The 57,473-nt window shown below is 67.6% G+C and carries 50 protein-coding genes and 1 tRNA gene (2 of these 51 running past the window's edge); 24 read left to right on the top strand and 27 right to left on the bottom strand.

What is annotated here, in order from left to right:
- The 7 genes from L8K25_RS15335 to L8K25_RS15305 form a co-directional block, all read right to left on the bottom strand.
- Positions 1-848, bottom strand: the beginning of a protein-coding gene (locus L8K25_RS15335; protein ID WP_242139845.1) for an FdhF/YdeP family oxidoreductase. Its footprint begins 1,525 nt before the window's first position; 848 of the gene's 2,373 nt are visible here — the first part of the coding sequence; its start codon is at positions 846-848; its stop codon lies beyond the left edge, outside the window.
- Between the two features lie 116 nt (positions 849-964).
- Entirely contained in the window at positions 965-2,083 is a 1,119-nt protein-coding gene (locus L8K25_RS15330) for an ABC transporter permease (RefSeq protein WP_242139844.1), read from the bottom strand.
- A complete protein-coding gene (locus tag L8K25_RS15325; RefSeq protein WP_242139843.1) occupies positions 2,080-3,216 on the bottom strand; it encodes an ABC transporter permease in 1,137 nt (378 codons plus the stop codon). The genes L8K25_RS15330 and L8K25_RS15325 overlap by 4 nt, the downstream gene beginning before the upstream one ends.
- Positions 3,213-4,250 (bottom strand): HlyD family secretion protein, encoded by a 1,038-nt coding sequence (locus L8K25_RS15320; RefSeq protein WP_242139842.1) that lies wholly within the window; start codon positions 4,248-4,250, stop codon positions 3,213-3,215. The genes L8K25_RS15325 and L8K25_RS15320 overlap by 4 nt, the downstream gene beginning before the upstream one ends.
- Positions 4,247-5,758, bottom strand: coding sequence for a TolC family protein (locus tag L8K25_RS15315; protein WP_242139841.1), 1,512 nt, complete (start codon positions 5,756-5,758; stop codon positions 4,247-4,249). Before L8K25_RS15315 ends, L8K25_RS15320 begins: the two co-directional genes overlap by 4 nt.
- Positions 5,759-5,768: 10 nt before the next feature.
- Entirely contained in the window at positions 5,769-6,509 is a 741-nt protein-coding gene (locus L8K25_RS15310) for a hypothetical protein (protein ID WP_242139840.1), read from the bottom strand.
- Between the two features lie 135 nt (positions 6,510-6,644).
- A tRNA-Thr gene (locus tag L8K25_RS15305) sits at positions 6,645-6,719 on the bottom strand.
- 68 nt (positions 6,720-6,787) lie between these two features.
- Between L8K25_RS15305 and L8K25_RS22730 the strand changes: the two genes are divergently transcribed.
- Positions 6,788-6,913, top strand: a complete 126-nt coding sequence (locus tag L8K25_RS22730) for a hypothetical protein (RefSeq protein WP_277923679.1) — start codon at positions 6,788-6,790, stop codon at positions 6,911-6,913.
- Here the strand turns inward: L8K25_RS22730 and L8K25_RS15300 are convergent.
- Positions 6,903-8,696 (bottom strand): aminopeptidase P family protein, encoded by a 1,794-nt coding sequence (locus L8K25_RS15300; RefSeq protein ID WP_242139839.1) that lies wholly within the window; start codon positions 8,694-8,696, stop codon positions 6,903-6,905. The two genes, L8K25_RS22730 and L8K25_RS15300, sit on opposite strands and share 11 nt — an antisense overlap.
- Before the next feature lie 250 nt (positions 8,697-8,946).
- On the bottom strand, positions 8,947-10,017 hold the full coding sequence (locus L8K25_RS15295; RefSeq protein WP_242139838.1) for a DUF4118 domain-containing protein: 1,071 nt from the start codon (positions 10,015-10,017) through the stop codon (positions 8,947-8,949).
- A 226-nt stretch (positions 10,018-10,243) separates the two neighbouring features.
- Between L8K25_RS15295 and L8K25_RS15290 the strand changes: the two genes are divergently transcribed.
- From L8K25_RS15290 to L8K25_RS15275, 4 genes are all read left to right on the top strand, one after another.
- Positions 10,244-12,337 carry a S9 family peptidase gene (locus L8K25_RS15290; RefSeq protein ID WP_242139837.1) on the top strand — a complete coding sequence of 698 codons (2,094 nt, stop codon included), beginning with the start codon at positions 10,244-10,246 and terminating at the stop codon, positions 12,335-12,337.
- 197 nt (positions 12,338-12,534) lie between these two features.
- Positions 12,535-13,110: a DedA family protein gene (locus L8K25_RS15285; RefSeq protein WP_242139836.1), complete on the top strand. Its 576-nt coding sequence runs from the start codon at positions 12,535-12,537 to the stop codon at positions 13,108-13,110.
- The gene (locus tag L8K25_RS15280; RefSeq protein WP_242139835.1) at positions 13,107-13,502 is read left to right on the top strand and encodes an acyl-CoA thioesterase; all 396 of its coding nucleotides are present in this window, start codon (positions 13,107-13,109) and stop codon (positions 13,500-13,502) included. Before L8K25_RS15285 ends, L8K25_RS15280 begins: the two co-directional genes overlap by 4 nt.
- Before the next feature lie 55 nt (positions 13,503-13,557).
- The gene (locus tag L8K25_RS15275; RefSeq protein WP_242139834.1) at positions 13,558-14,178 is read left to right on the top strand and encodes a YbhB/YbcL family Raf kinase inhibitor-like protein; all 621 of its coding nucleotides are present in this window, start codon (positions 13,558-13,560) and stop codon (positions 14,176-14,178) included.
- 175 nt (positions 14,179-14,353) lie between these two features.
- Here L8K25_RS15275 and ppc read toward each other — a convergent pair whose 3' ends face one another.
- From ppc to L8K25_RS15260, 3 genes are read right to left on the bottom strand one after another with little or no spacing between them, the layout of a single operon-like run.
- On the bottom strand, positions 14,354-17,032 hold the full coding sequence (gene ppc / locus L8K25_RS15270; protein ID WP_242139833.1) for a phosphoenolpyruvate carboxylase: 2,679 nt from the start codon (positions 17,030-17,032) through the stop codon (positions 14,354-14,356).
- Between the two features lie 39 nt (positions 17,033-17,071).
- Positions 17,072-17,476, bottom strand: a complete 405-nt coding sequence (locus L8K25_RS15265; RefSeq protein WP_242139832.1) for a calcium-binding protein — start codon at positions 17,474-17,476, stop codon at positions 17,072-17,074.
- 44 nt (positions 17,477-17,520) lie between these two features.
- Positions 17,521-18,087, bottom strand: a complete 567-nt coding sequence (locus L8K25_RS15260; RefSeq protein ID WP_010162002.1) for an HNH endonuclease — start codon at positions 18,085-18,087, stop codon at positions 17,521-17,523.
- Positions 18,088-18,273: 186 nt separating this feature from the next.
- Here L8K25_RS15260 and gluQRS point away from each other — a divergent pair, with 186 nt between their 5' ends.
- From gluQRS to L8K25_RS15225, 7 genes are all read left to right on the top strand, one after another.
- A complete protein-coding gene (gene gluQRS, locus L8K25_RS15255; protein ID WP_242139831.1) occupies positions 18,274-19,152 on the top strand; it encodes a tRNA glutamyl-Q(34) synthetase GluQRS in 879 nt (292 codons plus the stop codon).
- Between the two features lie 9 nt (positions 19,153-19,161).
- Positions 19,162-19,404 (top strand): twin transmembrane helix small protein, encoded by a 243-nt coding sequence (locus L8K25_RS15250; protein ID WP_242139830.1) that lies wholly within the window; start codon positions 19,162-19,164, stop codon positions 19,402-19,404.
- Positions 19,405-19,453: 49 nt separating this feature from the next.
- Entirely contained in the window at positions 19,454-20,038 is a 585-nt protein-coding gene (locus tag L8K25_RS15245; RefSeq protein WP_242139829.1) for a cob(I)yrinic acid a,c-diamide adenosyltransferase, read from the top strand.
- Between the two features lie 73 nt (positions 20,039-20,111).
- On the top strand, positions 20,112-21,371 hold the full coding sequence (egtB, locus tag L8K25_RS15240) for an ergothioneine biosynthesis protein EgtB (protein WP_242139828.1): 1,260 nt from the start codon (positions 20,112-20,114) through the stop codon (positions 21,369-21,371).
- Positions 21,371-22,348 (top strand): L-histidine N(alpha)-methyltransferase, encoded by a 978-nt coding sequence (egtD, locus tag L8K25_RS15235; protein WP_242139827.1) that lies wholly within the window; start codon positions 21,371-21,373, stop codon positions 22,346-22,348. Before egtB ends, egtD begins: the two co-directional genes overlap by 1 nt.
- Positions 22,345-23,112: a class I SAM-dependent methyltransferase gene (locus L8K25_RS15230; RefSeq protein ID WP_242139826.1), complete on the top strand. Its 768-nt coding sequence runs from the start codon at positions 22,345-22,347 to the stop codon at positions 23,110-23,112. The genes egtD and L8K25_RS15230 overlap by 4 nt, the downstream gene beginning before the upstream one ends.
- Positions 23,113-23,149: 37 nt before the next feature.
- Positions 23,150-24,019, top strand: a complete 870-nt coding sequence (locus L8K25_RS15225; RefSeq protein ID WP_242139825.1) for a 3-hydroxyacyl-CoA dehydrogenase NAD-binding domain-containing protein — start codon at positions 23,150-23,152, stop codon at positions 24,017-24,019.
- Between the two features lie 126 nt (positions 24,020-24,145).
- Here the strand turns inward: L8K25_RS15225 and glpX are convergent, their stop codons facing one another.
- From glpX to L8K25_RS15210, 3 genes are all read right to left on the bottom strand, one after another.
- Positions 24,146-25,117 carry a class II fructose-bisphosphatase gene (glpX, locus tag L8K25_RS15220; protein ID WP_242139824.1) on the bottom strand — a complete coding sequence of 324 codons (972 nt, stop codon included), beginning with the start codon at positions 25,115-25,117 and terminating at the stop codon, positions 24,146-24,148.
- Between the two features lie 210 nt (positions 25,118-25,327).
- Complete coding sequence (gene dapD / locus L8K25_RS15215) at positions 25,328-26,152, bottom strand: 2,3,4,5-tetrahydropyridine-2,6-dicarboxylate N-succinyltransferase (protein ID WP_242139823.1); 825 nt, start codon at positions 26,150-26,152, stop codon at positions 25,328-25,330.
- Positions 26,149-26,817: a pyrimidine 5'-nucleotidase gene (locus tag L8K25_RS15210; RefSeq protein WP_242139822.1), complete on the bottom strand. Its 669-nt coding sequence runs from the start codon at positions 26,815-26,817 to the stop codon at positions 26,149-26,151. The genes dapD and L8K25_RS15210 overlap by 4 nt, the downstream gene beginning before the upstream one ends.
- A gap of 122 nt (positions 26,818-26,939) precedes the next feature.
- On the opposite strand from L8K25_RS15210, the gene L8K25_RS15205 reads away from it, so the two are divergent.
- From L8K25_RS15205 to L8K25_RS15195, 3 genes are all read left to right on the top strand, one after another.
- Complete coding sequence (locus tag L8K25_RS15205) at positions 26,940-29,306, top strand: S8 family peptidase (protein WP_242139821.1); 2,367 nt, start codon at positions 26,940-26,942, stop codon at positions 29,304-29,306.
- Positions 29,307-29,329: 23 nt separating this feature from the next.
- The gene (locus L8K25_RS15200) at positions 29,330-30,328 is read left to right on the top strand and encodes an LLM class flavin-dependent oxidoreductase (protein WP_242139820.1); all 999 of its coding nucleotides are present in this window, start codon (positions 29,330-29,332) and stop codon (positions 30,326-30,328) included.
- A gap of 319 nt (positions 30,329-30,647) precedes the next feature.
- The gene (locus L8K25_RS15195) at positions 30,648-31,277 is read left to right on the top strand and encodes a PEPxxWA-CTERM sorting domain-containing protein (RefSeq protein WP_242139819.1); all 630 of its coding nucleotides are present in this window, start codon (positions 30,648-30,650) and stop codon (positions 31,275-31,277) included.
- A gap of 147 nt (positions 31,278-31,424) precedes the next feature.
- On the opposite strand, the gene L8K25_RS15190 is transcribed toward L8K25_RS15195, so the two are convergent.
- Genes L8K25_RS15190 through L8K25_RS15180 form a run of 3 tightly spaced genes read right to left on the bottom strand, consistent with a single transcriptional unit; the run spans position 31,425 to position 33,894 of the window.
- The gene (locus L8K25_RS15190; RefSeq protein WP_242139927.1) at positions 31,425-32,864 is read right to left on the bottom strand and encodes a HAMP domain-containing sensor histidine kinase; all 1,440 of its coding nucleotides are present in this window, start codon (positions 32,862-32,864) and stop codon (positions 31,425-31,427) included.
- A 23-nt stretch (positions 32,865-32,887) separates the two neighbouring features.
- The gene (locus L8K25_RS15185) at positions 32,888-33,553 is read right to left on the bottom strand and encodes a response regulator transcription factor (protein ID WP_010162021.1); all 666 of its coding nucleotides are present in this window, start codon (positions 33,551-33,553) and stop codon (positions 32,888-32,890) included.
- Positions 33,554-33,585: 32 nt separating this feature from the next.
- Positions 33,586-33,894, bottom strand: coding sequence for a hypothetical protein (locus L8K25_RS15180; RefSeq protein ID WP_242139818.1), 309 nt, complete (start codon positions 33,892-33,894; stop codon positions 33,586-33,588).
- Positions 33,895-34,208: 314 nt separating this feature from the next.
- On the opposite strand from L8K25_RS15180, the gene L8K25_RS15175 reads away from it, so the two are divergent.
- Positions 34,209-36,005: an ATP-binding cassette domain-containing protein gene (locus tag L8K25_RS15175; RefSeq protein ID WP_242139817.1), complete on the top strand. Its 1,797-nt coding sequence runs from the start codon at positions 34,209-34,211 to the stop codon at positions 36,003-36,005.
- 126 nt (positions 36,006-36,131) lie between these two features.
- Here L8K25_RS15175 and L8K25_RS15170 read toward each other — a convergent pair whose 3' ends face one another.
- The 4 genes from L8K25_RS15170 to L8K25_RS15155 form a co-directional block, all read right to left on the bottom strand.
- Positions 36,132-36,947 (bottom strand): ATP-binding protein, encoded by an 816-nt coding sequence (locus L8K25_RS15170; protein ID WP_242139816.1) that lies wholly within the window; start codon positions 36,945-36,947, stop codon positions 36,132-36,134.
- A 69-nt stretch (positions 36,948-37,016) separates the two neighbouring features.
- Positions 37,017-38,366: a PEP-CTERM-box response regulator transcription factor gene (gene prsR / locus L8K25_RS15165; RefSeq protein ID WP_242139815.1), complete on the bottom strand. Its 1,350-nt coding sequence runs from the start codon at positions 38,364-38,366 to the stop codon at positions 37,017-37,019.
- Entirely contained in the window at positions 38,363-40,408 is a 2,046-nt protein-coding gene (prsK, locus tag L8K25_RS15160; protein ID WP_242139814.1) for an XrtA/PEP-CTERM system histidine kinase PrsK, read from the bottom strand. Before prsK ends, prsR begins: the two co-directional genes overlap by 4 nt.
- Positions 40,409-40,412: 4 nt before the next feature.
- Positions 40,413-41,801 carry a TIGR03013 family XrtA/PEP-CTERM system glycosyltransferase gene (locus tag L8K25_RS15155; RefSeq protein ID WP_242139813.1) on the bottom strand — a complete coding sequence of 463 codons (1,389 nt, stop codon included), beginning with the start codon at positions 41,799-41,801 and terminating at the stop codon, positions 40,413-40,415.
- A 176-nt stretch (positions 41,802-41,977) separates the two neighbouring features.
- Between L8K25_RS15155 and L8K25_RS15150 the strand changes: the two genes are divergently transcribed.
- Entirely contained in the window at positions 41,978-43,039 is a 1,062-nt protein-coding gene (locus L8K25_RS15150; RefSeq protein ID WP_277923170.1) for a mannose-1-phosphate guanylyltransferase/mannose-6-phosphate isomerase, read from the top strand.
- A 45-nt stretch (positions 43,040-43,084) separates the two neighbouring features.
- Here the strand turns inward: L8K25_RS15150 and L8K25_RS15145 are convergent, their stop codons facing one another.
- Entirely contained in the window at positions 43,085-45,865 is a 2,781-nt protein-coding gene (locus tag L8K25_RS15145; RefSeq protein ID WP_242139812.1) for a TonB-dependent receptor, read from the bottom strand.
- A 215-nt stretch (positions 45,866-46,080) separates the two neighbouring features.
- On the opposite strand from L8K25_RS15145, the gene L8K25_RS15140 reads away from it, so the two are divergent.
- On the top strand, positions 46,081-46,590 hold the full coding sequence (locus L8K25_RS15140) for a hypothetical protein (protein ID WP_242139811.1): 510 nt from the start codon (positions 46,081-46,083) through the stop codon (positions 46,588-46,590).
- A gap of 141 nt (positions 46,591-46,731) precedes the next feature.
- Here the strand turns inward: L8K25_RS15140 and groL are convergent, their stop codons facing one another.
- Positions 46,732-48,375, bottom strand: coding sequence for a chaperonin GroEL (groL, locus tag L8K25_RS15135; protein WP_242139810.1), 1,644 nt, complete (start codon positions 48,373-48,375; stop codon positions 46,732-46,734).
- 53 nt (positions 48,376-48,428) lie between these two features.
- A complete protein-coding gene (gene groES, locus L8K25_RS15130) occupies positions 48,429-48,716 on the bottom strand; it encodes a co-chaperone GroES (protein WP_010162031.1) in 288 nt (95 codons plus the stop codon).
- A gap of 252 nt (positions 48,717-48,968) precedes the next feature.
- On the opposite strand from groES, the gene sppA reads away from it, so the two are divergent.
- From sppA to L8K25_RS15100, 6 genes are all read left to right on the top strand, one after another.
- Positions 48,969-50,849: a signal peptide peptidase SppA gene (gene sppA / locus L8K25_RS15125; protein WP_242139809.1), complete on the top strand. Its 1,881-nt coding sequence runs from the start codon at positions 48,969-48,971 to the stop codon at positions 50,847-50,849.
- Positions 50,846-51,445, top strand: a complete 600-nt coding sequence (locus L8K25_RS15120; protein WP_242139808.1) for a GNAT family N-acetyltransferase — start codon at positions 50,846-50,848, stop codon at positions 51,443-51,445. Before sppA ends, L8K25_RS15120 begins: the two co-directional genes overlap by 4 nt.
- Positions 51,446-51,548: 103 nt before the next feature.
- Entirely contained in the window at positions 51,549-51,938 is a 390-nt protein-coding gene (locus L8K25_RS15115; RefSeq protein WP_242139807.1) for an endonuclease domain-containing protein, read from the top strand.
- An 82-nt stretch (positions 51,939-52,020) separates the two neighbouring features.
- A complete protein-coding gene (ileS, locus tag L8K25_RS15110) occupies positions 52,021-55,074 on the top strand; it encodes an isoleucine--tRNA ligase (protein ID WP_242139806.1) in 3,054 nt (1,017 codons plus the stop codon).
- Positions 55,071-55,655, top strand: a complete 585-nt coding sequence (gene lspA / locus L8K25_RS15105; RefSeq protein ID WP_242139805.1) for a signal peptidase II — start codon at positions 55,071-55,073, stop codon at positions 55,653-55,655. Before ileS ends, lspA begins: the two co-directional genes overlap by 4 nt.
- Positions 55,648-56,061, top strand: coding sequence for a DUF3035 domain-containing protein (locus L8K25_RS15100; protein WP_242139804.1), 414 nt, complete (start codon positions 55,648-55,650; stop codon positions 56,059-56,061). Before lspA ends, L8K25_RS15100 begins: the two co-directional genes overlap by 8 nt.
- Positions 56,062-56,151: 90 nt before the next feature.
- On the opposite strand, the gene L8K25_RS15095 is transcribed toward L8K25_RS15100, so the two are convergent.
- Both L8K25_RS15095 and metC read right to left on the bottom strand, forming a co-directional pair.
- Positions 56,152-56,943, bottom strand: a complete 792-nt coding sequence (locus L8K25_RS15095; protein ID WP_242139925.1) for a TorF family putative porin — start codon at positions 56,941-56,943, stop codon at positions 56,152-56,154.
- A gap of 193 nt (positions 56,944-57,136) precedes the next feature.
- A protein-coding gene (gene metC, locus L8K25_RS15090; protein WP_242139803.1) for a cystathionine beta-lyase crosses the window boundary here: on the bottom strand, positions 57,137-57,473 show its 3' end. It continues 857 nt past the right edge of the window; 337 of the gene's 1,194 nt are visible here — the last part of the coding sequence; its start codon lies off the right edge, out of view — the gene reads right to left on this strand; it ends in the stop codon at positions 57,137-57,139.

Here is a 57,473-nt window from a genome sequence, read left to right as displayed (position 1 = left end):
TTGACCTGGAGATAGGTCGTCGCGATCGGGGTTGCCGACATCGTCGCCATCTCGACCACCGACTGCGGCGATTCGAAACGTTCGAGCGAGCGTTCCTTGAGCGGGTTGAAGACGATGATCTTTCCCCCGCGCCGCGCGACGTCGCGCAGCGTCGCCATCATCCGCGGATGGTTGGTGCCGGGGTTGTGGCCGAACGACAGGATCAGGTCGGCATGGTCGAAATCGTCCAGGCTGACCGTACCCTTGCCGATCCCGATCGACTTGGGGAGGCCGACCGAGGTCGCCTCGTGGCACATGTTCGAGCAGTCGGGGAAGTTGTTGGTGCCGTACAGCCGCACGAACAGCTGGAACAGGAACGCGGCTTCGTTCGAGCAACGGCCCGAGGTGTAGAATTCGGCCTGGTCCGGATCCGGCACCGCGGCGAGCCCCGCGCCGATCTCGCTCAGCGCCTCTTCCCAGCCGACCACGTCGTAATGGCCGGTCGCCGCATTGTAGCGCAGCGGCTCGGTGACGCGGCCCTGGTCCTCGATCCAATGGTCGCTCTGCTTCCACAGATCCTCGACGCTATGTTCGGCAAAGAACTTCGCGCCGATCTTTTTCGCGGTCGATTCCCACGCGACGGCCTTGGCGCCATTCTCGCAGAATTCGAACGAGCTGGTGTGCTTGGGGTCGGGCCATGCGCAGCTCGGGCAATCGAAGCCGTCGGGCTGGTTGGACTTGAGCAGCGTCTGCGCGCCGCGGCTGACGATCTGCTGCGCCTTGAGCGAGATGGCGACCGCCTTGAGTGCCCCCCAGCCACCGGCGGGGCCGGTATAGTCCTTGATGCCGTCTGGGCGTTTGGTGCGCATTGTAAAGTCTCCGGCGTGCCGCACGCGGCACGGCTAGTCTGTCCGCGCCATGCCGGCGCGTCGGTCTTCCCCGGGCCGATAGGACGGTCAGGCCAATGAGGAAAGGCGGGAATTTCTCAAACCGTGATCGGCTCACTCGGTAAAACCGGCGTCGTCGCGAGCCGGACATAGCCCACCAATGCAAAGATCGCGCATTGCGCCAGCAGCATCAGGACCGCCCCGCGCACCTCTCCGAGCGTCGCGTCCATCTGGTTGAGCGGCACGAAGATGTGCATCGCCGGCGTCACCGGGATGGTCCAGGCGATCGCCTGCACCCACGGCGGCATCGCGAACAGCGGCCAGGCGAATCCGGTCAGGAACACGAACGGGATCGACGTCGGGATCAGCAGCTTGAGCGCGTCGTCGCCGCTGCGCACGACGCTGCCGACCAGTATTGCGAGCGCCGCCACGGTCGCGGCGAACAGCGGGGCGACCAGCAGCAGCGCGGGGATGTTGCCGCCGTGCGGAATATCCTGAAACCAGAAGACCAGCCCGAAATACAGCAACGCCGCCAGCGTGCCGATCGTCGTGCATGCCGCCCATGTTCCGACGAACGCGCGCCCCCCGCGCGCCCAGCGTCCCTTGCGCCGCCGTTCCGCGACGAGCCGCGCGACCGAGAACAGCAGCGTCTGTTGCAAAATCACGTTGGCGACCGCGGGGAAGATGTAATCGCGATATCCCTCGGTCGTGTTGTACAACGGATGCGTGCTGACGGCCGGCGCCACGGTGGCCAGCCGGTCGGGCAGGCGCGCCAGGCCCCGCTGCGCGGTCGCCGCGATTGCGGTGGCGATGCTCTTGCCGACCGCCTCGGCGCGCAGCAGATACGCGCCGTTCAGCCAGACCGCGATTCCCGTGCCCGGCCGCCCGGCCAGCAACGCCGCGCTGAGCCCGCGCGGGAGCAGCAGGATCCCCTCGGCGCGGCGCGCGCGGACGATCGCACGGGCGGCCGCCATGTCGGGGACATCGGCAGTGACGACGATCTCGTTCGCGGTCTCGAGGTTGCGCAGGATCGCGCGCGACACGGCGCTGTGATCCGCGTCGACCAGCACGACCGGCAACCGCTCGACCACCTGATGCGCATAGGGCGCGGGATAGTAGAAGGCGTAGAACAGCACCGACAGCACCGCGACCGACAGCAGCGCGCGCGTGCGCAGGATCTCGAGCAACGTGCCCTCGAAGGCGCGGCGGAAGCTCATGCCGTACGCCCGCGCTGGCGGCGCAGTACCAGCGCGACCGCACCGCCGGCGAGCAGCGGATACAGGCAGAGGATCGCCGCCTGGCCGACCCATCGTCCCAGCGTGACGCCGATCGCCTGGTCCATCTGCAGCGTCAGATAATGGGTCAGCGGGAGTGCCGCGCTCCACGCCCGCGCGAACCACGCGCCGCCGGTCAGCGGCAGCGAGGTGCCCGAATAGGCCAGCGCGGACCCGGCGTAGATGACGCTGACCGACAGGCTCGTCGCAACCTCGCCGGTCAGCGTGACGAGCAGCGCGGAGAGCAGGGCCGTCGCAACGAACAGCAGCGCGCCGCCGAGCACGACCAGCCCGATCGCGCCCGAGAAGCGGTAGCCCTCGCCCAGCGTCAGCCACAACAGCCAAAGCGCCAGCCACAGCGTGCCGATCGCGACATGCGGCAGGAACCGCCCCGCGAGCGCCGCGACCGGCGACCCCGCCGTCGTCGCCCAGCGCGCGAGCGAGCCGTGATCGAGTTCGCGCCCGAGCGAGGCGGCGGTCGTCACCCCGATCAGCAGATGGAGGATCGCCGGGCCGATCAGCAGCCCGAGATACCATTCGAGGCTCGCGCCGGGATTGCCCAGCAAGGTGACCTGCGCCCCCGGCAACGGCGCACGCAGCAGGTCGATCCCGCGCAGCCCCGCGCTGTCGGGTACGCGGCGCGCGAGTTCGGCGGTGACCGTCGCCTGCAGCTGCGCCGATGCCAGCGCACCGGTGGACAGGAAGGCGGTCTGGTAGAAGATCTCGACCGTCGGCCGCACCGCATCCGGTCGCGTCCGGCCGAGCCCGCGCGGCAGGATCACCACCGCCACCGCACGCTCGCGCCGGACCGCGGCGAAGGCGTCCGCCGCGCTGCTCGTTTCCCCCACCACCGACAGCGCGTCGACCGTGCCGAGCGCGCGCACCACCGCGCGCGACACGCTGCTGTGGTCGCGGTCGACGATCATCACCCCGAGCCCGCGCGGCGATCCACCCGACAGCATTCCCGCGATCGCCGCGAGGAACAGCAGCGGCAGCACCGTCAACAGCGCCAGGTCGAACCGGTCGCGCGCGAGATGCGCCAGCTCGCCCACGAGCGCGCGGCGGAACGCAGTCATCGCGCCCAGTCGAACAGCACGCTCATGCCGGGGCGCAAATCGGTCGTCCGGCCGGCCGGCTTCAGCTTCACGGTAAAGGCCCGCACGTCATAGCCGGTCGACTGGCGCGTCGCGCGGACCGTCGCGAACGCGGCTTCGGGGGCAATATGGCTGACGCGGAACGCGACGTCGCGCGCCAGCGCGGGGACGTGGCCGACCAGCGTCTTGCCCTGGCGAAGCCCGGCATATTGGCTTTCGCGCACGGTGATCTCGACCCATGGATGGTCGATGTCGATCACCTGATAGGCGGGCAGCACGGGGCTGACGATCTCGCCGGGCTGGAGCAGCTTGCGCGACACCTCGCCGGCGATCGGCGACACCAGCCGCGTCTCCCCGACCAGCGCTTGCGCGGTGGCGAGCCCGGCCTGCGCGATCCGCACCTGCGCGGCGGCCGCCTGTTTCTCTTCGCTTCGCGTGCCCGCGAGCGCCTTGTGATATTGCAGCCGTGCCGCTTCGGCCGAGCGGCGGCTGCTGTCGCGCGCGGCATGCGCCTCGTCGCGGCGCTGCGCGGCGATCACGCCCTCGGCGTACAGCGTGTCCGCGCGCCTGCTCGAGGTTGCGCCGAGGTCTGCCGCCGCCTGCGCCGCCAGCCAGATCGCGCGGAGGGAGCCGACGTCCTCGCTGCGCGCGCCCGCCTGCGCCACCGCCGATACGGCGCGCGCGCTGTCGAGCACGCCCTGCGCCTGGCGCTCGGCGTTGCCGAGTTCGGGGCTCGACAGCGTCGCGAGGACCTGGCCCGCACGAACCCGCGCGCCCTCGTCGACCAGCAACCGGTCGACCCGCGCGAGCGCCTTGGTCGCGACGTTGACGCTGTCCGCCTCGACCATGCCCTGGATCTGCTCGGGCGCGGGGCGGCTCGCCAGCCACAGCCCGATCGCGACGATCACCACGACGATCGCCAGCCCGACGAAGAGCAGGATGCGCGCGCGGCGGCTCGGGGGTGCGTCAGGGTTCGGGGCTGGTTCGGGGGCGGGTTTGGCGGCGGGGGCGGTCATCGTCCGGCTCCATAGACCAGGCGCTGATCCGCCTGCGCGAGAAAGGCGCTGTATTCGTCGAGCCGCCCGGTCGAGGCGAGCAGCCCGGCCAGCGCCAGGTCATATTCGTACGCCACCGAAATGCGCTGGGCTTCGGCGGCATCCAGCGCGGCCTGCGCGGCGATGACCGGGGTCACCGTGCCTTCGCCCTCGCGAAAGGCAATCGCCTGGACGCGGACGTTCTCGCGCGCCGCCACGATGCTGCTGTCGAGCAGCACGAACGACCGCCGCGCGCCCTCGACCAGATTGTACGCGCGCAGCGTCGCGCTGGTGGCGATGCGGCGGGTCTCGGCGGCGGTATCGGCGGCGGCGGCGGCCTGTTCGCGCGCGGCGGTCTCGGTCTGCTTGCGCCCGACGTTGGAAAGCAGCGTGTAGCGGACCCCGACCCCGACCGTCCAATCGGGTTCGATCGGCAGCGCGTTGTTGCGATTGAAGGTATATTCCCCGAACGCATAGGCTTGCGGCAGGCGGCGCGACCGCGCCAGCGCGACCCCGGCATCCGCGATCTGCCGTCCGGCATCGGCGGTGCGGGTCTCGGGAGTCCTGGCTTCGTTGCCGAGGAAGGTCTGCGCCGGCGCCAGCGGCCGGGTGCGGACGAACAGCGCGGTGGTCGGCAACGCCTCGCCCGCGAGATCGAGCAGCCGCGCCAGCTCGTCGCGCGCGGTCGCATAGGACAGGTCCGCGCGCTGGTACACGCGGTCCGCGGTATCGCGCGCGACCTGTACCTCCAGCGTGCGGGCGTGCGGGATGACCCCCGCCGCCTCGAGCTTGCGCGAATCGGCCAGCACCTGATCGAGCGCCGCGCGGCTGCGTCGGGCCGAGTCGTACAGCCCGGCGGCGGCCTGCTGTCCGAAATAGGCGCGGATGAGGTTGATCCGCGCGAGATCGACGACCTGCGCGCGCCGGCCCTCGGCCATCGTGACGCCGCCCTGCGCGGCCCCCTGGATCGCGGGGATCGCGCCCCCGGTATAGAGCGGCATCGCCCCCTGCACGGTCGGGCGGAACACGTCCTGGCGGAAGCGGTAGCTCAGTTGGTCGGGGATCGCCTCGAACAGGCCGGGCAGGGCCTGCGACAGCCGCCCGGTGATCTCGCTGGCGATCTGTTGATAGGCCGGCGGGACCGATCCGGGCAGGCCGGCGAGGAAATCCTGGGTATTGCCCAGCGTGTCCGATTTCACGCCGGTCAGATCGACCGACAGCGTCTTTTGATATTCGAGATATTGCGCCGCGGCGGTGACGATCGGGCGGTGCAGCGTCTTGAGCGCATCCGTCGCCGATTTCGCGGCGGCGACGCCGTGGTCGGCCGCGCTGACCGCATGCGAGGTCCGCTCGAACCGCGCCTGCGCCGCGTCGAAGCTGAGCGCGGTCTGGGCGCAGACGCCGGCAGGCACGGCGGCGGCGAGCAGGCTGACGACCCCCTTCACGATCGGCAGGACCTGCCCGGACGATACTCTGTCGGGGCGTTGCATCGATCGGGCCCTAGCTGCGGTTGCGAAGGCCGTTCTTAATGGCGCGGGCGACCTGAAGAAACGGCCGCAGCATCGTACTTTTGTCGCTCGCCCCGAGATCGTGGATGTCGGTGCGCGACGATTGCTGGTGTGCGATATGCGGCGTGGCGGCAAAGGCGCGCAGGTCCGGATGCGCGGCGCGAAACCACGAATAGGCGCCGTCGACGTGCATCGGACCGCCCTCCGGGCTGCCCGGTGGGCGGTCGAGAATCGCCTCCAGATAGGGAACGAGCCGTTCCAGTGTCCGCTTCGAAAAGGCGATGTAATGCGCCAGCAGCAGCGGCTCGTCCGATGCGACCGGGGACAGGGGCGTGGCGATTGCGCGCGCTGGCGAGCCCCCGTAGAACATGTCCCACGGCGCCCCGCGCAACGCCGCGAGCGCCGCCGGCATGCGCGCGATCTCGGATCGCGAGAAGGCGACGTCGTCCTCCAGCAGCAGGAGCGAGTCGACGCCCGCGTCGCGCGCGCTGCGCAGCGCGCCGAGATGGCTGAGATAACAGCCGCGCGTCCCGATCGTCGGGAAGCCCGCGGCGTCGTCGGGCCGGATGGCGTCGAAGAAGGCGATCGTCCGGCCGTCCGCGACCGCGCCGACGTCGCGCAGCATGGCAACCGCAGCGGTACGCCGGTCGGTACGGTGCGGCAGGTTGATGATCCGCACCATCGCGAACGTGTCGGAAAGAAGGTCGGAAGACCCCGGCTGAACCCGTGGCACGATCGCGCTACCCTTTGTCAAACGGACGATCGTCCGTCCGCGCGCTTGCGATACCGGCGGCGGCCTCGCAATGCCAGCGGCATCGTGGCGGCGAATGCCCGGTCGGGCATTCGCTGCCACGGTCGTCAAGAAAACTGGTGCTGCCGGTGAGGATTGAACTCACGACCTCAGCCTTACCAAGGATGCGCTCTACCACTGAGCTACGGCAGCAATTCCACTTTGCAGCGGAAGCGGCGTAAGAGACGGCTGAGCAGCGAATGTCAAGGAGCACATGCACGATGGCCGACACAAAAGACGAAAAGGCCGAGCGGCTGGCGGCGGCGCTGCGGGAAAACCTGAAGCGGCGCAAGGCGCAGGCCCGCGCCGCCGAGCCTGCGCCGCGGGCCGAGGACATCAAGCAATAGGCGCGCATTTCTCCGTCAGCCATGCGCGCTCGTCGGCGTCGAGTTCGGGGCTCAACACCGCCAGCACCTCTGCGTGATAGGCATCGAGCCAGGCGCGCTCGGCCTGTGACAGCAATTCGGGCAGGATCAGGCTGCGCTCGATCGGGCAGAAGGTGAGCGTCTCGAACCCGAGGAAGGGCGCGCCGTCCGAGAAGCTGCGCTCCTCTACCAGCACCAGATTCTCGATCCGGATGCCGTATTCGCCCGCCTTGTAATAGCCCGGCTCGTTCGAGAGGATCATGCCCGCGCGGAGCGGCTCGGCCGGGCCGCCGCCCGGATAGAAGGGCTGGGCGATTCGCGCCGGGCCTTCGTGCACCGACAGATACGCGCCGACGCCGTGGCCGGTGCCGTGCGCGTAATCGAGCCCGACCTGCCACAAGGGGCGCCGCGCGAAGCCGTCGAGCTGCCCGCCGGTCGTCCCCACCGGGAAGACCGCGGTCGCGAGCGCGATATGTCCCTGGAGCACGCGCGTGAAACGATCGCGCATCTCGGCGGTCGGGGTGCCGATCGGCAGGACGCGGGTCACGTCGGTCGTGCCGTCGGCATATTGGCCGCCCGAATCGACCAGATAGAGCTGCCCCAGTTCGAGCGGCGCGTTCGATTCGGGGGTCGAATGGTAATGCGGGCTCGCGCCGTGCGCGCCGGTCGCCGAGATTGTGTCGAACGAGGTGTCGAGCAACACGCCGGTCGCTTCGCGGAACTGCTGGAGCCGCGCGACGCAATCGAGCTCGGTCAGTCCGCCCTTGGGCGCTTCCGCCTCGACCCAGCGCAGGAAGCGCGCGAGCGCCGCGCCGTCGCGCACCGAGGCGGCGCGGTGTCCGGCGATCTCGACCGGGTTCTTGGTCGCCTTGGCGAGCAGCACGGGCTCGCGACGCGGCAACACGGTCGCGCCGCCGGCCTCGAGCGTGTCGAAGATCGCCGCGACCGCGCCGTTCGGGTCGGCGGCGATCGTCTTGCCGGCATGGCCGCGCAACGCCTCGGCGAAGGCATCGCGCGGGTGGAGCCGGATCGCATTGCCGAGATGTTGGCGGACCGCGTCGGTCAATTTGTCGGGCGCGATGAACAGGTCGGCGGTGCCGTCCGCCGCGACGATCGCATAAGCGAGCGCGACCGGGGTGTGCGCGACGTCGCGGCCGCGCACGTTGAGCAGCCATGCGATCGAATCGAGCGCGGTCAGTACCACTGCGTCGGCCCCCTCGGCGGCGATCCAGTCCGCGACCTGCGCGCGCTTGGCGGCCGAGGTCGCGCCGGCCTGCGCGTCGTCCTGCACCGTCAGCGGGGCGGGCGAGGGGAGCGGGCGATCGGGCCACACCGCATCGACCGGGTTGGTATCGACCGCGACCAGCTCGGCGCCACGGGCGGCGAGTTTCGCGCGCGCTTCCTCGACCCAGGCGCGGGTGTGGAGCCACGGATCGTAGCCGATCCGCGCGCCGTTCGCGGCATGGTCACCAAGCCATGCCGCGACGCTCGTCTGCGGCACCGCGACGAACTGCCAATCGTCCGCCGAGACCTGCTCGCGCACCTGCAGCGTGTAGCGCCCATCGGTAAAGATCGCCGCCGCCTCGGGGAGGACGACCGCGTTCCCGGCCGAGCCCTGGAACCCGGTCAGCCAGGCAAGCCGCTGCGCATAGCCGCCGACATATTCGGACATATGCTCGTCGGTCAGCGGGACGACGAAGCCATCGAGCCGGTCGCGGCGAAGTTGGTCGCGCAGGGCAGCTAGGCGGGCGGCGTGGGTGGACATCGGCGAGGGCTTTCCGGCTGTGCTGAACATTGGGCAGGCGAGAATAGGCCAGCCGCGGGCAGGTTGCGAGGGGAACCTCGGGGGCGGTGGTGAAGGCGTCGTCTCGTCCGTCACCCCGGCGAAGGCCGGGGCCGTCTGGTTGCCCGGGCGCGAGTGGGCGACGAGGCGCTGCATCCTCGGTCACGTGCTTCAACGTGGCGGCCCCGGCCTGCGCCGGGGTGACGGGAAGATAGATGGTGCGCCCCCGGCCTCACCCGTCCGGCAGCGCGACCCGGTCGGGGATCGTCAGCACGCTCGTCGTGCCACCGCCGCTCGCGGGCAGCACGTCGAAGGTGCCGTCGAGCTGCCGTGCGAGCGCGAGCGCGATCTTGAGGCCGAGGCTGGTGCTGCCCGCGACCGCGAACCCCGGGGGCAGCCCCGCGCCGTCATCGCGGACCCGCAGGACCATGCCGTCCGGCGCATGGTCGAGCGCGATCCGGATCACCCCCGTCGCGCGATCGGCGAAGCCGTGTTCGCTCGCATTGGCGACCGCTTCGGCGAGAATGAGCGCGAACGGGATCAGCGCATCGGGGTGCAGCACGATTCCGGGCGCGACCGCGACATCGTAGCGTATGCCGACGCGGCCGTCGGACTCGGCAAGATCGTTGATCAACGCCTGCATGAACGCCGCGAGATCGGTATTTTTGCCGTCGATGTCGTACAGCTGCCGCTGGATTCGCCCGATCAGCCCGATCCGCGCGGCGGCATCGTCGAGCGCCTTCTTGGCCAGATCATGGTCGACCCCGCGGCGGTGCAGCGTCAGTATCGCGCCGACCGTCTGGATGTTGTTCGAGACGCGGTGCTGGAGTTCGCGGAACAGCAGCTCGTTGCGTTCGGCCAGCCGCGCGCTGGTGTCGGCGAGCGCATGGCTGCGCTCGCGTTCGCGGCGTAGCCGGTGGTTGGCGTTCTGCATCCAGTGGACCAGCGTGATGTCCACCACCACCACCGCCACATAAAAACCAAGCGCGGTGGTCGTCCCCTGGCCAATATTGAAGCTGAAGAAGGGCGGGATGAAATAATACCACGCCATCAACCCGCACAGGATCGCCGAAAGAATCCCCGGACCGCGCCCGAGCACGAAGGCGGAAAGGATGACCGCGGGGAAGAAGGTGAGAAACGGGAAGCCCGGCGGAAACCACGGGTCGAGCCCGCTGCGCAACCCGCACGCGCCGACCGACAGCGCCGCCGCCAGCGTGTAGCGAACGATCGGCCGTGTCCCGAGCAGCGGGAGTTTTTCGAGGAACGTCGCGCGCCTATCGGGCATCGCGACCCGCCGCAGCACAGGAGACGGGCGATCGGCTGGGCTGGCTGATGAGCAAATCCTCGAGGCACTGGGGGACGGATCGGGGTACTAGCACGATCCTGCGTCACCCCACAGGCCATGCCGGGCCGCATCGTTGCCCGATCGTAACCAAGACGTCGCCAACCCATGTCAACCGCAACCGGGTTGAGGATCGTTCGGTTCGCAGGGCTTCGACAAGCCGCACCGGCATGCTTAAGAGACGGGAATGACCCAGAGCCCATCGCCCTCCACACTCCCGACGCCCCCCGTTGCCGAGCAGCGTCCGCACAGCTTCACCGCGCACGGCATCACGATCGAGGACCCCTATGCGTGGATCAAGGATCCGGGCTATCCCGAGGTGACCGATCCCGACGTGCTCGCCTATCTGGCGGCGGAAAACGCCTATTTCGAAAGCGTGATGGCGCCGCACCGCCCGCTGGTCGACCGGCTTTACGAAGAGATGAAGGGCCGCATCAAGGAAGACGATTCGTCGGTCCCGCAGAAGGACGGCGACTGGCTGTACTGGACCGCGTTCGAGACCGGCGGGCAGTATCGCAAGTGGTGGCGTCGCCCGGTCGCCGCGGGCACCGATACGAGCAAGGACGAACTGATCCTCGACGAGCCCGTGCTGGCGGAGGGCAAGGAATATTTCCGGCTGGGCGCCTTCTCGATCAGCAATGACGGGCGGCTGCTCGCCTATGCGATCGACGACAATGGCTCGGAGCGGTTCGAGATTCGCGTCAAGGACCTGACCACCGGCGAGCATCTGCCCGATGTCATCCCGGGCATGCTGTCCGAGATCGTCTGGACCGCGGACGACAAGGGCTTCCTCTACGGTCTCGCCAACGACCAGTGGCGCACAGACAACGCGCGGCTGCACTGGCTCGGCACGCCGATCGCGGACGATGTGGAATTGTTCAAGGAGGCCGACGAAGGCTTCCGCGTCGGCGTCAGCGAGACGAGCGACCGCAAGTGGATCGTGCTGTCGAGCGGCGACCATGTGACGAGCGAAATCTACCTTCTCCCCGCGACCGATCCGCTCGCGACGCCGTTGCTGGTGTCGGCGCGGCAAGTGGGGCGCGAATATGACGTCGACATGCACGGCGACACGTTGTTCATCCACACCAACGACACCGATCCCAATTTCCGGCTGTGCACCGCGCATATCTCGGCGCCGGGCGAATGGGTCGAGAAGATCGCGCCGTCGCGGCATTTCTACATGACCGGGATCGACTGTTTCCGCGATTTCTTCATCGTCGACGGGCGCGAGGACGGGCTCGATCAAATCGAGATCCACCGCTACGACGATGGGATCGCGCCGCAGCGGATCCGCTTCCCCGAGGCGAGCTATGACGCGGGGCTCGGCAATAATCCCGAATATGCGATGGACGTGTTGCGTGTCGGCTATGAATCGATGGTCACGCCGGGGACCGAGTATGACTATGACGTCGCCACCGGCGAGCTGACCACGCTCAAGGTCCAGGAAATTCCCTCGGGCTATCAGGCCGCCAAATATCGCACCGAACGCCTCAAGATCGCCGCACGTGACGGGACCGAGGTGCCGGTGTCGATCGTCTATCCCGCCGACTTCCCCAGGGACGGGTCGCGCCCGTTGTTCCTTTATGCTTACGGCGCATATGGTTACGCGATTCCGCCGGGCTTCTCGACCGGGCGATTGTCGCTGCTCGATCGAGGCTTTGCCTATGCGATCGCGCATATTCGCGGCGGCGACGATCTCGGCCAGCAATGGTATCTCGACGGCAAGCTCGAGAAGCGCGCAAATACGTTCAACGATTTCGTCGATGTTGCGAAAGGGCTGGTCGCGGACGGCTGGACTGCCGCGGGCAAGATCGCGATCGCGGGACGTTCGGCGGGCGGCGAGCTGATGGGGGCGGTCGTCAATTCCGATCCCGAGCTGTGGGGCGCGGTGATCGCCGATGTGCCGTTCGTCGACGTGCTCAACACCATGCTCGACGCCGAGCTGCCGCTGACGCCGGGCGAATGGCCCGAATGGGGCAATCCGATCGAGGACAAGGCGTCGTTCGAGTTGATCCGCGGCTATTCGCCCTATGATCAGGTCAAGGCGCAAGCCTATCCGCCGATGTTCATCTCGGGCGGGCTTAACGACCCGCGCGTGACCTATTGGGAACCCGCGAAATGGGCGGCCAAGCTGCGGGCGACCAAGACCGACGACAACGTGTTGCTGCTCAAGACCAACATGGGCGCGGGGCATGGCGGCAAGTCGGGGCGGTTCGAATCGCTGCGCGAGGGCGCGGAGGAACATGCGTTCGTGCTGTGGCAGCTCGGCATCGAGGGGTAAGGGCTGAGCAATAGACCCGTCACCCCGGCGAAGGCCGGGGCCGTCTCGTTACCTTGGCGCGGCGGTAGAGTGCTGTATCGTCGCCGGTGCCAGATAACATGGCGGCCCCGGCCTTCGCCGGGGTGACGGTCGCGCGGCTTTTGCCGGCCCCTGCCGTCGCCGGGGAACATCGGGGCGCGCGCGGATTTGAGCCGCCTATGTCGATCGAATCCATCATCCAGCATTACGGCCTCATCGCCTTGTTCGCAGGCGCCGGGATCGAGGGCGAGACCGTCGTCGTCGCGGGCGGGCTGCTCGCGCACAAGGGGCTGTTCCCGCTCCCCGGCGCGATGGTGGCGGCGGCGGCGGGGTCGTTCGTCGCGGACCAGACCTTCTTCTCGCTCGGCCGGTATTTCCGCGACAAGCCGTGGGTCCGCCGCGCGCGCGAGAAGCCGATCTTCGAACGCGCGCTGGGGCTGCTCGAACGCTATCCGATCGGGTTCATCTTCGCGTTCCGCTTCATCTACGGCTTCCGCACGATCAGCCCGATCGCGATCGGCACGACCAAGGTCTCGACCAAATTGTTCGTCATGATCAATCTCGTCGCGGCGATCGTCTGGGGGATCGTGTTCACCGGGATCGGCTATCTGTTCGGGCACAGTTTCGAAAAACTGATCGAGCGCTTCCTTCCGGACAAGCATGCGATCCTGATCGTCGGCGGCGTGGTCGTCGCGATCGCGCTGGTGCTCGGCCTCTGGCATTGGTGGCGCGGGCGGCGCACACAGGCGGCATGACGCGCTTCACGCTTTTGATCACCGCGACGCCCGACGACATCGACGAACTCGGCCACGTCAACAATGCGGTATGGGTCCGCTGGATCCAGCAAATCGCGGTCGCGCATTGGCAGGCGATTGCCCCGCCCGAACAGCAGGCGGCCTATGTCTGGGTCGTGACCCGGCACGAGATCGATTACTGCGGCAATGTCGCGGCGGGCGAGACCGTCACCGGCGAGACGTGGGTCCCCGCGCCGCCGACCGGCGCGCGGTTCGACCGGCATGTCCGGTTCCTCGGGGCGGACGGCAAGGTCAAGGTGCAGGCGGTGACGACCTGGGCGCTGATCGACCGCGTGACCGGGCGGTTGCTGCGGGTGCGCGAGGAGATCGCCGCGCCGTTTTTATCCGCCTGACGGAACCGCTTGGGGCTGCGGAGGCTTGAAGCTTCAGGTTTCAAGGATTGATGCGATGCTCGAACATCTTCCCCACTGGCTCGGTGCCGCCTTGCGCAACGTCCGCGCTGGCGCGGACAAGCTGATCATCGCGGAGCCGGTGCTCGGTCGCGATTTCGCGACGATCGAGGTCACCAGTCCAGCGTTCGCGAACGAAGGGCGCATTCCACCGCGCTTTACCGCCGACGGCGACGGCGTTTCGCCGCCGCTGACCTGGGGCGCGGTGCCGTCGGGGACGCTGAGTGTCGCGCTGGTGGTCGAGGATGCCGATTCGCCGACGCCCGCACCGCTGGTGCATGCGATCCTGTGGGGCCTGCCCGCCGACGCGGGGCGGATCGAGGAAGGCGCGATCGTCGCGGATGCGCATCCCGATGGTGGCGGGGTCGGGCGCAACTCCTATCTCTCGCAGGGCTGGCTCGCGCCCGATCCGCCCACCGGGCATGGCGATCACCGCTATGTCTTCCAGCTGTTCGCGCTCGATTGCGTGGCGGAGGACCTGGGTGACGGGCCGGGGCGCGGGGCAGTGCTCAATGCGATTGCGGGGCATGTGATCGGCGCTGGCGTGCTGGTCGGGCTGTATTCGCGGGGCGAGCCTGCTGGCGTGGTGCCGGACGATGGCGTGCCGGTGGTCGCCTGACGCCTTTCGTCGGGGCTGACGGCGGGTCGCGTTCCCCTTACTTTCTTCCCCGGCGAAGGCCGGGGCCCAGTCGCGATGACCGAAGCAACGGCGCGTCGCCGCCCGCAATCTTCCGTTCCTCGACTGGGCCCCGGCCTTCGCCGGGGAAGCAGAAGTAGGTTGCGGGGGAGGCGCCTCACCCGCTGTTGCGCAGCGCGGTCGCGATCGCGTTGATCGACAGCAGGATGCCTTCGCCGATCCGCTCGTCCGCGTCGCCCGCACGGCGGCGCTTGATGAGTTCGATCTGCAACCGGTTGAGCGGTTCGATATAGGGCAGGCGCAGCCGGATCGACGTCTCCAGCGCGGGATGCGCCTCGAGCAGGCGGGACTGCCCGGTCACGGCGAGCAACCCGTCATGCGCCTGCCGCCACCCGCCCGCGATCCGCGGGAAGATCGCGTCCGCCAGCGCCCGGTCTTCGACCAGCGCGGCGTAGCGCGCGGCGATGCCCATGTCCGACTTGGCGATGACCTGCTCCATATTGGCGAGCGTCGCGGCGAAGAACGGCCAGCCCTGCGCCATCTCACGGAGCAGCCCCTTGTCCGCGAACGAGTCGAGCGCCTGCCCGACGCCGTACCAGCCCGGCAGCATCACGCGCGCCTGTGCCCAGCTGAACACCCAGGGAATCGCGCGCAAATCCTCGATCCGGTCGCTCTTGGTCCGGCTCGCGGGACGCGAGCCGATCTTGAGCCCGGAAATCTCGGCGATCGGCGTCATCTCGCGGAAGAAGGTGCGGAACCCCTCGGTCCCGTAGACCAGCCCGCGATACGCTTCGAACGCGCTGGTCGACAGCTGGTCCATCGCGGCAGCGAAGCGCCGCGTGTCGGCGGCGGACAAGGGCTCCGGCTCGAGACTGGCGAGCAGCGTCGCCGACGCCATCGCCTCCAGGTTGGTCATCGCGCTTTCGCGCGTGCCATATTTGCCCGCGATCACCTCGCCCTGTTCGGTGATGCGGATGCGTCCCTGCACCGTGCCGAACGGCTGCGCGCGAATCGCCGCGAACGCCGAGCCGCCGCCGCGCCCGACCGCGCCGCCGCGCCCGTGGAACAGCTGCATCCCGACACCGGCCTCGGCGAACACGCCCCGCAGCGCGGTCGACGCCTTGGACAGGCTCCAGGTCGAGGTGAGGTAGCCGCCGTCCTTGTTCGAATCGGAATAGCCGATCATGACTTCCTGATAGCCGCGCTTGGCGGTCACGCTGCGCACCTCGGGCAGCGCGAACCATTCGGTCATGATGTCGGGCGCGGCCTCCAGGTCGCCGATCGTCTCGAACAGCGGCACCGCCATGATGGCGGCATCGGGTGTGTCGCCGTGCGGGCGATACAGGCCGACCTCCTTGAGCAGCACGTTGAGCTCGAGCAGATCCGACACCGATTGTGCCATCGACACGATATGCTGGACGATGCACGCCGTGCCATAGGTCGCGTGCGCGGTCGCGGCGGCGCGCAGGATCGCGAGTTCGGATTGTGTCTCGTCCGAATAGGCCGCGAACGCGCTCCCCAGCGGGCGGGCGTTCGACAGTTCGTGCCGCAACAGCGAGACGCGCTGCGATTCGGTCAGCGCCAGATAGTCGTCCTCGACGCCGGCGACCTTGAGCAGTTCGGCGACCACGCGTTCGAGCACCGCGCTGTTCTGCCGCAGGTCGAGCGTGGCGAGGTGGAAGCCGAACGTCTCGACCGCGCGGATCAGCCGTCCGAGCGCACCACCCGACGACAGCGCGCCGTCTCCCCCCGCCGCCAGCGCCCGCGCGATCACGACGAGGTCGGCGCGGAACGCCTGCGGATCGGCGTAGCGCTCGCCCTTGAGCGGGCCGAGGCGCGGGGCCGGCTTGCCCGTCAGCGCCTGGTGCGTCGCGACGAGGCGGGCATAGATCCCCGACAGCGCCCGGCGATACGGCTCGTCGCTGCGGCTTTCGGACGTGTCCCCGCTCGCATCGGCCAGCGCCGCGACCGCGGCGTCGGCCGGGGCGAGGTTGGTCGAGATCGACAGTTCCGCGCCGAGCGCGTGGACGCCCTCCAGGTAATAACCGAGCACCGCCTCGCTCGCCTTGGCCAGCGCGGCGCGCAGGCTGTCGGCGGTGACGAACGGGTTGCCGTCGCGATCCCCGCCGATCCAGCTGCCGGGCTTGAGGAAGCCGGGCGTCCGCCCGCCCAGCGCCCGGTCCCAGCGCTGGTACAGCGCGGGCAGCGCTGGCAGGAACACGTCGCGCAGATAGCTGAGCGCGGTTTCCACCTCGTCGGTGACGTACAGCCGTTCGCGCCGCAGCACGCGGGTCTGCCACAGGAGCGCGATCTGGCGGAGGATCGCTTCCTCGATATCGTCGCCATCGGGCGTGTCGGTCGCGCCGCCGTCGCGCAGCTGCATCAGCGCGGCGATGCGGTTGCGGTGGTCGATCATGGACTTGCGCCGCACCTCGGTCGGATGCGCGGTCAGCACCGGGGCGACCAGCGCGTGCTGCAGCAGTGCGATCGCCCGGGGCCGGTCGATCCCTTCCCCCGCCAGCCGCTCCAGCGCGGAGGCAAGGTCGGCCCCCTGTTCGGCGGCAATTCCCTGGCGATCCTCGGCGAGGTTGGCGAGCATCGAGAACAGCATGAAGCCGCGGACGAAATCGAGCGTCTCGTCCAGGTCGAGCTGGTCGAGCCCGAGGTCGGCGGTGTCGCCCGCATCCGCTCCGCGGTGCCGTTCGACCGAAGCCGCCCGGATCGATTCGGTACGCGCGTACAGCGCTTCGCCGCCATAGGCGCGGATCACGTCGCCGAGCAATTTGCCCAGGAAGCGGATGTCGGGATTGTTGGTGATCGAGGGGAGGTCAGCCATGCGAGGGATGCTGCATCGCAACACCCCCCGGGTCAACCATCACTGTGCGCGGGTTTGCGCCGGCGTCGCGGTCGCGCCGTCAGCGGCGCGCGCGGCATCCTGTTCCTTGTTGGTGACCATGCCGTCATGATTGGCATCCGCCCGATCGAACCGGGCGAGCCCGCGCGCGACGAACTCGCTGCGGCTGATCGCGCCATCCTGGTCGGTATCCGCGCGGGCAATCCGATCCGCGCGGGCATTGCCCAGTTCCATCTTGGTCAGCCGGCCGTCGCCGTCGACGTCGCGTTCGGCAAAGCGCTTTTCGAGCAACTGGCGCACTTCGTCGCGCTTGGCGAGCGTGGGCGGTTCGAAATCGGCGAGCGCATCATCGCTCGCGGTCGGCTGCTGGCACGCCGCCGTCGCCAGCAAAAGGGCGGCAAGCCCCAGAACACCCATATGCTGCATCGTCGTCTCCCGGACCGAAAGGGTCGGCGAGCGTGCAAGACACGTCAAGCCTCCAGCTCAACGTCCCAATAGAGCCAGTCGTGCCATGTATCGTGCAGGAAATTCGGCGGGTAGCGCCGGCCATGCTCCTGCAACTGCCAGCTGGTCGGCCGGATCGCGTCGATGTGGAGCGGCATGCCCGCCTGTTTCGGGGTGCGGCCACCCTTTTTGAGATTGCACGGCGAACAGGCGGTCGCGACGTTTTCCCAGGTCGTCCGCCCGCCTTGGGCACGCGGGACGATGTGGTCGAAGGTCAGCTCATGCCCCGCGCCGCAATATTGGCAGGTGAACTTGTCGCGCAGGAACAGATTGAACCGGGTGAAGGCGGGGAAGGCGCTCGGCCGGACATATTGCTTGAGCGCGATGACCGAGGGCAGCTTGATCCGCTGCGTCGGGCTGCGCACCTCGCGTTCATATTCCGCGACGATGTCGACCCGGTCGAGGAACACCGCCTTGATCGCGGTCTGCCATGGCCAGACCGACAGCGGATAATAGCTCAGCGGGGTGTAGTCCGCGTTGAGCACGAGCGCGGGACAGCCATCGGGGTGGCGGATGAGATCGGGATGGTACATGCGAGCCCCCCTTTTCCTCAGTCGAGTGGCACTTCCTGCGCGGCTTCTTGCCGTTTAGGATGACGCTGTGATGACAGCGACGCCTTTCGTTAACAAGTTCAGCACAGCGCGCGACTCGCGGTCAAGGGGGGCAATGCCGATTTGCAACCAAGGATCGACCTCCGGGCTGCGGTCTGCGCCGCCGAAATGAGCGCGAAAACCACCAGTCGTTTCGCTCCCAGCCCGACCGGGCGGTTGCATCTCGGCCATGCGTTTTCGGCGATCCAGGCGCATGACCGGGCGCAGCGCGCGGGGGGACGGTTCCTGCTGCGGATCGAGGATATCGACGGCACGCGCAGCCGGCCCGAGCATGTCGACGCGATCCTCGCCGACCTGCGCTGGCTGGGGCTGGAATGGGACGGGCCGGTGCTGTTCCAGTCGACTCGGCTCGACCGCTATGCCGCCGCGCTCGATCGGTTGCGCGCGATGGGGCTGCTGTATCCGTGCTTCTGCACGCGCGCCGAAATCGCCGCGAGCCTGTCCGCGCCGCACGGCCTGGAGGCGGTCTACCCGGGAACGTGCCGCCACCGCGACTCCGCCGATCGCGCGGCGCGGATCGACGCGGGGATGTCGCATGCGTGGCGGATCGACATGGCGGCGGCGGCGGAACGCGCAGGGCCGCTCGAGTGGACCGACGAGATCGCGGGCGACGTGGTCGCGCATCCCGAGCGGCACGGCGATGTCGTCCTCGCGCGCAAGGACGCGCCCGCCAGCTATCATCTCGCGGTGACGATGGACGATGCCGCGCAGGGTGTCACGCATGTGGTGCGCGGGGTCGACCTGTTCGCCGCGACCGACGTGCACCGGCTGCTGCAGGCGCTGCTCGGGTTGCCGACTCCGCTCTACCGGCATCATGCGCTGCTGACCGACGCGACCGGCGCGCGACTCGCCAAGCGCAACGGTTCGCCGAGCCTGGAACGCCTGCGTCTGCGCGGCGACGACGGGCGCGCGCTCGCGACGCTGTTGCGCGCGGGGCGGCTGCCCTCGGACATTCTGACCACTGGCTTTCTGGCGGCAAGCGCCTAAGTTGGTGGCATGAGCACTTTCCTGACAATCCTGCTGATTGCGGCGATGATCGCCACGGTCGTCGTTCTGGTCCGCGGACTGGTGGTGTTCCTGCTCGGCGCGAGCCAGCAGGCGCGCGACGGGACGGGGAGTGCGGACGGGATCAGCCCCTCGGCGGTCAAGTCGAACAAGATGATGCAATATCGCATCATGTTTCAGGCGGTGGCGATCTTCCTGGTCGTGCTGCTGATGTGGCTCGCGGGAAAGAGCTGAGCCGACACGACATTCGGCCCGGGGCAGGGCCGGGTGAGGGGGACGGGATTTGGTAAAGCTCAACCGCATCTACACGCGCACCGGGGATGACGGCTCGACCGGACTGGTCGATGGCTCGCGTGTCGCCAAGGACGACGCACGCATGGCCGCGATCGGCGATGTCGACGAGGCGAACAGCCTGATCGGCGTGGCGGCGGTCGCGGTGCGCGATACCGGTGTCGCGGGCATCTGGCTCGTCGCCCTGCTGGAGCGGGTGCAGAACGACCTGTTCGACCTGGGCGCGGACCTTGCCACGCCGGGCGAGGACTTTGCCCCGTCCGACATGGTGCTGCGGGTCGTCGCGGCGCAGGTCGACCGGCTCGAGTCCGAGATCGACCGGATGAACGGCGAGTTGAGCCCGCTCACCAGCTTCATTCTGCCCGGCGGAACACCTGGCGCTGCGGCGCTGCACGTCGCCCGCGCGACCGTGCGGCGCGCGGAACGCACTGCGGTCGGCGCGGCGCGGCATGTCGCGCTCAATCCGCTCGCGCTCGCCTATCTCAACCGGCTGTCGGATTATTTGTTCGTCGCCGCGCGTGTGGTGAACCAAAATGCCGGTGGCGACGTTCTCTGGCGACCGGGTGCTACCCGCTGATGTGGATCGGCGGGCACGGGCCCGTGCGATGACCCCGCAGCGGGGCGAACTTCTACCCGGAACGGACGAGGCGATGGCGACACGGACTGCCCCCAGGACTGACGCTTCGGCGCTCACCGAGCGTTTCCAGGCCGTCCGCAATCTGACCGTCGCGCTGGTCGCGCCCTTGTCGGATGCGGACGCGACCGCGCAGTCGATGGACGACGCGTCGCCCGCCAAATGGCATCTGGCGCACACCAGCTGGTTCCTCGAGACCTTCATCCTGCGCGATTTCGTCGGCGGCTACCGGCTGTACGACGATCGCTTCCCGTTCCTGTTCAACAGCTATTACGAAGCCGAGGGGCAGCGCCATGCGCGCAACCGGCGCGGGATGGTGACGCGGCCCGCGCTCGACGAAGTGCTGGCATATCGCGCGCATGTCGATGCGCAGGTGCTCGCGGCACTGCCCGACCTCCCCGCGGCGGCGCAGGAACTGATCGCGCTGGGGTGCCATCACGAGGAGCAACATCAGGAGCTGCTCGTCACCGACATCCTGCACCTGATGGCGCAGAACCCGGTCGAGCCCGCGATCTGGCCCGCCGCGCGCAAGGTGCCGGTGGAGATGCCGCGCCCGGTCGGATGGATCGAGCATGCCGCCGGGATCGTCGCGATCGGGCATGATGGCGACGGCTTCTCGTTCGACTGCGAAGGGCCGCGCCACCAGACGTTGCTCAGCGCGCATGCGATTGCGGATCGTACCGTGACCAATGGGGAATGGGCGGCGTTCATCGCGGATGGCGGGTACACCGAGCCGCGCCACTGGCTGTCCGACGGCTGGGCATGGGTGAAGCGCGAGCGGATCGTCGCACCGCTCTATTGGGAGCAGCGTGACGGGGCATGGACTCGGTTCGGGCTCGACGGGCGCCGCGCGATCGATCCGGCAGCGCCGGTGACGCACGTCAGCTTCTTCGAGGCGGATGCCTATGCGAGCTGGGCGGGCGCGCGGCTGCCGACCGAGGCGGAGTGGGAAGCTGCGGCGGCGGGCCATGACCCGCTCGGCGGCAACCAGCTCGACACCGCCGGCCCGGTCGAGCCGCGCCCGTCGACCGGCGGCCCGGCCTTCTTCGGCGACGTGTGGGAATGGACCGGGAGCGCGTATCGCCCCTATCCGGGGTTCCGTGCGGTCGAAGGCGCGGTCGGCGAATATAACGGCAAGTTCATGAGTGGGCAGTGCGTCCTGCGCGGCGGATCGTGCGCGACCCCGCGCGGCCATGCGCGCGCCTCGTACCGCAATTTCTTCTATCCGCATCAGCGCTGGCAGTTCACCGGCGTCCGACTTGCCAAGGATTTCTAATGCTTAAGCCAGAAATCGAGGACGGGCAGGCGAGCCTCGCCGACCCAGCGTTCCGCAACGACGTTCTGCGTGGCTTCGCGCTTCGCTCCCGCGCGATCCCGGCGCGCTGGTTCTACGACCGGCGCGGGTCGGAGCTGTTCGAGCAGATCACCGATCTTCCCGAATATTATCCGACGCGGACCGAGACCGCGATCCTGCGCGCGTGCTGCGGCGATGTCGCGCGGATCGCGGGCAAGGGTCGCGCGGTGGTCGAGTTCGGCTCGGGGTCGTCGACCAAGACGCCGATCCTGCTCGAAGCGGTCGATCCGGCCGCCTACGTGCCGATCGACATCTCGGGCGATTTCCTTCGCGAATCCTCGGCGGTGCTCGCGAATGCCTTCCCCGGCCTGTCCGTGCTCCCGGTCGAGGCGGATTTCATGCACCCGATCTCGCTCCCCGCGCAGGTTGCGGATACGCCCAAGCTCGGCTTCTTCCCGGGTTCGACGATCGGCAACATGATCCCGCATTCGAGCACCGACCTGCTCCGCGCAATGAAGGAGTCGCTCGGCGAAGGTGCGATGTTGTTGATCGGGATGGACCGGATCAAGGACCAGGCGACGCTCGAAGCCGCTTATGACGATGCGCAGGGCGTGACCGCGGCGTTCAACCTCAACCTGCTCGAGCGGATCAACCGCGAGCTCGACGGCACGATCCCGCTCGACGCGTTCCGCCACCGCGCGATCTGGAACGACGATCGCGCGCGGATCGAGATGCATCTCGAGGCGACCCGCGACGTGACCTTCACGGTCGAGGGCCGGCCGTTCGACATGGCGGCGGGCGAGACGATCCACACCGAGAACAGCCACAAGTTCGGTGCACGCGACGCGCGGATCCTGCTGCGCGCGGGCGGGTGGACGCCGGTCGGCGAATGGACCGACCCCGAGGGGCGGTTCGCAGTGCTGCTCGCGGAGGCACAGCCCGCCCGCCTCGCGCCGTGATACCGCTGCATCCGGTCGCGGCGACCGGGTTCGACCGGGCGGCGGACGTCTATGCGACGAGCCGCCCGGGCTATCCCGATGCAATCGTGGACTGGATGCGCGATCGGCTGGGTATAGCGCCTGGCCGGACGGTGCTCGAGATCGGTGCAGGGACGGGCAAGTTCACAGCGTTGCTGGTCGGGACCGGGGCGGATATCCTCGCGCTCGAACCGATCGCGGCGATGCTCGATCACCTCGTCGCCGGCTTTCCCGGGGTGCGACCGCTGGTCGGGCAGGCGGAGGCGATCCCGCTCCCCGATGCGAGCGTCGATGCGGTGGTCTGCGCGACCGCGTTCCACTGGTTCGCGACTCCCGCGGTGATGGCGGAAATCCGGCGCGTGCTCAGGATCGGCGGGGCGCTCGGGCTGGTGTGGAACCTGCGTGACGAATCGGTCGGCTGGGTCGAGCAGCTGTCGGCGCGGACCAATGCGCATCAGGGCACCGCGTTGCGCGAACGGGCCGATGCCTGGCGCGACGTCTTTCCCGCGGAAGGCTTCTCGCCGCTCGAAGAGAGCGAATGGCCGTACGCGCATCTTGGTACGGTGGAGGACGTCGTGGTGGGGCGCACGCTGTCGACCAGTTTCATCGCTACCCTGTCCGGGGAAGCGCGTGCCGAGGTCGTCTCGCAGGTCCGCGACCTGATCGCCGCGACGCCCGCGCTGCAGCACGATCCCGTCGCCTTTCCCTATGTCACCAAGGGCTATGATTGCCGCCGCATCGGCTGACCCCTAAAGCGGCGTCAAATCAAGCAAAGGACAGGATATGCAGACGGTAGGTGTCATCGGCGCGGGCCAGATGGGTGCGGGGATCGCACAGGTTGCGGCGCAGGCGGGGTTCCACGTCCTGCTCAGCGACGTGTCGAAGGACCGCGCGGATGCGGGCAAGGCGGGGATCGCCAAGGCGCTCGACCGGCTCGTCACCAAGGAGAAGATGACTGCGGAGGCGCGCGATGCGGCGCTTGGCCTGATCGAGCCGGTCGAGGGCCTGTCCGCGATGGCGCCGGCGTTCCTCGTGATCGAGGCGGCGACCGAGCGCGAGGAGATCAAGCGCGCGATCTTCGCCGAGGTCGGCAAGGTGCTCGCCTCGGACGCGATCCTGGCGTCGAACACCTCGTCGATCCCGATCACGCGCCTCGCGCAGGCATCGCCCGATCCGGCGCGGTTCATGGGCGTCCACTTCTTCAATCCGGTGCCCGTGATGGGGCTGATCGAGCTGATCCGTGGCCTCGCGACGTCCGATGCGACGGTGGCGGCGGTCGAGGCGTTCGGGCGCACGCTCGGCAAGGAGATCGTCCACGCCAATGATGCGCCGGGGTTCATCGTCAACCGCGTGCTGATGCCAATGCTCAACGAAGCGTGTTTTGCTCTGGGCGAGGGGGTGGCGACGGTGCGCGATATCGACGTCGCGTGCCAGTTGGGGCTCAACCATCCGATGGGGCCGCTGACGCTCGCCGATTTCATCGGGCTGGATACGTGTCTGGAGATTACGCGGGTGCTGTTCGAGGGGACGGGGGATCCGAAGTTCCGGCCTGCGCCGTTGTTGGTGAAGTACGTCGAGGCGGGGTGGTTCGGGAGGAAGACGAAGCGCGGGTTTTATGATTATTCCGGCGCGGAGCCCGTGCCGACGCGGTGAACCGGGAATCTCCCCTCCCCTTCAGGGGAGGGGCTGGGGGTGGGGCAGTACAGGTTACCAGCGTTGGTTCGGCTGCACGGCCCCACCCCAACCCCTCCCCCGAGGGGGAGGGGCTAAAGATTCACCTCAAATCCGGTGTTCGCCCTTGACCCAGCGCACCGTGCCCGAGCTTGCGCGCATCACGACGCTTTCGGTCGTCATGATCTTGCCCTTGCGCTTCACGCCCGCGAGCAGCGACCCGTCGGTCACGCCCGTCGCCGCGAAGATACAGTCGCCGCGCGCGAGTTCGGTCAGGTCGTACTGCTTGTCGAGATCGGTCACGCCCCACTTGGCCGCCCGCGCGCGCTCGTCGTCGTTGCGGAACAAGAGCCGCCCCTTGAACTGCCCGCCGACGCAACGCAGCGCCGCCGCGGCGAGGACGCCCTCGGGTGCACCGCCGGCCCCCATGTAGATGTCGATCGTCGTATCGGGATTGGTCGTCGCGATCACGCCCGCGACGTCGCCGTCGCCGATCAGCATGATCCCGCAGCCGAGCTCGCGCAGTTCCGCGATCAGCTTCTGATGGCGCGGGCGATCGAGCACGCAGGCGATGATCTCCTTGGGGTCGACACCCTTCGCCGCCGCAAGCGCACGGACGTTCTCGGTCGGGGTCTTGTCGAGGTCGATGATCCCGTCGGGATAGCCCGGGCCGCACGCGATCTTGTCCATATAGACGTCGGGGGCGTTGAGCAGCCCGCCTTCCTCGGCGATCGCGAGCACCGCGAGGCTGTTGGGGCCGGCGGTCGCGCAGATCGTCGTGCCTTCGAGCGGATCGAGCGCGATGTCGATCTTCGGGCCCTTGCCGATCGCCGAGCCGACCTTTTCCCCGATGAACAGCATCGGTGCTTCGTCGCGCTCGCCTTCGCCGATCACGACGGTGCCGTCCATGTAGAGTTCGTTGAGCGCGGCGCGCATCGCTTCGACCGCGGCGGCATCGGCCGCCTTTTCGTCCCCGCGACCGGTGAGGGTGGAGGCAGCGACCGCCGCCGCCTCGGTCACGCGGACCATTTCGAGCACGAGCACGCGGTCGAGCGTCTTGGAGCGGGTAGCTGCGGTCATCGGGTATCCTCTTTGTCGTTTGTCGGGTGGACTAAGCGGGGAGGCAAAGGATGTCGAGGTTGGGGGCGGGCGCCCCTCTCAGGGAGGCTGCCTTCTCAAGCCCCTCCCCTTCAGGGGAGGGGTTGGGGGTGGGGCTGTGCCTCGCAGAGAGCTTAGCTCTGCTGGACTGCCCCACCCCAACCCCTCCCCCGAGGGGGAGGGGCTAAGAAGTCAGTCGCGCAGCAATTCGTTGATGCTGGTCTTCGAGCGGGTCTGCGCATCGACGCGTTTCACGATCACTGCGCAATACAACGATGGCTTGCCGTCGCCGCCGCCCATGCTGCCGGGGACGACCACCGCATAAGGCGGCACTTCACCGCGGAACACCTCACCGGTCGCACGGTCGACGATCTTGGTCGACGCGCCGAGATAGACGCCCATCGAGAGCACCGCACCTTCGCCGACGCGAACGCCCTCCGCGACTTCGCTCCGCGCACCGATGAACGCGCCGTCACCGATGATCACCGGATCCGCCTGGAGCGGCTCGAGCACGCCGCCGATCCCGGCACCGCCCGAGATATGGACGCCCTTGCCGATCTGCGCGCAGCTGCCGACCGTCGCCCAGGTATCGATCATCGAATTCTCGCCGACATAGGCCCCCAGGTTGACGAAGCTCGGCATCAGCACCGCGCCCTTGCCGATAAACGCGCCACGCCGGACGATCGCACCGGGCACGCTGCGGAACCCCGCCTGGCGGAATTCGGCCGACCCCCAGCCGTGGAACTTGGAGGGCACCTTGTCCCACCAATGCGCGCCGTCGGGACCGCCCGCGATCTCGGCCATGTCGTTGAGGCGGAACGACAGCAGCACCGCCTTCTTGAGCCACTGGTTGACGCGCCAGCCACCTTCGCCATCGGGCTCGGCAACGCGCACCGTCCCTGAATCAAGCTGGTTGAGCGCGGTCTCGACCGCGTCGCGAACCTCACCCTTGGTCTCGAAGCTTATCGTGTCGCGCGCATCCCATGCCGCGTCGATCGTCGTCTGCAAGTCGGTCATGCGTCCCCCATGATGTCGTGAAGCCACGCCGTCAGATCGGGCGTGGTGAAGTCGATAAAGCTGCGGTCCTGCTCGGCGGCGGCCTGTTCGGAGCCATTGTCGATCCACACCGTCGTCATGCCGATCGCCTTGGCAGGCGCGAGGTTGCGCGCCATGTCCTCGACGAACAGCGACTCGGTCGGGTCGATGTCGAACGCCGCGCACAGTCCGGCATAGGCCGAAGCGTTGGGCTTGGGTTTGAGGTCCATCGCGTGAATGTCGTGGATCGCCTCGAAACTCTCGCCGAGCCCGAGCCGGTCGAGCACGCGAGTCGCATAAGGCGTATCGGCGTTGGTGAAGATGATCTTGCGCCCCGGCAATCGCGCGATCGCGGCGGCGAGCGGGGCGTTTTCGTCGAGCACGTCCATTTCGATGTCGTGGACGTCGGCGAGGAAATGGTGCGGATCGACGCCGTGCTCGGCCATCAGCCCAGCGAGCGTGGTGCCGTGATCGAAGAAATACGCCTTCTGGATCCGCCGCGCCTCGACCAGATCGACTCCCAGCGCATGCGCGACATAGGCGGTCATCTTGACGTCCATCTGGTCGAACAGCCGCGCCGACGCCGGATACAGCGTGTTATCCAAATCGAAAACCCAATTGCGGATAGAGGCGAGGCGCGCGAGCATGCGCGCGGCTCTAAGCGCAGGGCGCGTGGCGGGCAAGGCAGGGATGGCGCGACCGCGATACCCGTCGGGACACGACGAGGAGATCGCGGGGTGGATGCCGAACGGGGCAGGGAGCAATGACGATGCGACACCGATGGACCAGCTATCTCGCGCGGCCGGCGGCGCTGGCGACCCTGGTCGGGCTGGGAGCCTGCAGCGGGGGCGGGGGCGTCAACAGCACGCCCGCGCCGCCGCCGATCAGCACCCCCACGCCGACTCCCACGCCGGTGCCCGCTCCAACGCCGACTCCCGCCCCGACCCCGACGCCGACCGCGACCAATTACGATACCGCGGAATATCGCGCGACGGTGGGGGCGGTGTCGGCCAATGCGCTGGCGCTGTATCAGGCGGGGGCGACGGGGAAGAGCATCACGGTCGGGATCGTCGACAGCGGGGTCGACCTGACCAGCGCCGAGTTCGGCGGACGGATTTCCGCCGCCTCGGCCAATGTCGCGGGTGGAACGAGCGCGGCGGACGAGGACGGCCATGGCACCGCGGTGGCGTTCACGCTGGCGGGGCGACGCAACGATACCGGCACGCAGGGCATCGCGTTCGACGCGACGATCATCGCCGCGCGCGCCGATACGCCGGGATCCTGTGCCACGTCGACCGGCTCGACCGACAGCTGTGCCTTCGCTGACGGCGCGATCGCGCGCGGGATCGACCTGGCGGTCAACAATGGCGCGCGGGTGATCAACATCTCGCTCGGCGGCGGCGCGGCCGGGAGCGCGGTGGTCAGCGCGGTCAGCCGGGCGACCGCGGCGGGGATCGTGATCGTGATCGCGGCGGGCAACGATTTCGCGACGAGCCCAACCACCGCGGTCAATCCCGATGCGTTCGCACAGATCGCCAACACCGCCGCCGCGCGCGGGCTGGTGATCATCGCCGGGTCGGTCGGCGCGAACAACAGCCGCACGGCCGGCGGGGACGTGATCTCGACCTTCAGCAACCGCGCTGGCAATTCGGCGACGCATTATATCACCGCTGTCGGGGAAAGCGTGCGCGCACCGAACCAGTCCGGCACCCCGTTCCTGTGGACGGGCACGTCCTTTTCCGCGCCGCAGATCGCAGGCGCGGCGGCGTTGCTGGCGCAAGCCTTTCCCAACCTGACCGGCGCGCAGATCGTCCAGATCCTCTACGCCTCGGCGCGCGATGCCGGCGCGGCGGGGGTCGACCCGGTGTATGGCGAGGGCGTGCTCGACCTCACCCGCGCGTTCCAGCCACTCGGCGGCACCGCGGTCGCGGGTACCCGGTCGGCGGCGTCGCTGACATCCAATGCCATGCTCTCCGCGCCGATGGGGGATGCCGCGCAGGGCGCGCTGGGGGCGGTGATCCTCGACGGGTTCAGCCGCGCCTTCGCGATCGATCTCGCGCGGACGATCCACCGCGACGGGCCCGCGCCCACGCTCGCCGGCCAGTTGCTGGCGACCACGCGCACCGTTCAGACCAGCGTCGGGGGCACGATGCAGGTTGCGCTGACGGTCGCGCCGATCACCGACGGTGGTGCGAGCGTGTCGCGGCTGATGCTGTCGCGCGGCAGCGCCGACCAGGCGCGCGCGATTGCGGGAACGGTGACGAGCCGGCTCAACACCCACGCCAGCTTCGCGGTCGGTTTCGCCGAGGGCGGCGCGACGCTGACCGCGCGGCTGGTCGGGCGGAGCGACCCCGCCTTCCTCGTCGCGCGCGATCCGGTGCAGGGCGCCGGGTTCGACAGCCGGGCGCGCGGCGCCAGTGCGGTGCGCCAGCAGATCGGCGCGTTCGGCCTGACCGCGGCGGTCGAAAGCGGGGATGCCCTGGCGCGCGATCCCGACGCGCTCGTCGCGGCGCGCAACCGCTATCGGCCGTATGGCTATGACCGCAGCGCGATCACGCTGGACCGCCAGTTCGGCGGGCTGAGCCTCGCGCTGACCGGCACCCGGCTGGCGGAGCGCGCCACCGTGCTCGGCGCGCGCTTCGGCGATGCGCTCGGCGGGACGCGGGCGACGAGCTGGTTCCTCGATACCGTCGCGCGGTTCGAGGCAGGCGGCGGATGGAGCATCGGCGGATCGGTCCGCCGCGGCTGGACCCGCGCCGACGTGCGCGGTGGCCTGACCGGCAGCGGCGCGCTCCGCACCAGCGCCTTCGCCGCGGACGTCGGCAAGGACGGATGGTTCGGGGCGCGCGACAGTTTCGGACTGCGCGTCGCGCAACCGCTGCGCGTCGCGCGCGGCGGGATCGACCTGACGCTGCCGACGGCCTATGACTACGACACGCTTGCGGTGAGCAGCTGGACCACGCAGCGCATGAACCTCGCCCCGACCGGGCGCGAGATCGACCTGGAGGCGCGCTATGCGCTGCCGGTGTGGGCCGGGACGCTGCAGACCAACCTGTTCCTGCGCCGCCAGCCGGGGAATTTCGTCGCGCTGGGGCAGGATCTGGGCGCAGCGGCGCGCTGGTCGGTAGCATTTTGAAACGTGCTTCCCATATCGGATCCATGACCGCTTATTCACTCCTCGATCTCGTCCCCGTCGTCGAAGGCGGCAGCGTCGCCCAGGCGCTCCGCAATGCGGGAGATCTCGCCGCGCATGCCGAAAGCCTCGGCTTCTCGCGCTATTGGACCGCCGAACACCATGGCATGACCGGCATCGCCAGCGCGGCGACATCGGTGGTGCTCGCGCATATCGGGCAGGCAACCACGACGATCCGGATCGGCGCGGGCGGGATCATGCTGCCCAACCATGCGCCGCTCGCGATCGCCGAGCAGTTCGGGACGCTCGATGCGCTGTTCCCGGGACGGATCGACCTCGGGCTCGGCCGGGCGCCGGGGTCCGACCAGATCGTCGCGCGCGCGATGCGGCGCAGCCTCAACACCGATCCCAATGCCTTTCCGAATGACGTGCTGGAACTGCAGAGCTATTTCGCCGACGACGGCCAGACCGGCGTCCGCGCGACGCCCGGTGCGGGTGCGGACGTGTCGCTGTGGATCCTCGGGTCGAGCACCTATGGGGCGCAGCTCGCCGCGATGCTCGGCCTGCCATACGCCTTCGCCTCGCATTTCGCGCCCGACGCGCTGATGAGTGCGATCGAGATCTATCGGCGCACCTTCCGCCCGTCGGCGGTGCTCGCAAAGCCGCACGTGATGGCGGGGTTCAACGTCTTCGCCGCCGATAGCGACGAGGAAGGCGCGCTGATCGCCAGTTCGCAGGAACAGGCGTTCGTTGCGCTGCGCACCGGCAACCCCCGCCAGCTGCCGCCACCCGTCGAGGGCTATCGCGCCAGCCTCGGCGCGCAGGGCGGCGCGATCCTCGACCATGTGCTGTCCTGCTCGGCCGTCGGTGGTCCCGCCAAGGTCGCGCGGGAGATTGCTGCGTTCGTCGCCCGTACCGGCGTGGACGAGCTGATGATCGCCAGCGCGATCTACGATCATGCCGCGCGCAAGCGCAGCCTGACCATCACCGCGGAGATCTTGCGCGAGCGTGCCATCGCCGCCTGACCTCCGATCGCACTTCGCGCCGCGCGAAAAGACCCCTCCCGCGCGGCGCAATTTAGGGCCGATCTGATGCGGTGTCGCTCTATGTTACAGTTTTTATATGCTTAACGCCGGATGAATAAGCGCCGGAAAGTCGGCTTTCGAGCCCACGACCGGCCGCATCCGAGGCTCGGGTTATCGTGAAGGAGCAGCGATAACGTGCTGTAAAAGCTGTAGTGTCGGCGTACCTTACACTCTCGCCCGAAAGAATGGCTGCCGCCCTCGGGTAGGGACTTGGCACGGGTCTTGCGTATCGGTGTACAAGCATTCCGAGGAGTAAGACATGCGTACGAAGATCCTGACGTCCGTCGCCGCTACCGCCATCGCCATGGTGTCGACCAACGCATATGCCGCGGCAAACCTGACCAACGTATCGATCCAGGGTCTCGGCAGCCCCTACAGCTGGAATACGGCGATGGGTTCGATGGACACGGTCTTCATCCAGCAGCCGCTCGGTAACATCTTCAACCCGAACAGCGAGGCGATCAACGATCCGACGTCGGCTGGTCTCAACAGCTTCACGATCAACGGCGAAGGCCTGCCGGTGGACTCGGTCCTCGAAGCAGCGCAGAACTATCTGATCACGCTGACCTTCGCCGATGACGCGACGGTTTCGGGGATCTACAACACGCTTGCTCCGTCGGACACGTTCAAGGGCACGACGTTCGACACCGGCACGACGGTCTATGAACTGACCGGCTTCGCCTGGAACCGGACGCTCTCCGACAACGTCAGCGCCAAGCAGGCGGTTTCGGGTGGCAGCAAGGCGGATTACGCAGGCCAGTTCTCCTTCACGGCGGTCGAGAGCGCAGTTCCCGAGCCAGCTACGTGGCTGATGATGCTCGCCGGCTTCGGCATGGTCGGCGCCGGCCTCCGGTCGCGCAAGGTGCGCACGAGCGTCACCTACGCCTGATCGCATCCGCGTTCACCAGCGATAGCGAAAGCCGTCGGTCCAGCGGGACCGGCGGCTTTTTCTTTGAGCGCGCGCCCGGGGTTGTCGATGGTGCTGCGGTTCCGCGCAGGTGCGCGAACCGTCTTTGGTGTCTTCCGGCCGGCGCGATCAGTTCGCCGCTGGCAACCGCAGCCGGACGAGCAACCCGCCGAGGTCCTCGCTCTCCTCGAGGCTGACCGTGCCTTCGTAGATCTCGGCGACGTCGCGCACGATCGCCATGCCGAGCCCGGTCCCGGGCTTGCCCGAATCGAGCCGCACGCCGCGATCGAAGATCCGGATCCGCTCCTCCTCCGGAATCCCGACCCCGTCGTCCTCGATCAGGAATTCGACGAAACCCGAATGCTTGGCGACGGTGACGAACACGCTCCCCCCGCCATATTTCGCGGCATTCTCGATCAGGTTGCCGAGCATCTCGTCGAGATCCTGGCGTTCGACATGGACCTGCAGGTCGCGCGGGCCGGACGTGTCGATGCGGACGTGACGATACAGCACGCCGACCGCGCGCTCGACCGATTCCAGGCTCGGCCAGACGTCGGCGCGGCTGTGCGCCGATCCGCGCCGCCCGACCGCGCGGGCGCGGGCGAGGTGGTGGTCGACCTGCCGCCGCATGGTCCGCGCCTCGCGCACCACCGTCTCGCCGAGATCGTCGGCCTTGGCGGTGGCGGCGTTCATGATCACGGTCAGCGGGGTCTTGAGCGCATGCGCCAGATTGCCCGCGTGGCGCCGCGCTTCCTCCGCCTGGCGTTCGTTATGTTCGATCAGCGCGTTGAGTTCCTCGACCAGCGGCGCGACCTCGATCGGCATCGGGCGTTCGACCTGCCGCGCCTTGCCCGCGCGCATCCGCGCGATCTCCTCGCGCACGCGGCGCAGCGGCCACAGCCCGTAGAAGGTCTGCAGCGCGGCCATCACGATCAGCCCGAACGCCAGCAGCAGGAAGCTGCGCAGCAACGTCTTGCGCAGCACGCGGATCTGCGCGTCGAGCCCGTCGCGGCTTTGCGCGACCTGGAAGCGCCAGCGCAGCTTGGAGCCGGGCAGCGTCACGTCGCGCTCGACGATCCGCAGCTTTTCGGGCGATTCCGCCTTGGGGTCGACGAACTGGTTGCTGTCATAGGCGTGGACCGACAGATCGGTGTGCGGCGCCCCGTAGGCGAGCCTGCGGTCCCATAGCGAGCGCGAGGCATAGCTTTCCTGGCCCGGCGCGCTGACCTGATAATAGAGCCCCGAATTCGGCTCGAGGAAGCGCTGGTCGGCGGGTTCGCGGTTGTTGAGCACCTCGCCTTCGGGGCCGATCTCGGCCGAGACGATCAGCGCGGTCAGCACATATTCGAGCTGGTCGTCGAAATTGCGCGTCACCGCGGTGCTGAGCACCCGGTCCAGCGCATAGCCGCCACCGGTCAGCAACAGCAGGATCCACCCCGCCGCGATCAGGATCATCCGGCGGCTGAGCGATCCGGTCGTGCGGACGCGGGGCAGGGTGCGCGGCTCGACCTCGAGCGGCGGGAGCGGCGGCGCAAGCGCGGTCGCGGCGTGCGTGTCCGCCTCAGCCATCATGCCCTGCGTGCGGTCGGACGTCAGGCATCGGGATCCTCGAGGCTGTAGCCGAGCCCGCGGATCGTGGTGATGACATCCTGCCCGAGCTTCTTGCGGATGCGCGTGACGAACACTTCGATCGTGTTCGAATCCCGGTCGAAATCCTGGTCGTAGATATGCTCGATCAGCTCGGTGCGGCTGACCACCTTGCCCTTGTGATGGAGCAGGTAGCTGAGCAGCTTGTATTCCTGCGCGGTCATCTTGACCGATTCCCCGTTCAGCGTGACCTTGCCGCTGCGCGTGTCGAGCCGGACGCCGCCTGCGGTCAGTTCGGACGAGGCATTGCCCGAGGCGCGGCGGATCAGCGCGCGTAGCCGCGCGATCAGTTCCTCCGACTGGAACGGCTTGGCGACATAATCGTCCGCGCCCGCGTCGAGCCCGGCGACCTTGTCCGACCAGCTGTCGCGCGCGGTCAGCACCAGGACGGGCGCGGTGCGGCCTTCCTTGCGCCAGCGGTCGAGCACCGTCAGCCCGTCGATTTCGGGCAGGCCGAGGTCGAGGATGATCGCGTCGTAATTCTCGGTCGAGCCGAGGAAATGCCCTTCCTCGCCATCGGTCGCGAGGTCGATCGCATAGCCAGCACCTTCGAGCGTGCTCTTCAGCTGCTGGCCGAGATTGGGTTCGTCCTCGACGATCAGAACGCGCATGCAAATTTCCCCTTGGACGGCGCCGATGGCGCTCAGTTGCCGGTACGGCCGATGATCTGGCCGGAACGGCCGTCGACCTCGACCCAGATGACCGATCCATTGCGCAGGAATTTGAGTGTGTAAATCCCGCCCTCCGGATCGAAGTCGAACCCGAGATAGCGTGCGCCGGGCATCGTCGGCACGACCCGCGCCTCGATATCCTTCGACGGAAGCCAGCGCCCCTCGCGCCGTCCGCGCAACGCTTCCATCTGGTCGCCACGCTGCATCAACCCGGCCGCCATCGGAACGGCGGGGGCGGGGGTCATGGCAAGTCCCATCAGGATGGCGGCTAGCATCTTCATGGGCTTGGCATAGGTGGCTTGCGTTGAACAGCCTGTGAATGGGGATGAAGTGCGGCGAAGTGGAACCCGTCACCCCGGCCTCCGCACGACCTCTGCGAAATGACGGGTGTTCTCCCGCGAAGGCGGGAGCCCAGGAGTCGCGAAAGCTGTAAGGCTTTGTCCTGCTTGGCCCTGGATTCCCGCCTTCGCGGGAAAACAGCAAATGACGGGCCGGTATCCAACTTTCGCAGATGTCTCGCCACCGCCGGCGTGACGGGGCGTATTGCAGTGCACAAAGCTTGCCGCCAGCCGCCCCACCGCCTAACGCGCATGTCATGGCAGCACCTATCCTCGCATATGAAAATCTCGGCGTCATTCAGGGCTCGGGTTGGCTTTTCCGTGGCCTCGACATCCATGTCGGCCCGCGCGACCGGCTCGCGCTGATCGGGCGCAACGGCGCGGGCAAGACGACGCTGATGAAGCTGCTCGGCAACAAGATCGATTCGGACGAGGGCCGCCGCACGATCGTGCCCGGTACCCGCGTGATCCTGCTCGAGCAGGAGCCCGCAATGATCGGGTGCAATACGCTCGCGGATTACGTCCTCGGCGGCGACGATGCGCCGCTGCAATATGAAGCCGAGGCGATCGCCGACCAGCTCGGGATCGACCTGACGCGCGAAGCCGCCAAGGCTTCGGGTGGCGAGCGTCGCCGCGCCGCGATCGTCCGTGCGTTCGCGCAGAACCCCGACGTGTTGCTGCTCGACGAGCCGACCAACCATCTCGACATCGGCGCGATCGAGTGGATCGAGGAATGGCTCGGCCGGTTCCGCGGTGCGTTCGTCGTGATCAGCCATGACCGCACCTTCCTCACCAAGCTGACCAAGCAGACTTTGTGGATGGACCGCGGCAACCTACGCCGTGCCGAGATCGGCTTCGGCGGGTTCGATGCATGGACCGAGCAGGTCTATGCCGACGAGCAACGCAATGCCGAGAAGCTCGACGCGAAGCTGAAGCTCGAGGAGCATTGGCTGCTGCGCGGCGTCACCGGGCGGCGCAAGCGCAACCAGGGCCGCCTGACCAAGCTGGTCGAGATGCGCGCCGAACGCGCGTCGATGGTCGGGCCGCAGGGCTCCGCCAATCTGACGATCGGCACCGACGACGCGCGCTCGAAGGTGGTGATCGACGCCAAGCACATCTCCAAGGCATTCGGCGACCGCACGATCATCGGCGACCTGTCGCTGCGCGTGACGCGCAAGGACCGGATCGGCATCGTCGGCGCGAACGGCGCGGGCAAGTCGACGCTGCTCAAGCTGCTGACCGGCGAATTGGAGCCCGACACCGGCCAGATCCGTTTCGCCAAGACGATCGAACGGATCGTGATCGACCAGCAGCGCAGCAAGATGGAGCCCGACAAGACGATCCGCGACGTGCTCGCGGACGGCGGCGACTGGATCGAGGTGCAGGGCATCCGCAAGCATGTCGTCGGCTATCTCAAGGAATTCCTGTTCGAGCCCGGCGTGCTCGACGCGAAGATCGGCACGCTGTCGGGCGGGGAACGCTCGCGGCTGTTGCTCGCGCGGGAATTCGCCAAGCCTTCCAACTTGTTAGTCCTGGACGAGCCGACCAACGATCTCGATCTGGAGACGCTCGACCTGCTCCAGGACGTGATCGGCGACTATGACGGCACCGTGCTCATTGTAAGCCACGATCGCGACTTTCTGGACCGCACCGTGACGATCACTTTGGGCCTCGACGGGTCAGGCACGGTCGATGTCGTGGCGGGCGGCTATGAGGACTGGGAGCGTCGCCGCAAGGCCGCCGCGCCGACCAAGCGCGGCTCGATCGCCAAGAACGCGACCTCCGCTGCGCCGGTCGCGGGCGGGGCGGCCCCGGGCAAGGTCAAGCTGACCTACAAGGATCAGCGCGATTACGAGATCCTGCCCAAGCGGATCGAGACTCTGGAAGCCGCGATCATGCGCGACCAGGAATTGCTGTCCGACCCCGAACTCTACACGCGCGATCCCGACCGGTTCGAGAAGCTGATGGAAGCGATCGGCCAGGCGCAGGCGGACAAGGACGCCGCCGAGCTGCGCTGGCTGGAACTGGCGGAAATGGTCGAAGGGCAGGGGTAAGCACTCGCGTCACCCCGGCGAAGGCCGGGGCCGCCATGTTGGGGGGCACAACCGGCGATACGGCATTCTGTGACCCCGTCGCGCCCGGGTAACCAGACGGCCCCGGCCTTCGCCGGGGTGACGAAATCAAGGTTCCAGCGACCGCCCCTCGCGCCCCGCGAGATCGACGACGTAATGCCACGCGACGCGCCCCGAACGGCTCCCGCGCCGCGTCGCCCAGCCGACCGCGTCGACCGGATCGAACGGCAGGGCGTGCGCGTCGGCATAAGCCCGCACGATCGCCAGATAGCCGTCCTGATCGACCACGTGGAACCCGAGGCTCAGCCCGAACCGGTCCGCCAGCGCGAGCCCGTCGTCCGCAGCATCGCGCGGATTGACCGCGGTCGGCTGGTCGATCATCTCGCGTGGCACCAGATGACGGCGGTTGGACGTCACCACCAACCGCGCATTGGCGGGCCGCGCCTCCGCGCCGCCATCCAGCATCGAACGCAAGGCGCGCCCGTCCGCCGCGGCATCGAACCCGAGATCGTCGAGGAACAGCACGAAGGCGCGGGGTAGGTCCGCGATCAGCCGGAACAGCGCGGGCAGCGTATCGAGCTGCGGCGTCACGATCTCGACTAGGGCGAGCGCGCCGCCGTCGGCCTGAACCGCGCCGATCACGCTCTTGACCAGCGCCGACTTGCCCGATCCCCGCGCGCCCCACAACAAGACGTCATGCGCCGCCGCCCCATCCGCAAGATGGCGCACGGTCGCGAGCAACGCAGTCTTCTGGGCGTCGATCCCGTGCAGCCGATCGAGCGGCAGCGGGCGGAACGCGCGGACCGGTTCGAGCACCGCGCCGCGCCAGACATAGGCCGGATGCGCCAGCGGATCCGCGGATTCGGCGGCGGGCGGCGCCAGGCGCTCGAGCGCGGCGGCAATTCGGGCAAGCGCATCGGTCATCGCCACGGTGCTACACGCGGACGCACCGCCTCACCAGCCTGGACGACCGGCCGTGGCCAGCGACGGCGCCTACCCCTGAAGATCGTAGCTTTTGAGCAGATCGTACAGCGTCGGGCGGCTGACCCCGAGCAGCTTGGCCGTATTGGAAATGTTGCCCTCCGCGCGCGCCAGCGCCTGGCCGATCGCGGTGCGGTCCGCCGTCTCCCGCACGGCGCGTAGGTTCAGCGGAGGCTCGGGCACACCGTCGGGCAGGTCGAGATCGGCGGCCGTCACCAGCTTGCCCTCGGCCATGATCACCGCGCGCTTCATGCGGTTCTCGAGTTCGCGGACGTTGCCGGGCCAGCGCCAGGCGGTGATCGCGTCGCGCGCATCGGGCGCCAGCCCGGTCACGCCCGAGCCCATCGTACGGGCGTAGCGTTTCAGGAAATGCTGGGCGAGCAGCACGGCGTCGCCGCTGCGCTCGCCGAGCGACGGGATGCGCACGACGATCTCGGCCAGCCGGTAATAGAGATCCTCGCGGAATCCGCCCGCCGCGACCATCGCATCGACATCCTGATGCGTCGCACAGACGATCCGCGTGTCGACCGTAATCGGCTTGCGCCCGCCGATCCGCTCGATCGTCCGTTCCTGGAGGAAGCGCAGCAGCTTGACCTGCAGCGGCAGCGGGACGTCGCCGATCTCGTCGAGGAACAGCGTGCCCCCGGCCGCCTGCTCGATCTTGCCTTCGGTCGTCTTGAACGCCCCGGTGAATGCGCCCTTTTCGTGCCCGAACAGTTCGGATTCCAGCAAGGTGTCCGGGATCGCCGCGCAATTGATCGCGACGAATGCGCCATCGCGGCGGTGGCTCGTATCGTGCAGCCCCCGCGCCAGCAGTTCCTTGCCGGTCCCGCTCGCACCGAGCAACATCACCGAGACATCGGCCGTGGCGACGCGCTCGATCGTGCGCGTCACCTTGAGCATTTCCGGGCTGGCGGTGAGGATGCCCCCCAGGCCGGCGCCAACCGTGCGGATCGACAGGCGATGGTTTTCCGCTTCCAGCGCATGGACGTGGAAGGCCCGCGCCACGATCATGCCAAGCGCGTCGATATCGATCGGCTTGGCATAGAAATCCCACGCCCCCTCGGCGATCGCCTGCAACGCGCTGGCATGCGCGCCGTGGCCGGAGGCGACGATCACCTTGGTGTCGGGCTTGAGCTTCAGGATCTCCGCCAGGGTGGCGAAACCCTCCCGCGTGCCGTCGGCGTCGGGCGGCAAGCCCAGATCGAGCGTGACGACCGCCGGTTCCTCGGCGCGAACTGCGTCGATCGCCGTCATTCGGTCCACCGCGGTAATGACCTGATAGTCTTCATACGCCCAACGCAACTGGCGTTGCAGGCCGAGATCATCCTCGACGATCAGCAGTTTGGGTTTCTCGATCATGCGGCGGCGACCAGCATTTGCGCGTGCGGCAGGCAGACCCGGAAGCGCGTTCCCGCACCGGGCTGGCTGTCGACCAGCACATGGCCCCCCATCGCTTCGGCGAGTTGCTTCGCCTCGAACGCGCCGATTCCGAAGCCGGCGGGCTTGGACGAGGCAAAGGGCTTGAACAGCTGGTCGCGCACGAACCCCGGAGTCATGCCGCACCCGCGGTCCGCAACGACGATGGTCACGTGCATGGCATCGGTTTCGAGCGACAGATCGACCGGGTCGGCCGCCGTGCTCGCCTCGATCGCATTCTGCACCAGGTGCCCCAGCAGCTGTTCCAGACGAACCGGATCGGCCTGCGCCGCAAGCGCCGGGTCGCCCGAAACGGCGATCGGGTGCTGCGTGCGCTTGGCGTAGGCGACGCGCTCGAGCAGTTCGACGAGGGCGACCGGGCGAAGATCGTCGGCGCGCGCGCGGTGATGCTGCGACAGGCGCGCGAGCAGGTCGTTCATGCGGCCGGCCGAGTCCTTGAGCGTGGCGACCATGTCGACGCGAAACGCCGGATTTTCCGCATGACGCTCTGCGTTGCGCGCGACCAGCGTCAACTGGCTGACGAGGTTCTTCACGTCGTGCAGGATGAAGGCGAAGCGCCGGTTGAACTCGTCGAATCGTTGCGCCTCGGCCAGCGCTTCCTGCGCGCGGGCTTCGGCGAGGTAGCTCGCGACGTGCCGCCCGGCGATGCGCAGAAGGTCGAAATCCTCCCAGTCGAGCGAACGGTCGATCGGTGGACGGGCGAGCAGGATCGCCCCCTGCAGCCGATCGAGATGCGCAAGCGGAACGATGACCCAGCCGTCGCCGTCCAGCATCCAGGGGGGAATCGTCGCGGCCTCACCCGGCTCGGCGGTTCCGGCACGAACCGGGTCGAGTTCGACGATCCGGGCGGTCTCGGTCAGATGCCGCGCCAGTATGGCCGGCGCCACGGCGCTTGGCGCTTCCCAGTTCCAGCCCAGCCCCACGCCGAGGCCCGTCGCCTCCGGCACGAGCAGCAGTCCGGCCGGCGATTCGGTCAGGTCCGCCACGGCCTTGATGATCCGGGCATCGAGCGGCGCGGCATCGTCGGGCTTGCCGAGCGTGTCGGTAAAGCGGATCCACTCGGTTCGATAATCGTAACGATGGCGGAAAAGGTGCTTGGCGACCTTGACCTTGGTCCAGGCGCGAACCCGGGGCGAGGACAGGATGGCCACGGCGGTTGCGGTTGATCCGACCACGAACGCGGTCTGCCACAGGCGGGCGGTTTCGCCGCTGAGCATGGCGATCACGCTCGTCGCGCCGACCATCGCCGCGGCGTACAGCAAGGTGGCGGCGAAGGAGAGCGTCTGCCAGGCGATCGTGCGCGACAGGTGCAACGTCCAGTCGCCGTTGCGCTGGACCGCGATGAGCAGCGCCGGCGCCGCGAACGCCATCACGATCCCGCGCCCTGCCACGATGACGGGGGGGAAGGTGCCGCTGGCATAAGCGACGAGGTACAGCAGCAGGTCGACGCTCCACATCGCGAGCAGGGCGATCACGACCAGCCGGATGCCCCCCCGCGCAGCGGGCGCGGCGGCGGTATACAGATGGTGGACCAGGACGAGCGCGCTGATGGCGACCATCATCCGCAGCGCCAGTCGCAAGGTCGCGACCTCGGGCACGAAACCTGCGGCGGACATCGTCCATACGACCGCCAGTCCGGCGTTGATCAGCACGACCAGCGCGACGATGCCGTAAATGATCGCTACCGCGCGATGCTCCGGGGTTCGTGGATCGCGCCGGACGAGCGCGTACATGAACCCGAGCCACGCCAGGTTTCGCAGCGACTCGGCGAGGCGGGGAATGCCGTCGGTCGACTCGATCCCCGCGACCGCCAGCGCCCATAGTGCGGTCAGCAGCAGCGCGAGGATGAACGTCAGTCGCGGTAATCCGGTCCCGCCCTCGCGCAACTGCGACAGGGCCACGCCCGCGAACAACAGGGCGGCGAGCGCGTGGCTCCACAGGATCAAGGTCGCAAGGCCGTCCACGACGTCAGCGCGCGCCCTCGGGCCAGAGCACGACGCGGATCGTCTGCAGCAGGATCAGCAGATCGAGGAACGGAGAGTAGTTCTTGGCATAATAGAGATCATATTCCAGCTTCTGCCGGGCATCCTCGATCGATGCGCCATAGGGATAGTTGATCTGCGCCCAGCCGGTGATCCCCGGCTTCACCATGTGGCGCTCGGCATAATATGGCAGTTGCTGCTCGAGATCGTCGACGAACTGCGGGCGTTCGGGGCGGGGGCCGACGAAGCTCATCTCGCCCTTCAGCACCGACCAGGTCTGCGGCAGTTCGTCGATCCGGACCTTGCGGATGATGCGGCCAATCCGCGTGATCCGGGGATCGTTCTTCTCGGCCCACACGGCCGTTCCCGCGACTTCCGCATCCTGGCGCATCGACCGCAGTTTGATACAGTCGAAGCCGACGTGATACAGCCCGACGCGCCGTTGGCGATAGAAGGCGGGGCCCTTGCTTTCGAGCTTGATCGACAGCGCGACGATCAGGATCAGCGGCAGGGTCAGCGTGAGCAGGATGATGCTCGCCGCGATGTCGAACAGGCGCTTGAACATCGACGACAGCATGCGACCGGAGGAAAACCCGTCGGAGAAGATCAACCAGCTGGGATTGACGCTCTGCAGGTCGACGCGTCCGGTTTCGCGTTCGAGGAATGTCGAGATTTCGTTGACGTGGACCCCGGTGGTCTTGATGCGCAACAGATCCTTCAGCGGCAGGGCGTTGCGGCGTTCCTCGAGCGCGAGCACCACTTCGCTGGCGTTGAGCAGGACGACATGGTCGGCAAGATTGTAGATCGCGTCGCGGGCGATCGCCTCCGGAATCACGCGCGCGCTTTCGCTCATCGAGACGTAGCCGACGACGACGAACCCCGATCCTGGCACCTGCGACAGGGCCTTCAGCCGCGCCGCCCGCGCGCCCGCGCCCAGCACGACGACCCGTCGCTTGAACACCTGGCCGCCCAGCGTCTTGCCCAGCAGGATCCGCAGCGCGATCAGCAGAACCGCGGCGATCATCATCGAATAGAGCAGGTTGGACCGCCAGAACGTGATCGTCGGCAAGGCGAAATAGATGACGCTAAGGAAGATCGTGCCGAGCGAAACCGCGACGAGCAGCCGCGCCGTGGCGTGGCGCAGCGACTGGAGCGCACTCGCGCCATAGACACCGACCGCGATCATCGCGAGTTCGACGCTACCGGCAAACGTCACCAACTGGGGGACCCGTCCCGCCATCGGCAGTACCGGCAGGCCAAGCTGCCCCATGCGAAGCGTGTACCCCAGCTCGCCCGCCACGATCAGCAGACAGACGTCAAACAGGCCGAGCAGCAGGACCGCATTCGGGATATAGTGTTTGAACAGCCTGATCATCGCGCGCGCACCCTGTCCGCCAAATTGGCAGCGCCGGCTGCAACACCGCCGACGATAGGATGCGGCTGTCGCAGAAATTGGCAAAGAAAGGCTGAAGGCCCTGGATCGCGGTTGATCCAGGGCAGTTACCAAGCGCAGCTCCGCACGCTACAGCGGGGTAACAAGGAGTCATTCGCATGCCGCAGACCACGCCGATCGTTCCCGTCATCCTCTCGGGCGGATCGGGAACCCGACTGTGGCCAATGTCGACGCCCGAGATGCCCAAGCAGATGCTTGCGCTGACCGCGGAGGATACCATGCTCCAGCTGACAGCGCAGCGCGCGCAGGGCGGCGGGTTCGCCGCGTCGATCGTCGTCGCGAACGCGCGCCATGCCGATCTGGTGGAGGCGCAGCTGCAGGCGGTGACCGCGGCACCGCAAGCGCTGATCCTGGAGCCGGTCGGCCGCAATACGGCACCCGCGATCGCGCTCGCCGCGCTGGCGGCGCCAGGCGACGCGCCGTTGCTGGTGATGCCGTCGGATCACGTCATCCTCGACGTTCCGGCCTTTCATGCGGCGATCCAGGCGGCGTTGCCGCTCGTCCAGGATGGGTGGCTGGTGACCTTCGGGATCGATCCGCATGCGCCCGAGACGGGCTATGGCTGGATCCGGATGGGCGAGGAGATTGCAGGCGGCGTCCACCGCGTCGCGAAATTTGTCGAAAAGCCGCCGCGCGACGCTGCCGAAGCCATGCTCGCAGCGGGCGATCATGCGTGGAACGGCGGGATCTTCCTGTTTCGCGCGGACGCCTATCTGAACGCGCTGGCAACTCATGCGCCCGAGATGCTCGGCGCCTGCCAGAAGGCGATGGAAAGCGCGCGTCACGACGGCACGCGCGTGTTTCCCGACGCCGACGCCTTTGCCGCGGCCCCGTCGGACTCGATCGACTATGCGGTCATGGAAAAGGCCGAGAAGGTCGCGGTAGTCCCGGTCAGCATGGGCTGGAGCGACCTGGGAAGCTGGGATGCGCTGCACGAGATCAGCGATCGCGACGCGGACGGCAACACGCATGCGGGACAAGGCGATGGCGAGGTGATCGCCATCGACACCAAGAACTGCCTGGTGCGCAGCGACGGTGCGCGGATCGCGCTGGTCGGGGTCGAGGATCTGATCGTCGTGGCGAGCGGCAGCGACATCCTGATCCTGCCGCGCGGGCGCAGCCAGGAGGTCAAGGCGCTGATCGAGGCGATGAAGCGCTGATCGCGCATGCCAAACCCCCGCCGGTCGCGGCGGGGGGGTGGCCGGTCAGAACGCCAACTGGACGCCGACGCGAAAGCTCTGGCGATAGCGTTCGTTCTCGATCAGCTGGGTCTTGACCGCCTGAAACCGGCGCCAGGGGGAATCGAGCAGATTGCTCGCCTCGAAGAACAGCGTGTAGGCCTTGACCGGCGAGAAGCCGATGCGTGCATCGAGCGAATTGTTCTCGGCGGTATATTGGTCGGTGGCGGTCGAATCCCCCAGCGTGTCGAGATATTGCGACCGATAGGTATAGGCCAGCCGCGCGGTCAGGCCGTATTTCTCGTAGAAGATCTGCGCCGTGCCGATGTATTTCGACTGGAGGAAATTGGGCACCTTGTCCGCCCGGTTGGGCACGCCGCGCGCCGACCCGTCGGTATAGGTGAAATTGCCCGAGATACCGAGGCCGTCCAGCGGCGCGGGGAGGAATTGCAGCTGCGTCTGCAGGTTCGCCTCGACCCCGTACAGTTCGGCACTCCGTGCGTTGAGCGGCTGGGTCACCAGCGCGCTGGTGAAGGTGATGCCTCCGAAGCTGCCGGCGCGGTTGACGCCGGCGGTGAAGATCGGGTCGTCGAGATGCTTGTAGAAGGCGGCGATCGACAGAATCCCCTGGCCGGGCAGATAATATTCCGCCGACAGATCCCCCGCGACCGCCTTGTACGGCTTGAGATCGGGATTGCCGAGCGCGACCACGCCCTTGTTGAGCGTCGTGTCCGATACGCTCGTGTAGGGCGCAAGGTCGGCATAATTGGGCCGGCCGATCGCGGTGGTTGCCGCCGCCCGCAGCACCAGTCGGTTCGACGCATCGAACCGGACGTTCAGGTCGGGAAAGACATCGGTATATTTGCGGCTGTTGACGACGTTGAACCCCTGCGTCGCGGTGGAGGCCGTGGTGAACGCCTTGCCCTTGTACGTCCCGTCGGTGTGCTCGACGCGGACACCCGGCACGATCGTGAACCGGTCGAGCTTGACCGTGCCCATGACATAGCCGGCATAGACTTTCTCGCTCAGGTCGTAATCGTTGACCAGCGAGTTGGCGAGGCTGCCCGCGACGTCGAGCGTCCGCGCGCCCGGGTTGGTGACCGTGTAATAGGTCTGCGCCCGGTCATAGTCGATCCGCGGACCCACCGCATAACGCCCGTCATAGATGGTGCTGCCGTCGTTGCTGGAGGCGCCGGTGGTCGCGAGGTTGCCCGCGGTCAGATTATATTGCTGAAAATCCCGGTTGTTGGTTTTGTCGGTTTGCTGGAACTTGCCGCCGATCTTGATCGCGCTGTCGTCCCCGAAGGCGATCGGGACGGTCAGGTCGGCACGCGCCTGGTACAGGTTTTCCGCGGCGCGGCGGCGGTCGTAATTGACCCGGTAGCCGCTGAACAAGGCGGGCGTGTTCGGCGTCGCATTGGCGGTATTGACCTTGAACAGCGTGTCGGCGAGGTCGAGCGACAGACCGGTCAGCGCGGTGCTGCCGGTGCGGAACGAATATTCCGAGCGCAGCGGGTCCTTTTTGAGCGCCTTGCTATAGGTGCCGCTGACCTCGAGCTGCGACCCGCCCAGCCCGACCTTCCCGCCAAGCTGGCCGGTGAAGGTCGAATCGTCCTCGTTGCGCAACCGCAGGAAGCGTGTGCCGCGCGAACTGAACGTACCCCCTGCCGCGACCGTCGCCGTCTGCGGGATCTCGATGCGGAACTGGTCGCGCGTCTCGTGATCCTTGAACGCCGAATAGAGCGTGCGGAGATAGACGCTGGTGGTCGCGTTCGGCCGCCAGTCGAAATTGCCGACCAGACCGTAGCGAGTGCGGGTGAGATTATAGTCGCGCAGGCGATAATCGTCCGGAACGGCGACGCCGTTGACGGTCTTCCACGCCGATGACCCCTGCAGATTCTCGGACTCGATCGGACGGCGCGAGTAATTTCCCGATAGGACGATCCCGAAGGTCTTGCCCGCCCCGAAGCGCGTGCCCGCGGTGATGTCCCCCTCATAGGGGTTGCGGCTGTTGAGAGTGTTATACCCGTTGGCGATCCGCGCATTGGCAAAGGCACGGGTCCGGTCGAAGGCGGTCAGGGTCGTGATGTCGACCTGGCCTGCGATGGCATTGGCGTCGCGGTCGGCGGTCAGCGATTTGACCACCGTGACCGACCCGATCAGCGACGAGGGGATGTCGTCGAGCTTGACCTGCCGCCCCTCGGGCTCGGGCGCTGGCGCCGTCTGGCCGTTGATCGTGACGTTGGCGAGATTGGGGTTGGCGCCGCGGATGATGACATAGCGCCCTTCGCCCTGATCGTTCGCGACCGAGATGCCGGGCAGACGTCGAACCGCCTCGGCGACATTCTGGTCGGGCAGCTTGCCGACGTCATTGGCGTTGAGCGTATCCTGAATGACGTTCGCCGTCCGCTTGGCCTGCAAGGCGCGGCGATCCGCGGCGCGCTGGCCGGTGACGACGATGTCCTTGCCGACGGGATCGGCATTCGGCGCCTCCAGGCGGAAGGCAACGACCGACGGCGCATCGCTGGATACCGCGCTGCGGGTCGCGATGGGATATCCGACATAGCGGAAGGTAAGCTCGACCGGGCCGGCGGGAAGATCGCGGATCACGAACATCCCGTCATCGTCGGCAATTGCGGTGCGACCGCCGGCCGAAACGGTGGCGCCGGGCAGCGCGTTGCCGGTGACCGGATCCACGACCCGGCCGGCGACGTCCGCGGCAAGGGCCGGGAAGGCAGTGGAGCCGAGCAAGGCTGCGCAAAGCGTTGCAGTGGACGCGACCGTACGCGTCCGGAAATGTCCGAACATGTTGAATTTCCCCCGCACGAAGATTGGCTTTTCCCAATCTTTCCGTGGCTCTGGTCCGCTAGCGTCCGTTCATGACGCTGGCGTGACGGTCACCAGGGCCTTGGCTCATGGTAGGCCGTTCCGCGAGGGCGCGCGGGTTATACCGCATACGGAACAATTCCCGAGGCGGCGCTTTCTGCGTGCACCCTTTGGAGATGACAGCGATGCGGCATGGTGTGGCAACCCTCGTCCTGGCGACGGTGATGGCGATAAGCCCGACGATGGCTTCGGCGGGTGGCCAGGACAGCGTGGGACGCGCGATCACCCAACCGCTGCGCGATACGCGACTGAAGAACCAGAAAATCCCGGCGGTGCTCCAGCTCGCGGCATCGGCACCCTATTCGGGGGCAAATACCGGCAGCTGTTCGGCCATCCTTGCCGAAGTGCGCCGCCTGGAGGCCGCGCTCGGACCCGACGCGGATTCGGCGCGGCGCGCGAAGGGGGAGGGGTCGGCAGTTGCAGCCGTTGCGGCGCGGACTGCGGTCAACTCGCTGATCCCGGGGCTCGGGATCGTCCGGGTCATCACGGGCGCAGACAAGGAACAGCGCCGCGCCGAGGCGGCGGTCTATGCGGGCTCGATCCGGCGTGCCTATCTCAAGGGCATCGGCCGGATGAAGCGCTGCGGTACGCCGGCGGCGCCAACCGCTGCCGCGATCGCCGATACGCCGGAGCTCGACCGCGAGTAACGCGCACGCAGGGCACGAGAAAAGGGCCGAAGGATCGCTCCCCCGGCCCTTTCTTTGGTCCAGCCGAACGGCCGGGCGTCGGTTCCTGCCGAACCAGCGAGGACCCGCGCCGCCCGAGCGGTCGGCGCGGGCCCCGCCGGATCAGAAGTCCATGCCGCCCATGCCGCCCATGCCGCCGCCGCCCATCGGTATGGCGGGCTTGTCTTCCGGCATTTCCGATACGGCCGCTTCGGTCGTGATCAGCAGGCCCGAGACCGAGGCTGCGTCCTGCAGCGCGGTGCGGACGACCTTGGTCGGGTCGATCACGCCGCTCTCGACGAGGTTCTCATACTGGTCGGTCTGTGCGTTGAAGCCCATCGTCGGGTCGTTGCCGTCCAGCAGCTTGCCCGAGATGACCGCACCGTCATGGCCCGCATTCGCCGCAATCTGGCGAACCGGCGCATAGAGCGCCTTGCGGACGATATCGATGCCGCGGGTCTGGTCGTCGTTCGCGCCCTTCATGCCCTCGAGCGCCTTGGTTGCGTACAGCAGAGCCGTACCGCCGCCGGGGACGATGCCTTCTTCGACGGCTGCGCGGGTTGCGTGCAGTGCGTCGTCGACGCGGTCCTTGCGCTCCTTGACCTCGACTTCGGTCGAACCACCGACCTTGATCACAGCAACGCCGCCGGCCAGCTTCGCGAGACGCTCCTGGAGCTTCTCCCGGTCATAGTCGGACGTCGTGTTCTCGATCTGCTGACGGATCGCATCGGTGCGGCCCTTGATCGACTCGTGATCGCCCGCGCCATCGACGATGGTCGTGCTGTCCTTGTCGAGCGTGACGCGCTTGGCGGTGCCGAGCATGCCGAGCGTGACCGACTCGAGCTTGATGCCGAGGTCTTCCGAGATCATCTCGCCCTTGGTCAGGATCGCGATGTCCTCGAGCATCGCCTTGCGGCGATCGCCGAAGCCCGGTGCCTTGACCGCTGCGACCTTCAGGCCGCCGCGCAGCTTGTTGACGACGAGCGTGGCGAGTGCCTCACCCTCGATGTCCTCGGCGATGATCAGGAGCGGACGACCCGACTGGACGACGGCTTCCAGGATCGGGAGCATCGCCTGCAGGTTCGACAGCTTCTTCTCGTGGATCAGGATGTAGGGATCCTGAAGCTCGACGGTCATCTTGTCGGGGTTGGTGATGAAGTAGGGCGACAGGTAGCCGCGGTCGAACTGCATGCCTTCGACGACGTCGAGCTCGAACTCGAGACCCTTGGCTTCCTCGACGGTGATCACGCCTTCCTTGCCGACGCGCTCCATCGCTTCAGCGATCTTCTCGCCAACGACGGTGTCGCCGTTTGCCGAGATGATGCCGACCTGGGCGACTTCCTTGGTGCCGGCAACCGGCTTCGAGCGGGCCTTGAGGTCCTTGACGACTTCGACGACCGCGAGGTCGATACCGCGCTTGAGGTCCATCGGGTTCATGCCCGCTGCAACCGACTTCATGCCCTCACGAACGATCGCCTGCGCCAGAACCGTTGCGGTGGTCGTGCCGTCGCCAGCGATATCGTTGGTCTTCGACGCGACTTCGCGCAGCATCTGCGCGCCCATGTTCTCGAACTTGTCCTTGAGCTCGATTTCCTTGGCGACGGTGACGCCGTCCTTGGTGATGCGCGGGGCACCGAAACTCTTGTCGATCACGACGTTGCGGCCCTTTGGCCCCAGCGTGACCTTGACCGCGTCGGCGAGAATATCAACGCCGCGGAGAATGCGCTCACGGGCGTCACGCCCGAATTTTACGTCCTTGGATGCCATGGTGGGCTACCCTTTCAGAAGTTGAAGATAGTGAAGGTCGTTTACGGAAAGACTCAGGCAACGATGCCGAGAATGTCCGATTCCTTCATGATCAGAAGGTCTTCGCCGTCGATCTTGATTTCGGTGCCGGACCATTTGCCGAACAGCACCTTGTCGCCGGCCTTGACTTCGAGCGGGTGGATTTCACCGGCTTCGTTACGCGCGCCGGTGCCGGCGGCGACGACTTCGCCTTCCTGCGGCTTTTCCTTGGCGGTTTCCGGGATGATGATCCCGCCTGCGGTCTTCTCTTCTGCCTCTACGCGGCGGACGAGGACGCGGTCGTGCAACGGACGAAAGTTCATGCGCGGAGTCCCTTTTCTATGAACAGCTGTTGGCACTCGCCAGCGGTGAGTGCCAGCACGGCGCATATGCGTACGCCACCCGCCATCGTCAATACGGGCTGCCCGCGATTCTCTGGCGAGCCGGTCCTATTCGCGGGCGGGCCGAGCCGCGCGCCAAAAAGCTGTGTTGCGCCGCTAACACGCATTTACTCGCGCCAAGCGCTGCTCTAGCTGTACGCGGTAATTTTCCGCGATTTGCAGGGAGCGGCGCAGGTGAAACTCGTTCGGGGCGCTTGGAAACTTTTGGTCGGGATCAAGGATGCGCTGGTGCTGGTCGCCATGCTGCTGTTCTTCGGCCTGTTGTTCGGCCTGCTCGCGGCGAAACCCAATGCGGGCGCGATCAAGGATGGCGCGCTGGTGCTCAAGCTCGACGGCCCGATCGTCGAGCAGCCCTCGCCCGGCGACCCGTTCGCGGCACTCGGCGGCGGCGGGTCGACCCCCGAATATCGCTTGCGCGACGTCGTGCGCGCGCTCGACAAGGCGGCGAAGGACGACCGCGTCAAGACGGTGGTGCTCGATCTCGACTCGTTCGCGGGCGGCTATCCCGCATCGCTGACCGAAGTTGGCGATGCGCTCCGCCGTGTGCGCGATACGGGCAAGCCGGTGCTCGCCTACGCGACCGCTTATACCGACAGCGGCTACCGCCTTGCTGCGAACGCCAGCGAGATCTGGATGAGCCCGATGGGCGGCACGCTGTTCATGGGGCCGGGCGGAAGCCAGCTCTATTACAAGGGCCTGATCGACAAGCTCGGCGTCAACGCGCACGTCTACCGCGTCGGCAAGTACAAGTCGTTCGTCGAGCCTTACACGCGCACCGAAGCCTCGCCCGAGGCCAAGGAAGAAGTCGTCAAGCTGTACCAGGTGCTGTTCCAGCAGTGGCAGGAGGTCGTCGCCAAGGCGCGGCCCAAGGCGAAATTCCAGCCGTTCCTGACGACCCCCGGCGCGGTCATCACCGCGGCGCAGGGGAATATCGCCGAGGCCAACCTCAAGGCGGGGATCGTCGACAAGCTCGGCACCCGGCTCGATTTCGGCAAGCGCGTCGCGCAGCTCGCGGGTACCCCCAATGGCAAGGCGCCGGGGACTTTCAACACGATCAAGCTTGCCAATTACGTCGCGGCGAACCCGCTGCCGACCGCGGGCGCCAAGATCGGCGTGCTGACGATCGCGGGCGACATCATCGACGGCAAGTCCAAGGCGGGCTCGGTCGGCGGCGACACGGTCGCCAAGCTGGTGCTCGAGGGCCTCGCCAAGAAGGACCTCAAGGCGCTCGTCGTCCGCGTCGATTCGCCCGGCGGGTCGGCGCTCGCGTCCGAGGACATGCGCCGCGCGATCATCGAGGCGAAGGCGCAGAAGCTGCCGATCGTCGTGTCGATGGGCAATCTCGCGGCGTCGGGCGGCTATTGGGTGTCGACCGTCGGCGACGTGATCTTCGCCGAACCGACGACGATCACCGGCTCGATCGGCATCTTCGGGATCATCCCGACCTTCGAGAACACGCTCAAGAAGATCGGCCTGACCTCGGACGGGGTGCGCACCACGCCGCTGTCGGGGCAGCCGGATATCTACGGCGGCACCACGCCGGAGACCGACACGATCTTCCAGGCGGGAATCGAGAACGGCTATCGCCAGTTCATTACCCGCGTCGCGAACGCGCGGCACATGACGCCCGAGCGCGTCAACGAGATCGGGCAGGGCCGCGTCTGGGATGGCGGCACTGCGCACCAGCTCGGGCTGGTCGATCGCTTCGGCGGGTTGCAGGATGCGATCGACGAAGCCGCCAAGCGCGCCGGGTTGAAGCCGGGTGACGTGCACGCCGAATATCTCGAGAAGAAGCCGGGCGCGTTCGCGATGATGATCGCGCAGATCCTGTCGTCGGGTCGCGACGATGACGATGCCTCGGCGGGCGACGCGTTCACGCGGATGGCGGCGGATCGTCGTGCGGTGTTCGCGCGGGCGCTGGGCGACGTGAAGCGGATCGGCACGGGCGCGGCGATCCAGGCGCGCTGCCTCGAATGCGATGGCATCGGCGGGACCGCACCGCGGCCCGGCGACGCCAAGCTGCTCGATCTGGTGCTCGCACGGTTCGCGCTGTGATCGCGCCGCGGGAGGTTCCGTCGGGCGGGCCGATCCGCGTCGCGATCCGCCCCGCCACGCTCGACGATGCGGCGGCGATCGCGGAGATCTACCGGCCGTATGTCGAGCGCGGGACGGTCTCGTTCGAGACCGACGCGCCCGACACCGCGACGATGTGCGCGCGGATGGCCAAGTCGAACGGGCTCTACCCGTGGCTCGTCGTGACCGAGGGCGAGGGCGGGCCGGTGCGCGGCTACGCCTATGCGTCGGCGTTCCGGGACCGGCCGGCGTATCGCTACACGATCGAGACGACGGTCTATCTCGAGATCGGCACGCAGGGGCGCGGCAACGGGCGGCAGCTGTACGACGCGCTGATCGACACGGTGCGCGCGCAGGGGTTTACCCATGCGATCGGAGTGATCGCGCTGCCGAACGACCATTCGATCCGGCTGCATGAGTCGGTCGGGTTCCGGCGGGCGGGGTTCTTCCGCGAGGCGGGGTATAAGGACGGGCGCTGGATCGACGTGGGGTATTGGCAGTGCGAACTGAATGCGGCGACGATCCCGCCGCTGGAGCCCAAGCCGTTTAGTGAGACGGGGATGGTGTGGAGTTGGTGAGGCTTAGGGTGTGAGGGAGTAGGCGTGTTGTGGGAGTAACGAGTGCAGGAGTAGGACGCGATTAGCCCCTCCCCTTCAGGGGAGGGGTTGGGGTGGGGAAGTGATGGCCACTGAGGCGGAGCTGCTGGCTCGCGCGCATGAGATGCGGCGCAATCCTACCGAGCCTGAGGTGAGGCTGTGGCGGGCGCTTTCTAACTCCCAGCTGAATGGCCTCAAGTTTCGCCGCCAGCATGTCGTGTTCGAGGCTCAGGCGATTCTAGACTTCTTCTGCCCGGGGATCGGGCTTGGGGTGGAGGTGGATGGCGATACGCATGATGGTCCTGCCGACGGCAAACGCGACGTGCGCTTGAAAACGCTCGGCTTTACGATCATCCGCTTCGGCAATCCCGACGTCATGACGAACCTCGCAGGCGTTGCCGAGATCATCGCGGCCACTGCGTCCACGCTCCCCGACCGCTGGCAGCGCACTGCCCCACCCCAACCCCTCCCCTGAAGGGGAGGGGCTATAAGTGGGCGGGGCTCTTCGAGGGGAGGGGCTTTCTACGCGCTCCGCTTCAGGCTAAGCGCTCAAGCAAATGACTGATACCCCCGCACCCGCGCGCGATTACCGCGATACCGTCTTCCTGCCGAAGACCGACTTCCCGATGAAGGCGGGCCTCCCCGCCAAGGAGCCGGGGATTCTCGCGAAGTGGCAGGCGATCGGGCTGTACGAGAAGGTCCGCGCCGCGCGTGCTGGCCGTGAGAAGTTCATCCTCCACGACGGCCCGCCGTACGCGAATGGCGACATGCATATCGGCCATGCGCTCAACCACATCCTCAAGGATACGGTGTGCCGCACGCAGACCTTGCTCGGCAAGGACGCGCCGTACGTGCCGGGCTGGGACTGCCACGGCCTGCCGATCGAATGGAAGGTCGAGGAGCAATATCGCGCCAAGAAGCGCAACAAGGACGAAGTCCCGCCGCGCGAATTCCGCGCCGAGTGCCGCGCCTATGCGCAGCATTGGGTCAACGTCCAGCGCGAGCAATTGAAGCGGCTCGGGATCAACGGCGACTGGGATCACCCCTATCTGACGATGGATTTCGCCGCCGAGGCGACGATCGTCACCGAGCTGATGAAGTTCGCGGAGAGTGGCCAGCTGTATCGTGGTGCCAAGCCGGTGATGTGGTCCCCGGTCGAAAAGACCGCGCTCGCCGAGGCCGAGGTCGAATATGAGGACGTGGTGTCGACGCAGATCGACGTGGCGTTCGAGATCGTCGATGCGCCGAACGCGCCCGAGCTGGTCGGCGCGCATGCGGTGATCTGGACGACGACGCCGTGGACGATCCCGGTCAACCAGGCGCTGAGCTATGGGCCGGAGATCGAATATCTGCTGGTCCGCTTCGACGACATGGTCGGGGGGCCGCGGACGCTGCTGGTCGCGCATGATCTGCTCGAAAGCTTCGGCGCGCGGATCGGGCATCCGGTAATCCTCAAGATCGGCGACAGCGCCGGCACGGTGACCGCATTGCAGTCGATCAAGGGCTCGCATCTCGAAGGCGCGACCGCGCGGCATCCGATGGCGAACGCTTTTGCTCCCCTCCCCTTCACGGGAGGGGCTGGGGGTGGGGCCGTCCCGTCGGGCGATGCGCTCGCTGAGCGTCCCCACCCCAACCCCTCCCCTGAAGGGGAGGGGCTAAGTGTCGATCAGGACTCGCCGCTCGCCGAATTTTTCCTGCGGCCGCGGCCGTTCCTGCCGGGCGATTTCGTCACGACCGACGCTGGCACCGGGCTCGTCCATATGTCGCCCGACCACGGCGAGGACGATTTCCTGCTGTGCAAGCGATATGGCATCGAGCCGGTCTTCGCGGTCGATGGCGCGGGGATGTATCGCGACGATTGGGCGTGGCTCGGCGGGCAGGGCTCGGTGATCAACAAGAAGTTCGTCTCCGCGGAGGGGCCGATCTGTTCGGATCTGCGCGGCGTGGGGGCGTTGATCGCGGCGAGCGACGATTTTCCGCATAGCTATCCGCATTCGTGGCGGTCGAAGGCGAAGGTGATTTTCCGCGCCACGCCGCAATGGTTTATCCCGATGGATCTTCCTAGCCCCTCCCCCTCGGGGGAGGGGTTGGGGTGGGGCAGTCCAGCAGAGCTCGGTCTCGGTGAGACACCGGCAGAGGGCGGTCTCGGTGAGACACCCCCCACCCCCAACCCCTCCCCTGAAGGGGAGGGGCGAACTTTAAGGCAAACCGCGCTCGCCGCGATCGAAGCGACCACCTGGTATCCCCCCAAGGGCCAGAACCGCATCACCGCGATGGTCGCGGGTCGCCCCGACTGGGTGATCAGCCGCCAGCGCGCGTGGGGCGTGCCGATCACTTTGTTCGTCGATCGCAAGACCGGCCAGTATCTCGTCGACCCCGCGGTCAACGCGCGGATCGTCGCGGCGGTCAGCGCCGAGGGCGTCGATGCGTGGAGCGAGGAAGCGGCGCAGGACCTGCTCGGCCCGGACTACCGCCTCGCGGATTACGAGCGTGTCACCGACATTCTGGACGTGTGGTTCGACAGCGGTTGCACGCACGCGTTCGTGCTCGACAGCGGGCGCTGGCCCGACCTGCGATGGCCGGCCGACCTGTATCTCGAAGGCTCGGACCAGCATCGCGGCTGGTTCCAGTCGTCGCTGATGGAGAGCTGCGGGACGCGCGGGCGGGCGCCGTACAATGCGGTGCTGACGCACGGGTTCACGATGGATTCCAAGGGCATGAAAATGTCCAAGAGCCTCGGCAACACGATCAACCCGCTCGACCTGATGAAAGAATCCGGCGCGGATATCCTGCGGTTGTGGGCGCTGTCGGTCGATTTCACCGAGGATCACCGGATCGGCAAGGAGATCCTGAACGGCGTCTCCGACCAGTATCGCAAGCTGCGCAACACCTTCCGCTATCTGCTCGGCGCGCTCGACGGGTTCGAGGAAGCGGAGCGTCTGCCGGTCGCGGAGATGCCCGAGCTCGAACGCTATGTGCTCCAGCTCCTCGCCGAGCTCGATGCCAAGCTGCGCGCGGCGGTCGCGGTGTATGACTTCAACAGCTATGTCCGGCTGCTGACCGAGTTCGCGCAGGACGATTTGTCCGCCTTCTACTTCGATATCCGCAAGGATTCGCTCTATTGCGACGGAGTGGACGATCCCAGGCGGCGCGGGTGCCGGACGGTGTTCGACACGCTGTTCCATGCGCTGGTGCGCTATGCCGCCCCCGTGCTGTGCTTCACCGCCGAAGAGACGTGGCAGGCGCGCTTCCCGAGCGAGGACGAGTCGGTGCATCTGCTCGAATGGCCGGAGCTGCCCACGGTCGACGGGGTCGATGCCGCGCATTGGGCGCAGGTCCGCGCGCTTCGCACCCAGGTGACCGAGGCGATTGAACCGCTGCGGCGCGAGAAGACCGTCCGCTCGAGCTTGGAGGCGGAGGTCGTCGTTCCCGACGCGCCGATGCCGGTCGAAGCGCTGGCCGAGCTGTTCATCGTCGCCAAGGTGACGACGGGCGCGGGCGTGGCGGTCAACCGGACCGACTTCCACAAATGCGGGCGTTGCTGGCGGCACCTGCCCGAAGTCACGGTCGACGGCGATCTGTGCGATCGGTGCGAAGAGGTGGTGGCATGAAGCTCCCCTTTGCCGGCCTCGCGACCGCCACCCTGCTGTTCCTGTGCGACCAGGCGGCAAAGCTCGGCGTGACCGAGGGGCTCAAGCTCAACGCGATGACCGACGCGCATTATGTCACGGCGTTCTTCAACCTGCGCTTCGTCGCCAACCACGGTGTTTCGCTCGGGCTGCTCCATGCCGATACCGACACGATGCGCTGGCTGCTGGTCGCGATGACCGGCGCGATCGCGCTTGGCGTGCTGGTGTGGATGTGGCGCGAGACCAACCGCGTGGAGCAGGCGGCACTCGGCCTCGTGCTCGGCGGCGCGATGGGGAATATCCTCGATCGCATGCGGCTCGGCTATGTCGTGGACTTCGCCGATCTGCATTTCGGCAGCTGGCAGCCGTTCCTCGTGTTCAATATCGGCGATGCCGCGATCTCGATCGGCGTCGTCATCTTGTTCGCGCGCGCGCTTCTGGTACGAGAGAAGCCGGTGCGGGGGGCTCCGGCAGCGGATGCACCAGCGACCGGGGCCGGAACGCCACCGGGCGCGACGATTTCAGGGGCAGATCAGGGCCCAACGGAGACTTTGCATGCGTAAATCGACGACCATCGCCGCTGGGCTCGCGCTCGTCCTGCTTGCCTCGGGCTGTGCGCACAACCGCGTCGGTCGCAGCGGCCCCGACGAGTTCACCGTCGCGCGCCAGGCGCCGCTGGTGATCCCGCCCGATTTCTCGCTGACCCCGCCCAAGCCGGGTGCGGCGCGCGCGAACGACGTCAGCCCCAACGCACAGGCGCTCGACGCGCTGTTCGGCGGCACGGCACAGCGCAGCGCGGGCGAAGCGGCGACGATCAGCCAGGCGGGGATCGACAATGACGATCCGGGCATCCGCTCGTCGGTCGGCGACCCGGGCACGACCGTGGTCGACAAGGGTACCACCACCCGCGACATCGTTTCCGCCCCCGAGGGTGATGGGCAGACCGCGCGGACGGCCACGCCCAAATAAGCGTTCGCCACGCGAGCACGAAAAAAGGGGGGCATTGCTGCCCCCCTTTTTGTATCCGTCCGTCACCCCGACGGGATCAGGCGGGGATGATCAGAACGCCACGCCGAGCGACGCGACGACGCCGCCCTTGCTGACGTTGCGGCCGGTGCCCGATAGGAACCGCGCGTCGGTATCGACATAGGATACCCCCAGCGTCAGCACCTTGTAGGTCGCGGTCGCGCCGAGGCCCCAATCGGTATAGCCCTTCTTGCCGGTCGAATCGGTCGCGAGCCAGCTCGGTCCGAAACTATGCCCGACGTGCGCGGTAAGGCCGAGCGGGGTCTTCGGGATCCCGGCCGAGAAATCGCCCGCCAGATAGACGTTGTCGCGCTTGCGCAGCAGGCCGGATGCGCCCTGGTCGAGCGCGAGAGCCTTCTGCTTGGGCGCATAATTGACCGTCACCTTGGAGGTCAGCGGACCGAAGGTGTGCGAGATGTCGGCATAGGGCTCGATGAAGTCCGAGCTGCTCCTGTCGCCGGTCGGATGCGTCTTGGGATAGAAGTAATAGAGCGCCCCCACGTCGAAGGTCGTGCCGCCGACGGTCTTCTTGTAGCCGCCGATCAGATCGATTTCCTGGTGGCCGGTGCCCGCGACGGTGACGTAATCGTCGACCGAAGACCCCCAGACCGAGACGTAGAAGCCCGACTGGTGCGTGACGGTGATCGATCCCTGCACGGCCGCATTCCGGTCGGTCTGCGAGATGCCGCGGAAACGATAGTCGGTCACGACGGCGGCGGTGCCGTTGATCGTGATCGCCGGTGGCGGTGCGGTTTCCTGCGCGAGGGCAGGCGTAGCGGATGCGACGAGCATGAGCCCGCCGAGCGTTGTTCTGGAGAAGCGCATCATTTCCCTTTCGAAAATGCGACTGTCCCCGCCTGCTTTCCCCGATCCAGCATCTGTCGACAGCTTGAAGCCATCCCGCGCCGATAACCGAAGAGGTGCCGACAATGCCGTGTTCTGCTGCGCCGCACAAGCGGGATTGCCCGACCGTTGCCGGTTCGTAAGGAAATGTTGCTACTACGCCACAGGTGCCGCGTCAGCCGATCGCGGCAAACCGCGCCAGGCCGGCAGCGAGGTCGGCGATGAGATCCTCGGGATCCTCCAGGCCGATCTGCAACCGCACCATCGGCCCGGCATCGGCGCGGCGCGTGACGCTGCGATGGCGTTGCGGGTCGACCGGGATCGCGAGGCTCTCATACCCGCCCCAGCTGTAGCCGATGCCGAAATGCGCGAGCCCGTCGATCAGCGCGGCGCGCGCGCGCTCGTCGCCGCCTTGCAGCACGAAGGAGAACAGGCCGGACGAGCCGGAGAAGTCGCGCATGAACGTCTCGTGTCCCGGGCAGCCGGGGAGGGCGGGGTGGAGGACGGTCGCC

The organism is Sphingomonas sp. TREG-RG-20F-R18-01, from assembly GCF_022662475.1.
In the GTDB taxonomy this organism is placed as follows: domain Bacteria; phylum Pseudomonadota; class Alphaproteobacteria; order Sphingomonadales; family Sphingomonadaceae; genus Sphingomonas.
This window is presented reverse-complemented; position numbering and strand designations above follow the sequence as displayed.

Coding starts and splice junctions, on each gene's coding strand:
- L8K25_RS15330 (WP_242139844.1), bottom strand. CDS start 2,083: ATGAGCTTCCGCCGCGCCTTCGAGGGCACGTTGCTCGAGATCCTGCGC.
- L8K25_RS15325 (WP_242139843.1), bottom strand. CDS start 3,216: ATGACTGCGTTCCGCCGCGCGCTCGTGGGCGAGCTGGCGCATCTCGCG.
- L8K25_RS15320 (WP_242139842.1), bottom strand. CDS start 4,250: ATGACCGCCCCCGCCGCCAAACCCGCCCCCGAACCAGCCCCGAACCCT.
- L8K25_RS15315 (WP_242139841.1), bottom strand. CDS start 5,758: ATGCAACGCCCCGACAGAGTATCGTCCGGGCAGGTCCTGCCGATCGTG.
- L8K25_RS22730 (WP_277923679.1), top strand. CDS start 6,788: ATGGCCGACACAAAAGACGAAAAGGCCGAGCGGCTGGCGGCGGCGCTG.
- L8K25_RS15300 (WP_242139839.1), bottom strand. CDS start 8,696: ATGTCCACCCACGCCGCCCGCCTAGCTGCCCTGCGCGACCAACTTCGC.
- L8K25_RS15290 (WP_242139837.1), top strand. CDS start 10,244: ATGACCCAGAGCCCATCGCCCTCCACACTCCCGACGCCCCCCGTTGCC.
- L8K25_RS15285 (WP_242139836.1), top strand. CDS start 12,535: ATGTCGATCGAATCCATCATCCAGCATTACGGCCTCATCGCCTTGTTC.
- L8K25_RS15280 (WP_242139835.1), top strand. CDS start 13,107: ATGACGCGCTTCACGCTTTTGATCACCGCGACGCCCGACGACATCGAC.
- L8K25_RS15275 (WP_242139834.1), top strand. CDS start 13,558: ATGCTCGAACATCTTCCCCACTGGCTCGGTGCCGCCTTGCGCAACGTC.
- ppc (WP_242139833.1), bottom strand. CDS start 17,032: ATGGCTGACCTCCCCTCGATCACCAACAATCCCGACATCCGCTTCCTG.
- L8K25_RS15265 (WP_242139832.1), bottom strand. CDS start 17,476: ATGCAGCATATGGGTGTTCTGGGGCTTGCCGCCCTTTTGCTGGCGACG.
- L8K25_RS15260 (WP_010162002.1), bottom strand. CDS start 18,087: ATGTACCATCCCGATCTCATCCGCCACCCCGATGGCTGTCCCGCGCTC.
- gluQRS (WP_242139831.1), top strand. CDS start 18,274: ATGAGCGCGAAAACCACCAGTCGTTTCGCTCCCAGCCCGACCGGGCGG.
- L8K25_RS15250 (WP_242139830.1), top strand. CDS start 19,162: ATGAGCACTTTCCTGACAATCCTGCTGATTGCGGCGATGATCGCCACG.
- egtB (WP_242139828.1), top strand. CDS start 20,112: ATGGCGACACGGACTGCCCCCAGGACTGACGCTTCGGCGCTCACCGAG.
- egtD (WP_242139827.1), top strand. CDS start 21,371: ATGCTTAAGCCAGAAATCGAGGACGGGCAGGCGAGCCTCGCCGACCCA.
- L8K25_RS15225 (WP_242139825.1), top strand. CDS start 23,150: ATGCAGACGGTAGGTGTCATCGGCGCGGGCCAGATGGGTGCGGGGATC.
- glpX (WP_242139824.1), bottom strand. CDS start 25,117: ATGACCGCAGCTACCCGCTCCAAGACGCTCGACCGCGTGCTCGTGCTC.
- dapD (WP_242139823.1), bottom strand. CDS start 26,152: ATGACCGACTTGCAGACGACGATCGACGCGGCATGGGATGCGCGCGAC.
- L8K25_RS15210 (WP_242139822.1), bottom strand. CDS start 26,817: ATGCTCGCGCGCCTCGCCTCTATCCGCAATTGGGTTTTCGATTTGGAT.
- L8K25_RS15205 (WP_242139821.1), top strand. CDS start 26,940: ATGCGACACCGATGGACCAGCTATCTCGCGCGGCCGGCGGCGCTGGCG.
- L8K25_RS15200 (WP_242139820.1), top strand. CDS start 29,330: ATGACCGCTTATTCACTCCTCGATCTCGTCCCCGTCGTCGAAGGCGGC.
- L8K25_RS15195 (WP_242139819.1), top strand. CDS start 30,648: ATGCGTACGAAGATCCTGACGTCCGTCGCCGCTACCGCCATCGCCATG.
- L8K25_RS15190 (WP_242139927.1), bottom strand. CDS start 32,864: ATGGCTGAGGCGGACACGCACGCCGCGACCGCGCTTGCGCCGCCGCTC.
- L8K25_RS15185 (WP_010162021.1), bottom strand. CDS start 33,553: ATGCGCGTTCTGATCGTCGAGGACGAACCCAATCTCGGCCAGCAGCTG.
- L8K25_RS15180 (WP_242139818.1), bottom strand. CDS start 33,894: ATGAAGATGCTAGCCGCCATCCTGATGGGACTTGCCATGACCCCCGCC.
- L8K25_RS15175 (WP_242139817.1), top strand. CDS start 34,209: ATGGCAGCACCTATCCTCGCATATGAAAATCTCGGCGTCATTCAGGGC.
- L8K25_RS15170 (WP_242139816.1), bottom strand. CDS start 36,947: ATGACCGATGCGCTTGCCCGAATTGCCGCCGCGCTCGAGCGCCTGGCG.
- prsR (WP_242139815.1), bottom strand. CDS start 38,366: ATGATCGAGAAACCCAAACTGCTGATCGTCGAGGATGATCTCGGCCTG.
- L8K25_RS15155 (WP_242139813.1), bottom strand. CDS start 41,801: ATGATCAGGCTGTTCAAACACTATATCCCGAATGCGGTCCTGCTGCTC.
- L8K25_RS15150 (WP_277923170.1), top strand. CDS start 41,978: ATGCCGCAGACCACGCCGATCGTTCCCGTCATCCTCTCGGGCGGATCG.
- L8K25_RS15145 (WP_242139812.1), bottom strand. CDS start 45,865: ATGTTCGGACATTTCCGGACGCGTACGGTCGCGTCCACTGCAACGCTT.
- groL (WP_242139810.1), bottom strand. CDS start 48,375: ATGGCATCCAAGGACGTAAAATTCGGGCGTGACGCCCGTGAGCGCATT.
- groES (WP_010162031.1), bottom strand. CDS start 48,716: ATGAACTTTCGTCCGTTGCACGACCGCGTCCTCGTCCGCCGCGTAGAG.
- L8K25_RS15115 (WP_242139807.1), top strand. CDS start 51,549: ATGGCCACTGAGGCGGAGCTGCTGGCTCGCGCGCATGAGATGCGGCGC.
- ileS (WP_242139806.1), top strand. CDS start 52,021: ATGACTGATACCCCCGCACCCGCGCGCGATTACCGCGATACCGTCTTC.
- lspA (WP_242139805.1), top strand. CDS start 55,071: ATGAAGCTCCCCTTTGCCGGCCTCGCGACCGCCACCCTGCTGTTCCTG.
- L8K25_RS15100 (WP_242139804.1), top strand. CDS start 55,648: ATGCGTAAATCGACGACCATCGCCGCTGGGCTCGCGCTCGTCCTGCTT.
- L8K25_RS15095 (WP_242139925.1), bottom strand. CDS start 56,943: ATGCGCTTCTCCAGAACAACGCTCGGCGGGCTCATGCTCGTCGCATCC.